Origin of the sequence: Mycolicibacterium baixiangningiae (genome assembly GCF_016313185.1) — a bacterium.
GTDB classification, from domain to species: Bacteria; Actinomycetota; Actinomycetes; order Mycobacteriales; family Mycobacteriaceae; genus Mycobacterium; species Mycobacterium baixiangningiae.
Window position 1 is genome coordinate 2,527,700 of record NZ_CP066218.1, and the last position, 55,804, is coordinate 2,583,503.

The 55,804-nt window shown below is 68.2% G+C and carries 56 protein-coding genes and 1 tRNA gene (2 of these 57 cut by a window edge); 33 read left to right on the forward strand and 24 right to left on the reverse strand.

What is annotated here, in order from left to right:
• Nucleotides 1-713: the beginning of a sensor histidine kinase gene (locus tag I7X18_RS11830; protein ID WP_193047390.1), read on the reverse strand. The gene continues 886 nt to the left of window position 1, outside the view; only the first 713 of its 1,599 coding nucleotides appear in the window; its start codon is at nt 711-713; its stop codon lies beyond the left edge, outside the window.
• A 78-nt stretch (nt 714-791) separates the two neighbouring features.
• Here I7X18_RS11830 and I7X18_RS11835 point away from each other — a divergent pair, with 78 nt between their 5' ends.
• From I7X18_RS11835 to I7X18_RS11850, 4 genes are all read left to right on the forward strand, one after another.
• The gene (locus tag I7X18_RS11835) at nt 792-1,778 is read left to right on the forward strand and encodes a Bug family tripartite tricarboxylate transporter substrate binding protein (protein ID WP_193047391.1); all 987 of its coding nucleotides are present in this window, start codon (nt 792-794) and stop codon (nt 1,776-1,778) included.
• A complete protein-coding gene (locus I7X18_RS11840) occupies nt 1,775-2,296 on the forward strand; it encodes a tripartite tricarboxylate transporter TctB family protein (RefSeq protein WP_193047392.1) in 522 nt (173 codons plus the stop codon). The genes I7X18_RS11835 and I7X18_RS11840 overlap by 4 nt, the downstream gene beginning before the upstream one ends.
• Nucleotides 2,297-3,838: a tripartite tricarboxylate transporter permease gene (locus I7X18_RS11845; protein WP_193047393.1), complete on the forward strand. Its 1,542-nt coding sequence runs from the start codon at nt 2,297-2,299 to the stop codon at nt 3,836-3,838.
• 66 nt (nt 3,839-3,904) lie between these two features.
• Nucleotides 3,905-4,297 (forward strand): universal stress protein, encoded by a 393-nt coding sequence (locus tag I7X18_RS11850; RefSeq protein WP_193047394.1) that lies wholly within the window; start codon nt 3,905-3,907, stop codon nt 4,295-4,297.
• A 4-nt stretch (nt 4,298-4,301) separates the two neighbouring features.
• On the opposite strand, the gene I7X18_RS11855 is transcribed toward I7X18_RS11850, so the two are convergent.
• From I7X18_RS11855 to I7X18_RS11870, 4 genes are all read right to left on the reverse strand, one after another.
• Complete coding sequence (locus I7X18_RS11855; protein ID WP_193047395.1) at nt 4,302-4,988, reverse strand: sensor domain-containing protein; 687 nt, start codon at nt 4,986-4,988, stop codon at nt 4,302-4,304.
• A gap of 101 nt (nt 4,989-5,089) precedes the next feature.
• Complete coding sequence (locus I7X18_RS11860; RefSeq protein WP_193047396.1) at nt 5,090-5,392, reverse strand: Rieske (2Fe-2S) protein; 303 nt, start codon at nt 5,390-5,392, stop codon at nt 5,090-5,092.
• Entirely contained in the window at nt 5,392-7,863 is a 2,472-nt protein-coding gene (gene nirB, locus I7X18_RS11865) for a nitrite reductase large subunit NirB (RefSeq protein ID WP_193047397.1), read from the reverse strand. The genes I7X18_RS11860 and nirB overlap by 1 nt, the downstream gene beginning before the upstream one ends.
• Nucleotides 7,864-8,217: a molybdopterin oxidoreductase gene (locus tag I7X18_RS11870; RefSeq protein ID WP_193047398.1), complete on the reverse strand. Its 354-nt coding sequence runs from the start codon at nt 8,215-8,217 to the stop codon at nt 7,864-7,866.
• Nucleotides 8,218-8,381: 164 nt separating this feature from the next.
• Between I7X18_RS11870 and I7X18_RS11875 the strand changes: the two genes are divergently transcribed.
• Entirely contained in the window at nt 8,382-9,803 is a 1,422-nt protein-coding gene (locus I7X18_RS11875; protein ID WP_193047399.1) for an MFS transporter, read from the forward strand.
• 109 nt (nt 9,804-9,912) lie between these two features.
• Nucleotides 9,913-13,938, forward strand: coding sequence for a bifunctional nitrate reductase/sulfite reductase flavoprotein subunit alpha (locus I7X18_RS11880; RefSeq protein WP_193047400.1), 4,026 nt, complete (start codon nt 9,913-9,915; stop codon nt 13,936-13,938).
• 5 nt (nt 13,939-13,943) lie between these two features.
• Here the strand turns inward: I7X18_RS11880 and I7X18_RS11885 are convergent.
• Nucleotides 13,944-14,029: transfer RNA gene (locus I7X18_RS11885), tRNA-Leu, on the reverse strand.
• A 78-nt stretch (nt 14,030-14,107) separates the two neighbouring features.
• On the opposite strand from I7X18_RS11885, the gene I7X18_RS11890 reads away from it, so the two are divergent.
• A complete protein-coding gene (locus I7X18_RS11890) occupies nt 14,108-15,442 on the forward strand; it encodes a M20/M25/M40 family metallo-hydrolase (RefSeq protein WP_193047401.1) in 1,335 nt (444 codons plus the stop codon).
• 542 nt (nt 15,443-15,984) lie between these two features.
• Here I7X18_RS11890 and I7X18_RS11895 read toward each other — a convergent pair.
• From I7X18_RS11895 to I7X18_RS11905, 3 genes are all read right to left on the reverse strand, one after another.
• Nucleotides 15,985-16,467: a hypothetical protein gene (locus I7X18_RS11895; RefSeq protein ID WP_193047402.1), complete on the reverse strand. Its 483-nt coding sequence runs from the start codon at nt 16,465-16,467 to the stop codon at nt 15,985-15,987.
• Nucleotides 16,468-16,604: 137 nt separating this feature from the next.
• Nucleotides 16,605-18,251 (reverse strand): alpha/beta hydrolase, encoded by a 1,647-nt coding sequence (locus I7X18_RS11900; RefSeq protein ID WP_193047403.1) that lies wholly within the window; start codon nt 18,249-18,251, stop codon nt 16,605-16,607.
• Between the two features lie 3 nt (nt 18,252-18,254).
• Entirely contained in the window at nt 18,255-18,575 is a 321-nt protein-coding gene (locus tag I7X18_RS11905; RefSeq protein WP_193047404.1) for a WXG100 family type VII secretion target, read from the reverse strand.
• 1,062 nt (nt 18,576-19,637) lie between these two features.
• Between I7X18_RS11905 and I7X18_RS11910 the strand changes: the two genes are divergently transcribed.
• Nucleotides 19,638-20,171 (forward strand): YbhB/YbcL family Raf kinase inhibitor-like protein, encoded by a 534-nt coding sequence (locus tag I7X18_RS11910; RefSeq protein WP_193047602.1) that lies wholly within the window; start codon nt 19,638-19,640, stop codon nt 20,169-20,171.
• Between the two features lie 2 nt (nt 20,172-20,173).
• Here the strand turns inward: I7X18_RS11910 and I7X18_RS11915 are convergent, their stop codons facing one another.
• Nucleotides 20,174-20,947, reverse strand: a complete 774-nt coding sequence (locus tag I7X18_RS11915; protein ID WP_193047406.1) for a GntR family transcriptional regulator — start codon at nt 20,945-20,947, stop codon at nt 20,174-20,176.
• Between the two features lie 114 nt (nt 20,948-21,061).
• On the opposite strand from I7X18_RS11915, the gene I7X18_RS11920 reads away from it, so the two are divergent.
• From I7X18_RS11920 to I7X18_RS11950, 7 genes are read left to right on the forward strand one after another with little or no spacing between them, the layout of a single operon-like run.
• Entirely contained in the window at nt 21,062-21,856 is a 795-nt protein-coding gene (locus I7X18_RS11920; RefSeq protein WP_193047407.1) for an inositol monophosphatase family protein, read from the forward strand.
• Nucleotides 21,853-22,131 carry a hypothetical protein gene (locus tag I7X18_RS11925; protein WP_193047408.1) on the forward strand — a complete coding sequence of 93 codons (279 nt, stop codon included), beginning with the start codon at nt 21,853-21,855 and terminating at the stop codon, nt 22,129-22,131. The genes I7X18_RS11920 and I7X18_RS11925 overlap by 4 nt, the downstream gene beginning before the upstream one ends.
• A gap of 10 nt (nt 22,132-22,141) precedes the next feature.
• Nucleotides 22,142-23,716 carry a sodium:solute symporter family protein gene (locus I7X18_RS11930; RefSeq protein WP_226864069.1) on the forward strand — a complete coding sequence of 525 codons (1,575 nt, stop codon included), beginning with the start codon at nt 22,142-22,144 and terminating at the stop codon, nt 23,714-23,716.
• Nucleotides 23,716-24,981 (forward strand): M20 family metallo-hydrolase, encoded by a 1,266-nt coding sequence (locus I7X18_RS11935; RefSeq protein WP_193047410.1) that lies wholly within the window; start codon nt 23,716-23,718, stop codon nt 24,979-24,981. Before I7X18_RS11930 ends, I7X18_RS11935 begins: the two co-directional genes overlap by 1 nt.
• Nucleotides 24,978-26,387 (forward strand): amidase, encoded by a 1,410-nt coding sequence (locus tag I7X18_RS11940; protein WP_193047411.1) that lies wholly within the window; start codon nt 24,978-24,980, stop codon nt 26,385-26,387. The genes I7X18_RS11935 and I7X18_RS11940 overlap by 4 nt, the downstream gene beginning before the upstream one ends.
• Nucleotides 26,384-27,319 carry a phosphotransferase gene (locus I7X18_RS11945; RefSeq protein WP_193047412.1) on the forward strand — a complete coding sequence of 312 codons (936 nt, stop codon included), beginning with the start codon at nt 26,384-26,386 and terminating at the stop codon, nt 27,317-27,319. The genes I7X18_RS11940 and I7X18_RS11945 overlap by 4 nt, the downstream gene beginning before the upstream one ends.
• 2 nt (nt 27,320-27,321) lie before the next feature.
• Nucleotides 27,322-28,284 carry a choline/ethanolamine kinase family protein gene (locus tag I7X18_RS11950; protein ID WP_232375460.1) on the forward strand — a complete coding sequence of 321 codons (963 nt, stop codon included), beginning with the start codon at nt 27,322-27,324 and terminating at the stop codon, nt 28,282-28,284.
• Here I7X18_RS11950 and I7X18_RS11955 read toward each other — a convergent pair.
• The 3 genes from I7X18_RS11955 to I7X18_RS11965 are packed head-to-tail and all read right to left on the reverse strand — an operon-like array spanning nt 28,281 to nt 30,630.
• The gene (locus I7X18_RS11955; RefSeq protein ID WP_193047414.1) at nt 28,281-29,354 is read right to left on the reverse strand and encodes a quinone-dependent dihydroorotate dehydrogenase; all 1,074 of its coding nucleotides are present in this window, start codon (nt 29,352-29,354) and stop codon (nt 28,281-28,283) included. The genes I7X18_RS11950 and I7X18_RS11955 overlap by 4 nt on opposite strands.
• Entirely contained in the window at nt 29,351-29,581 is a 231-nt protein-coding gene (locus I7X18_RS11960; RefSeq protein ID WP_193047603.1) for a DUF5703 family protein, read from the reverse strand. Before I7X18_RS11960 ends, I7X18_RS11955 begins: the two co-directional genes overlap by 4 nt.
• A gap of 17 nt (nt 29,582-29,598) precedes the next feature.
• Nucleotides 29,599-30,630, reverse strand: a complete 1,032-nt coding sequence (locus I7X18_RS11965; RefSeq protein WP_193047415.1) for a YncE family protein — start codon at nt 30,628-30,630, stop codon at nt 29,599-29,601.
• Nucleotides 30,631-30,763: 133 nt separating this feature from the next.
• Here I7X18_RS11965 and I7X18_RS11970 point away from each other — a divergent pair, with 133 nt between their 5' ends.
• From I7X18_RS11970 to I7X18_RS12010, 9 genes are all read left to right on the forward strand, one after another.
• A complete protein-coding gene (locus I7X18_RS11970) occupies nt 30,764-31,075 on the forward strand; it encodes a hypothetical protein (protein ID WP_193047416.1) in 312 nt (103 codons plus the stop codon).
• A 45-nt stretch (nt 31,076-31,120) separates the two neighbouring features.
• The gene (locus I7X18_RS11975; RefSeq protein ID WP_193047604.1) at nt 31,121-31,951 is read left to right on the forward strand and encodes an undecaprenyl-diphosphate phosphatase; all 831 of its coding nucleotides are present in this window, start codon (nt 31,121-31,123) and stop codon (nt 31,949-31,951) included.
• On the forward strand, nt 31,948-32,661 hold the full coding sequence (locus tag I7X18_RS11980) for a histidine phosphatase family protein (protein WP_193047417.1): 714 nt from the start codon (nt 31,948-31,950) through the stop codon (nt 32,659-32,661). Before I7X18_RS11975 ends, I7X18_RS11980 begins: the two co-directional genes overlap by 4 nt.
• Nucleotides 32,662-32,689: 28 nt before the next feature.
• The gene (locus I7X18_RS11985) at nt 32,690-33,280 is read left to right on the forward strand and encodes an Rv2134c family protein (protein WP_193047418.1); all 591 of its coding nucleotides are present in this window, start codon (nt 32,690-32,692) and stop codon (nt 33,278-33,280) included.
• On the forward strand, nt 33,264-34,124 hold the full coding sequence (locus tag I7X18_RS11990; RefSeq protein ID WP_226864071.1) for an Rv2133c family protein: 861 nt from the start codon (nt 33,264-33,266) through the stop codon (nt 34,122-34,124). Before I7X18_RS11985 ends, I7X18_RS11990 begins: the two co-directional genes overlap by 17 nt.
• On the forward strand, nt 34,124-34,882 hold the full coding sequence (locus tag I7X18_RS11995; protein ID WP_193047606.1) for a 3'(2'),5'-bisphosphate nucleotidase CysQ: 759 nt from the start codon (nt 34,124-34,126) through the stop codon (nt 34,880-34,882). Before I7X18_RS11990 ends, I7X18_RS11995 begins: the two co-directional genes overlap by 1 nt.
• 82 nt (nt 34,883-34,964) lie before the next feature.
• A complete protein-coding gene (gene mshC, locus I7X18_RS12000) occupies nt 34,965-36,224 on the forward strand; it encodes a cysteine--1-D-myo-inosityl 2-amino-2-deoxy-alpha-D-glucopyranoside ligase (protein ID WP_193047419.1) in 1,260 nt (419 codons plus the stop codon).
• Nucleotides 36,225-36,233: 9 nt separating this feature from the next.
• Nucleotides 36,234-37,109, forward strand: coding sequence for an SDR family oxidoreductase (locus I7X18_RS12005; protein ID WP_193047420.1), 876 nt, complete (start codon nt 36,234-36,236; stop codon nt 37,107-37,109).
• A complete protein-coding gene (locus I7X18_RS12010) occupies nt 37,106-38,542 on the forward strand; it encodes a DUF1254 domain-containing protein (RefSeq protein ID WP_193047421.1) in 1,437 nt (478 codons plus the stop codon). Before I7X18_RS12005 ends, I7X18_RS12010 begins: the two co-directional genes overlap by 4 nt.
• A 14-nt stretch (nt 38,543-38,556) precedes the next feature.
• Here I7X18_RS12010 and I7X18_RS12015 read toward each other — a convergent pair whose 3' ends face one another.
• Nucleotides 38,557-39,447 carry a PAC2 family protein gene (locus tag I7X18_RS12015; RefSeq protein WP_193047422.1) on the reverse strand — a complete coding sequence of 297 codons (891 nt, stop codon included), beginning with the start codon at nt 39,445-39,447 and terminating at the stop codon, nt 38,557-38,559.
• 459 nt (nt 39,448-39,906) lie between these two features.
• On the opposite strand from I7X18_RS12015, the gene metH reads away from it, so the two are divergent.
• The 7 genes from metH to I7X18_RS12050 all read left to right on the forward strand — a co-directional run bounded on the left by metH (nt 39,907) and on the right by I7X18_RS12050 (nt 49,095).
• A complete protein-coding gene (metH, locus tag I7X18_RS12020; RefSeq protein ID WP_264296010.1) occupies nt 39,907-43,581 on the forward strand; it encodes a methionine synthase in 3,675 nt (1,224 codons plus the stop codon).
• Between the two features lie 99 nt (nt 43,582-43,680).
• Complete coding sequence (locus I7X18_RS12025; RefSeq protein ID WP_193047607.1) at nt 43,681-44,367, forward strand: HAD family hydrolase; 687 nt, start codon at nt 43,681-43,683, stop codon at nt 44,365-44,367.
• A gap of 112 nt (nt 44,368-44,479) precedes the next feature.
• On the forward strand, nt 44,480-45,961 hold the full coding sequence (locus I7X18_RS12030) for a sugar porter family MFS transporter (RefSeq protein ID WP_193047424.1): 1,482 nt from the start codon (nt 44,480-44,482) through the stop codon (nt 45,959-45,961).
• A gap of 54 nt (nt 45,962-46,015) precedes the next feature.
• The gene (locus I7X18_RS12035) at nt 46,016-46,297 is read left to right on the forward strand and encodes a phosphoribosyl-ATP diphosphatase (protein ID WP_059161664.1); all 282 of its coding nucleotides are present in this window, start codon (nt 46,016-46,018) and stop codon (nt 46,295-46,297) included.
• Nucleotides 46,298-46,302: 5 nt separating this feature from the next.
• A complete protein-coding gene (gene hisG, locus I7X18_RS12040; RefSeq protein ID WP_193047425.1) occupies nt 46,303-47,154 on the forward strand; it encodes an ATP phosphoribosyltransferase in 852 nt (283 codons plus the stop codon).
• A gap of 77 nt (nt 47,155-47,231) precedes the next feature.
• Nucleotides 47,232-47,714 carry a DUF4126 family protein gene (locus I7X18_RS12045; RefSeq protein WP_193047426.1) on the forward strand — a complete coding sequence of 161 codons (483 nt, stop codon included), beginning with the start codon at nt 47,232-47,234 and terminating at the stop codon, nt 47,712-47,714.
• 1 nt (nt 47,715) lies between these two features.
• Nucleotides 47,716-49,095 (forward strand): FAD-containing oxidoreductase, encoded by a 1,380-nt coding sequence (locus I7X18_RS12050; protein WP_193047427.1) that lies wholly within the window; start codon nt 47,716-47,718, stop codon nt 49,093-49,095.
• On the opposite strand, the gene I7X18_RS12055 is transcribed toward I7X18_RS12050, so the two are convergent.
• Genes I7X18_RS12055 through I7X18_RS12070 form a run of 4 tightly spaced genes read right to left on the reverse strand, consistent with a single transcriptional unit; the run spans nt 49,046 to nt 50,895 of the window.
• Nucleotides 49,046-49,693, reverse strand: coding sequence for a flavodoxin family protein (locus I7X18_RS12055; protein ID WP_193047428.1), 648 nt, complete (start codon nt 49,691-49,693; stop codon nt 49,046-49,048). The genes I7X18_RS12050 and I7X18_RS12055 overlap by 50 nt on opposite strands.
• Nucleotides 49,686-50,156 carry an SRPBCC family protein gene (locus I7X18_RS12060; protein ID WP_193047429.1) on the reverse strand — a complete coding sequence of 157 codons (471 nt, stop codon included), beginning with the start codon at nt 50,154-50,156 and terminating at the stop codon, nt 49,686-49,688. Before I7X18_RS12060 ends, I7X18_RS12055 begins: the two co-directional genes overlap by 8 nt.
• Nucleotides 50,153-50,470 carry an ArsR/SmtB family transcription factor gene (locus I7X18_RS12065; protein WP_193047430.1) on the reverse strand — a complete coding sequence of 106 codons (318 nt, stop codon included), beginning with the start codon at nt 50,468-50,470 and terminating at the stop codon, nt 50,153-50,155. Before I7X18_RS12065 ends, I7X18_RS12060 begins: the two co-directional genes overlap by 4 nt.
• Before the next feature lie 47 nt (nt 50,471-50,517).
• Nucleotides 50,518-50,895 carry a VOC family protein gene (locus I7X18_RS12070; protein WP_193047431.1) on the reverse strand — a complete coding sequence of 126 codons (378 nt, stop codon included), beginning with the start codon at nt 50,893-50,895 and terminating at the stop codon, nt 50,518-50,520.
• A gap of 71 nt (nt 50,896-50,966) precedes the next feature.
• Here I7X18_RS12070 and I7X18_RS12075 point away from each other — a divergent pair, with 71 nt between their 5' ends.
• Complete coding sequence (locus tag I7X18_RS12075) at nt 50,967-51,719, forward strand: TetR/AcrR family transcriptional regulator C-terminal domain-containing protein (protein WP_193047432.1); 753 nt, start codon at nt 50,967-50,969, stop codon at nt 51,717-51,719.
• Here I7X18_RS12075 and I7X18_RS12080 read toward each other — a convergent pair.
• Genes I7X18_RS12080 through I7X18_RS12090 form a run of 3 tightly spaced genes read right to left on the reverse strand, consistent with a single transcriptional unit; the run spans nt 51,661 to nt 53,788 of the window.
• Entirely contained in the window at nt 51,661-52,167 is a 507-nt protein-coding gene (locus tag I7X18_RS12080) for a DinB family protein (protein ID WP_193047433.1), read from the reverse strand. The genes I7X18_RS12075 and I7X18_RS12080 overlap by 59 nt on opposite strands.
• The gene (locus tag I7X18_RS12085) at nt 52,164-52,958 is read right to left on the reverse strand and encodes a thioesterase family protein (protein WP_193047434.1); all 795 of its coding nucleotides are present in this window, start codon (nt 52,956-52,958) and stop codon (nt 52,164-52,166) included. Before I7X18_RS12085 ends, I7X18_RS12080 begins: the two co-directional genes overlap by 4 nt.
• Complete coding sequence (locus tag I7X18_RS12090; RefSeq protein ID WP_193047435.1) at nt 52,955-53,788, reverse strand: RecB family exonuclease; 834 nt, start codon at nt 53,786-53,788, stop codon at nt 52,955-52,957. The genes I7X18_RS12085 and I7X18_RS12090 overlap by 4 nt, the downstream gene beginning before the upstream one ends.
• Before the next feature lie 85 nt (nt 53,789-53,873).
• Here I7X18_RS12090 and I7X18_RS12095 point away from each other — a divergent pair, with 85 nt between their 5' ends.
• On the forward strand, nt 53,874-54,725 hold the full coding sequence (locus I7X18_RS12095; protein WP_193047436.1) for a tRNA (adenine-N1)-methyltransferase: 852 nt from the start codon (nt 53,874-53,876) through the stop codon (nt 54,723-54,725).
• A 24-nt stretch (nt 54,726-54,749) separates the two neighbouring features.
• Here the strand turns inward: I7X18_RS12095 and I7X18_RS12100 are convergent, their stop codons facing one another.
• The 3 genes in view from I7X18_RS12100 to I7X18_RS12110 are tightly spaced (at most 26 nt apart) and all read right to left on the reverse strand, a layout consistent with a single transcriptional unit that may run on beyond the window.
• Nucleotides 54,750-55,046 (reverse strand): DUF503 domain-containing protein, encoded by a 297-nt coding sequence (locus I7X18_RS12100; RefSeq protein WP_193047437.1) that lies wholly within the window; start codon nt 55,044-55,046, stop codon nt 54,750-54,752.
• 2 nt (nt 55,047-55,048) lie between these two features.
• Complete coding sequence (locus I7X18_RS12105; protein WP_193047438.1) at nt 55,049-55,579, reverse strand: lipoprotein LppK; 531 nt, start codon at nt 55,577-55,579, stop codon at nt 55,049-55,051.
• Between the two features lie 26 nt (nt 55,580-55,605).
• Nucleotides 55,606-55,804, reverse strand: the 3' portion of a protein-coding gene (locus tag I7X18_RS12110) for an MTB12 family secreted protein (RefSeq protein ID WP_193047439.1). The gene runs 290 nt beyond the window's last position; 199 of the gene's 489 nt are visible here — the last part of the coding sequence; its start codon lies off the right edge, out of view; its stop codon occupies nt 55,606-55,608.

A 55,804-nucleotide genomic window follows, 5' to 3' on the forward strand; every position in this document is an offset into this window, starting at 1 on the left:
AGTGTGATGACACCGTTGGTGTTCACCGCCACCACGCCTTCACGGATGCTGTGCAGCAACGCTTCCCGGTGATCCGCCAACCCGGCGATCTCCGCGACCTCCAGCCCGCGGGTGTGGCGTTTGATCCGCCGGGACAGCAGCCACGACGCCAGCAGACCGAGCGCGGCGGCCAATCCGAGGTAGAGGAGCAGTCGTTCACCGGCTCCGCTGAGCAGTTCCCACACCGACGGATACGGTTCGCTGACCGACGCGATCGCCAGTACCTCACCGCGGCTGGACAGCACCGGCACCTGGCCGATGAGGCTGTGCACCCCGTCGATGTCGTCGTCGCCGAACCACGCCCGCCCCTCGTCGGCGCGCGTGACGGCCAGATCGACGGTGTGGCCGGCCCGCGAGGGATCCGACGACGCCAGCACCCCGCCCTTCGGGTCGACGATCTCGGCCAGCCCGGCACCCGACAGCGCCACCGCGCGGTCGACCTCGGGCGCCAGCACCCGCGATGCGAACGGATCGGCGAAGCGGTCCCGCACGATCGGCGTGGACGCGACGTTCTCCGCGGCCGCGATCATCCGCTGGCCGCGTACATCCCGGAACTCCCGGGTGGACTGCGCCACCGACACCGCCGCGACGGCCAGTAGCACCACCGCCACCACCAGCAGCTGGAACACCAGGAACTGACCGGCGAGGCTGCGCCTGCCGAATGCGCGCACCATCCCGAATAATCGTGAACTCAACGACCAAAACGTCCTTTGCTTCCGAATCAGTGACTCACATCACGTTCCGGGTCCAGTATGACCACCGTGATACGAAACCTGCGTGCGCTGGCCGTCGTGGTGCTCGCCGCAATACTCCTGACCGCCTGCGGGGTGACCCGCGGCAACGACTCCGAGGGTCTGCACCGGCTGCGGATGATGGTGCCCAACAGTCCGGGTGGCGGCTACGACCTCACCGCACGCACGGCGGTGAAGATCATGGAGGACAACGACATCACCGGGCGCGTCGAGGTGTTCAACGTGATCGGCGCCGGCGGCACCGTCGCGATGGCCCGGTTGATGAACGAGCGCGGCAACGACGACCTCATGATGACGATGGGGCTCGGCGTCGTCGGCGCCACCTATACCAACGGCTCCAACATCAAGGCCTCCGACGCCACCGCGCTGGCCAAGCTCATCGAGGACCCGGGGGCGATCTTCGTGCCCGCCGACTCGCCGTTCCAGACCGTCGGCGACTTCGTCGAGGCGTGGAAGGCCGATCCGGCCAACGTGACCATCGGGGGCGGTTCGTCCCCGGGCGGTCCCGACCACCTGTTTCCGATGGAGCTCGCCGAAACGGTCGGCGTGAACCCGAAAGCGGTCAACTTCATCACCTACGACGGCGGCGGCGATCTGCTCACCGCACTGCTCGGCAAGAAGATCACCGCGGGCACCTCGAGCCCTGGTGAACTGATCGACCAGATCGCGGCCGGCCAACTGCGGGTGCTCGCCGTCTCCAGCGACGAACGGGTCGAGGGTGTCGACGCTCCCACGCTGAAGGAGTCCGGCATCGACCTCACATTCGCCAACTGGCGCGGAGTCCTCGCCCCGCCAGACATCTCCGCTGACGCCAAACAGGCGATGATCCGCGCGCTCGAGGAACTGCACGCCACCGACCAGTGGAAGGAGGCGCTGGTCAAGAACGGCTGGACCGACGCCTTCGTCACCGGCCCGGCGTTCGAGCAGTTCCTCGTCGAACAGGACGAGCGGGTTTCGTCGACCTTGACCGAACTGGGGCTGGTATGACCACCGACAAGACAACCACGACCGACAAACCCAAGCGCGTCGACCGGGCGCAGTACCTGATCTGCGCCGTGCTCGCGGTGGTGGGCACCTTCCTCATCGTCGACGCGCTCCGCCTGACCGCCGGATTCGCGAAGGTGGATCCGGTGGGGCCCAGGGCATTTCCGATCGTCATCGGGGTCGTGCTCATCGTGCTTGCGGTCATCCTCGCCGTCGCGATCCCGCGGGGGTCGGTGGGGGAGGCCGATGCCGGTGAGGACGTCGACCCGGACGCGCCGAGCGATTGGCGCACGGTCGGAATGCTCGTCGGGCTGTTCGTCGCCGTCATCCTGCTGGTGCAGCCTCTCGGCTGGGTGATCACCGGCACCCTGCTGTTCTCCGGCTCGGTGGCCGTGCTCGGCAACCGCCACTGGGTGCGCAACATCGCGATCGGGCTGGCGCTGTCGCTGATCAGCTTCTACGCGTTCTACTCCGGGCTCGGAATCCCGCTGCCCGCAGGCATTCTCGACGGGATTCTGTAGATGAACAACCTGGACTGGCTCATGCAGGGCTTCGCGGAAGCCGCGACGCCGATGAACCTGCTGTACGCGGTCATCGGCGTGCTGCTGGGCACCGCGGTCGGCGTGCTGCCCGGCATCGGACCGGCGATGACGGTCGCGCTGCTGCTGCCCGTCACCTACAACGTCAGCCCGAGCGCGGCGTTCATCATGTTCGCCGGCATCTTCTACGGTGGCATGTACGGCGGGTCGACGACCTCCATCCTGCTGAACACCCCCGGCGAGTCGTCCTCGGTCATCACCGCGATCGAGGGCAACAGGATGGCCAAGGCCGGCCGGGCCGCCCAGGCGCTGGCCACCGCCGCCATCGGGTCGTTCGTCGCGGGTGTGATCGGCACCGCGCTGCTGGCGGCGTTCGCCCCGCCGATCTCCCGGTTCGCGGTCACCCTCGGTGCGCCGTCATACCTGGCCATCATGGTGTTCGCGCTCGTCGCGGTCACCGCCGTGCTCGGCGCGTCGAAGCTGCGCGGGGCGATCTCGCTGTTCCTCGGCCTGGCCATCGGCGTGGTCGGGATCGACTTCCTCACCGGCCAACCGCGGGCCACCTTCGGGCTGCCGCAACTGTCCGACGGGATCGACATCGTGGTGATCGCGGTCGCGATCTTCGCCCTCGGTGAGGCGCTGTGGGTGGCGGCGCACCTGAGGCGCCGCCCGGCCGAGGTGATCCCGGTGGGGCGGCCGTGGATGGGCCGCGACGACTTCCGGCGCTCGTGGAAGCCGTGGCTGCGCGGGACCGCCTACGGGTTCCCGTTCGGTGCGCTGCCCGCCGGCGGTGCGGAACTGCCGACCTTCCTGTCCTACATCACCGAGAAACGCCTCTCGAAGCACAAGGAGGAGTTCGGCAAGGGGGCCATCGAGGGGGTGGCCGGACCGGAGGCCGCCAACAACGCCTCGGCGGCCGGCACTCTGGTGCCGATGCTGTCGCTCGGCCTGCCCACCAACGCCACCGCGGCGGTCATGCTGACCGCGTTCGTGTCCTACGGAATCCAGCCCGGCCCCACGCTGTTCGAGAAAGAGCCGTTGCTGATCTGGACCCTGATCGCCAGCCTGTTCATCGGCAACCTGTTGCTGCTGCTGCTCAACCTGCCGTTGGCGCCGCTGTGGGCCAAACTGCTGCGCACCCCCCGGCCCTACCTGTACGCGGGCATCCTGTTCTTCGCGACGCTGGGTGCGCTCGCGGTCAACGTCCAGCCGCTCGACCTGGCACTGCTGTTGTTGTTCGGCCTGCTCGGCCTGATGATGCGCCGATTCGGGCTGCCGGTGCTACCCCTGATCATCGGCGTCATCCTCGGGCCCCGCATCGAACGCCAACTGCGCCAGAGCCTTCAGCTCGGCGGTGGCGACTGGACGAGCCTGTTCACCGAACCGGTCGCCATCGTCGTCTACGTGCTGATGGCGCTGCTGCTGCTGGCGCCGTTGGTGCTCAAACTGATGCACCGCAGTGAAGACACGCTGCTCATCGTGGAGGACGACGTGGACCAGAAGGAAAAGGCGGCACGCTCATGATCACCGACGAGCGCTTGCGCGAGGAGACGAGATGATCACCGACGAGCGCTTGCGCGAGGAGACGAGATGATCATCGTCGGGTACACCGCGGACCGGTTCGGCGCGGCGGCGGTCGAACACGGTATCGCCGAGGCCAAACGGCGCGACACCGGTCTGCTCGTCGTCAACTCGACCGCCGGAGACTCCTACGTCGACGCCGGGTTCGCCCAGGCCGGTGACGTCCGTGGGCTCGAGGAGCTGCTCGCCGACTGCGGTGTGCCGTTCGAGGTGCAGCAGCCGGTCGGTGTCTACGCCGCGGACGCTCTGCTGACCGCGATGGAACGCGACGACGCCGACCTGTTGGTGATCGGCCTGCGTCACCGCAGCCCGGTGGGAAAGCTGTTGCTCGGCAGCGTGTCCCAGCGGGTGCTGCTGGAATGCCCGAAGCCTGTGCTCGCCGTCAAACCGGACGAGGCGTGACCGGCTACCACTGGGCCTTGACGTTGTCTCCGATCTGAGCGGCGATCCGCACCGCCGAGTCGGCAGGATTGGCGCTGCACGTGTTGACGTCGATGATGATGTTGTTGCGCAAGGCGAGTGCGCGACCACATCCCCAGCCCGGCGCCCGGGCTTCCTGTTGGACGACCGTGGTGCTCAGGATGTTGTCCTCGTTGAGGATTTTGCCGACGTCCCAGACAGACCCGCTCTGGGTGTGTTCGTACTGACGGCAGGCCGGCCACTGGCTTACGGAGAGGTCGAAGAAGGCGGCGGCCTTCTCCTGGTACGGGAACTGCACCACGGCCTGCTTGGCGTAGTGCGTGAAATCGTCGCCGTTGTTCATGCTCACGCCGCGCTCGGCCCAGTAGTCGCTGCCCGCGTAGACCGGCGCCTCCGCGGCGGCGTCGATCGCGAGGCACTCCCGCGGCGCCATCAGGGCGCTGTTGTCCTCCATGGCGGACTCGGTCCCCGTGACTGCCATACCCGCGGTCCCCATCGCCGCGGACACCTCGTCTGGTTCCAGGAGCAGTCCGGCCAGCTCACGCTCGACCAGGGGACGCGGGATCATCGAGCGGGTGGTGGTCGTGCTCGACGAGGCACTGACCGTCTGGGCGCATCCGGTGAGCAGAAGGCAGAGACCTGCGACGACAAGCCGGACCGTCGATTGGCGCATGTATCCATGGTGCGCGGTTCTCGGCGCCACCATGGCCAAATCGACGGCGATTCGTGGTCACGATGAATTACGATTCCCGGTAACGATTCGGGCGCGGGACCTCAGCGGCTGATTCGCACCGTGCCGTCCACCGCGGCGACGGGATAGCTGCGCACCGACAGCTCGGCCCCGGCCGCCTCGGCGCCGGTGCACAGATCGAACGTGTGACCGTGTAGCGGGCACACCACCACCTGACCGTCGGACAGCCCGTCGGCGAGCGGTCCGCCGCGGTGCGGGCACACCGCGTCGAGAGCGCGCAGCGACCCGTCCCGCAGCCGGAACACCGCGATCTGGTCGCCGTCGACTGTGAACGTGCGGCCTTCGCCGACGGGGATCTCGTCGAGCGACCCGACCTCCACGTCCATCACCGCACCGGCACCTGGGGGAGCGGCAGCAGCGGCAGTGACGTCCTGAACTGGCCCTCGGTGGCCGGCTCCTGCCCGTCGCGCCACGGGTCACGGTAGGCGTCGACGGATTTCTGCATGTTGGCGTCGAGCTGTTCGGCGATGCCCTCGCTGTCGTCGACCACCACGGCGCGGATCTTCTCGATGCCCAGGCGCGGCACCCACGCGTAGGTGCGTTCCAGCCAGTTGGCATTCTCCCGGTAGTACTGCAGGAACCTGCCCGTCAGCGTCATCACTTCGTCGGGGGAGTCCACGGTGGCGAGCAGGTCGCCCTTGCGGATGTGCGCCCCCGCAGCACCGCCGACGTAGATCTCCCACCGGCCGCCGTCGATCGCCACCACCCCGAGGTCCTTGCACAGGGACTCCGCACAGTTGCGCGGGCATCCGGTGACGGCCAGCTTCATCTTCGCCGGGCTCGCCAGCCCCTTGTACCGGTCTTCGATCGCGATCCCCAGCGCGGTGGAGTCGCCGACGCCGAAGCGGCAGAAGTCGCTACCGACACAGGTTTTCACGGTGCGGAAGCTCTTGCCGTACGCGTATCCGGACGGCATGTCCAGATCCGCCCACACCGCGGGCAGATCCTCCTTTCGCACCCCGAGCAGATCGATGCGCTGACCGCCGGTGAGTTTGATCATCGGGATCGAGTACTTGTCCGCGACGTCGGCGATCCGGCGCAACTGCCAGGTATTCGTGACGCCGCCCTTCATCTGCGGTACCACCGAGAACGTCCCGTCCCGTTGGATGTTGGCGTGCACCCGGTCGTTGATGAACCGGGCGTCGCGCTCGTCGACGAATTCGTCGGCCCAGATGACCTCCAGCAGTGAGGCCAGCGCCATCTTGGAGGTGGCCTCCTCCTTGCCGTCCGGGGCGAGCGCGGCGAACACCGAGGACACCGAATGCAACCGGAGGTCACGGATGTGACGGATCAACGTCTGCTTGTCGTAGGGGATGCCCGGCACGTACCAGGACGCCGACGGATCCTCGCTGACGGCGCCACCGGCCGCCCATTCGACGATCTGCCCGACCAGCTGCTTACACGAACCGCATCCCTTGCCGGCCTTGGTCTTCGCCATGACTCCGGACACCGAGGTCTCGCCGTCGCGCACGCACGCCGCCAACGCGCCCTTCGACACGCCGTTGCAGTTGCACACCTGCGCATCGTCGGCCAGTTCGGCCACGCCCACTTCGACGCCGGGAGTGCCGATGTCGAACATCAACGACACCCGCTCGTCCGGCAGCGGCAGGCCGCTGTCGAACGCCTGGGTCAGGAACGACACCTTGCTGACGTCGCCGAGAAGCGTTGCGCCGATGAGCTTTCCGTCGCGAATGACGATCGTCTTGTACACCCCGCTCTTGGGCTCGGAGTACTGGACGAATTCGTCGTCGGGCAGCTCGGGCCCCTTGAGTCCCATCGACGCGACGTCGACCCCCGCGACCTTCAGCTTCGTCGCTGTGCGGGAGCCGTGATACGCCGCCGCGACGTCGGTGCCGGTGAGGTGGTCGGCCAGTACGCACGCCTGCTCCCACAGCGGCGCCACCAGCCCGTACACCTGGCCGCGGTGCTGTGCGCATTCACCGACCACGTAGATGTGCTCGTCGTCGACCGAGCGCATGTGGTCGTCGACCACGATGGCGCGCTCCACGGTCAGCCCGGCCCGCTGCGCGAGGCCCACATTGGGCCGGATGCCCGCCGCGAGGACCAGCATGTCGCAGTCGATCTCGCTGCCGTCGGAGAACACGATGCCGCGCAGCGTGCCGTTGTCGCCGGTGCGCACCTCGGTGGTGCGTTTGGACATGTGCACCGTGATACCCAGCCGTTCGACCGAACGCCGCAGGATCGCACCCGCGGTGTCGTCGAGTTGGGCGTTCATCAGCGTCTCGCCGGCGTGCACCACCTCGACCGTCAGACCCCGGTTCTGCAGTCCGCGTGCGGCTTCCAGGCCCAGCAGGCCACCACCGATCACCACCGCCTTTCTCCGGTGTTCGGCCTCGGTGATCATGCCCAAGCAGTCGTCGAGCGTGCGAAAACCGAAGGCGCCGTCGACCAGCGTCTTGTTGTCGGCCCACAACCCGGCGATCGGGGGGAAGAACGACCGGCTCCCGGTGGCCACGATCAGCTCGTCGTAGCGCTGGACGGTGCCGTCGTCAGCGTGCACCAGCCGGGCGTACGGGTCGATGCGCACCACCCGCACCCCGGCCCGCAGGTCGATACCGTTTTCGGTGTACCAGGTGACCGGGTTGAGGTAGATCTCTTCGGTGTCGTCGCTGCCTGCGAGCACGTTCGACAGCAGGATGCGGTTGTAGTTGCCGTACGGTTCGTCGCCGAACACCGTGATGTCGAACATGTCGGCTCCGCCGCGGGTGAGGATCTCCTCGATGGCGCGTACCCCGGCCATCCCGTTGCCGATGACGACGAGCTTCCTGCGCGTCATCTAGACCTCCACCAGTCCGAGGTCGACGATCATGGTTCCGGCGCATCCGGTGGGTGCGGCGACGAACAGTTCGAGCACCGTGTCCCCGAGGATGTCCTCCACCACGCGCAGCGCCACGTGGGTGGCGCCCTTGGCCGCGATCGGGAAGTACCGCATCGGTTTACCGTCCCGGAACAGGACGGCGGTGACCATCTCGTCGCTCGAATTGCCGCCGCGGAAGTACACCGGCTGCGCGACCGCTCCGGCCGGCACGACATAGCGCAGACTGGCGTCGATCGGCATGGGTTTGTCCAGGCCGTTACCTTCGAACTCGAAGGCGCCCTGCAGGAATCGTGGAGTGCTGCCGTCGCTCATGCCTACGACACGCTAGGCCGATGATGTTTCGGAGTCGTTTCCGATGCGAGTCCGCCGTGAATCCCGTTGCGCACCCGGTCCGGTACGACGGGTGTGAGCCGGTGTTGACATGGTGGACACGACGGGGCAACCGCGGCGGAACCGCGCCACAGTAGATCTGGGGTATGAGCCGCGACCGCTACATCGCCCACTGGGATGCCGAGGACATCGACGCGTGGGAAGCCGGCGGAAAACAGATCGCCAAACGCAATCTGATCTGGTCGATCTTCGCCGAGCACGTCGGTTTCTCGATCTGGTCCATCTGGTCGGTGATGGTGCTGTTCATGCCGCAGGACGTCTACGGCATCGACGCCGCAGGCAAGTTCTACCTGGTCGCGATGCCGACCCTGGTGGGCGCGTTCATGCGGATCCCGTACACGATCGCGCCCGCGCGGTTCGGCGGCCGTAACTGGACGATCGTCAGCGCGCTGCTGCTGCTGATCCCGACGCTGCTGACGTGGTACGTGATGAAGAACCCCGGCACGTCCTACACGACGTTCATGCTGGTGGCGGCGTTCGCCGGCTTCGGTGGCGGCAATTTCGCCTCGTCGATGACGAACATCAACGCCTTCTACCCGCAGCGGCTCAAGGGCTGGGCGCTGGGGCTCAACGCCGGCGGCGGCAACATCGGCGTCCCGGTGATCCAGCTGGTGGGGCTGCTCGTGATCGCGACCGTCGGCAACACCGCCCCGGAGATCGTCTGCGCCGCCTACCTCGTCCTGATCGGCCTCGCCGCGGTGGGCGCGGCAACGTTCATGGACAACCTCGGCAACCAGCGCTCGACCCTGAGCGCACTCGGGGAGGCGTTGCGCTACAAACATTCCTGGGTGATGAGCTTCCTCTACATCGGCACCTTCGGATCGTTCATCGGCTTCTCGTTCGCCTTCGGGCAGGTGCTGCAGATCAACTACCTGGCCGGCGGTGACACCCCGGCACAGGCCTCGCTGCATGCCGCGCAGATCTCGTTCATCGGACCCTTGCTCGGCTCGATCTCGCGGCCGTTCGGCGGCAAGCTCGCCGACCGGATCGGCGGCGGCCGCATCACGCTCTACACCTTCGTCGCGATGATCTTCGCCGCCGGGATCCTGGTGACCACAGGGGTGCTCGACGACGGGATGGCGGGGGCGCCGACCGGTGCTCAGATGGCCTTGTACGTGGTCGGGTTCATCCTGCTGTTCATCCTGTCGGGCATCGGCAACGGGTCGACCTACAAGATGATCCCGTCGATCTTCGAGGCGAAGGCCCAGGGCCATGACGAGTGGAACGCCGGGGAGAAGGCGGCGTGGTCGCGCAGCATGTCGGGGGCGTTGATCGGTTTCGCCGGGGCGGTCGGGGCGCTCGGCGGCGTGGGCATCAACGTGGTGCTGCGCGCGTCCTACATCGGTGATGCGAAATCGGCCACCAACGCCTTCTGGGTGTTCATGGGTTTCTACGTGGTCTGCGCGATCGTGACATGGATTGTCTTCCTGCGGATGGCGAGCGCGCGCGCCGGCGGCGGCGACCACATCGGCCGGGCCGCGGCACCGGCATCCGCCTCGGCCGGCTGACCAGCGAGGATGCTGCTCACCGGGCGGGTATCGACCCGGTGAGCACGAGTTTTCCTGCCGATAACGTCCGCGGAAACCAACCGGAACAGGGTCCGCGGACCATGGCCTCATGGCGGTGACCAGAACTGCGTGCTCGTACTGCGGTGTCGGTTGCGGCATCGAGGTGCACACGGACCTCCTCAACGACGCAGGCGGCGATCGTCCGGTCATCGCCCGGGTGTCCGGGGACAAGTTGCACCCCACCAACTTCGGCAGGCTGTGCACGAAGGGTGCCACACACGCGGAGATGATGCGCGCCGACGACGGACGTCTCAAGTCGGCGCTGCTGCGGCCGGGCCGGGGCGACGAGGCGGTGCCGGTCCCGGTGGACGATGCGATCGCCGAGGCGGGCCGGCGGCTGCGGGCGATCGTCGACAAACACGGACCGGATGCGGTCGCGTTCTACGTGTCCGGGCAGATGTCACTCGAATCGCAATACCTGGCAACCAAACTCGCGAAGGGCTTCCTGCGCACCAAGTACATGGAGTCCAATTCGCGGCTGTGCATGGCCAGTGCGGGCACCGGGTACAAACAGTCGCTCGGCAGCGACGGGCCGCCGGGGTCGTACACCGACTTCGACCTGACCAACCTGTTCTTCGTCATCGGGTCCAACATGGCCGACTGCCACCCGATCCTTTACCTGCGGATGGCCGAGCGGCTGAAAACCGGCGCGAAACTCATCGTCGTCGATCCCCGCCGCACCATCACCGCGGACAAGGCAGACCTCTACTTGCAGATCAAACCGGGCACCGACCTGGCGCTGCTCAACGGGCTGCTGCACCTGCTCGTCGAGAGCGACGACATCGACGAGCAGTTCATCGCCGAGCACACCGAGGGCTGGGAGCAGATGGTCGAGTTCCTGGCCGACTACCCGCCGGCGAGGGTCTCCGAGATCACCGGTATCGGCGAATCCGACATCCGCCTGGCCGCGGCAATGATCGCCGAGGCGGGGGACTGGATGACGTGCTGGGCGGTGGGCGTGAACCAGAGCACCCACGGCACCGCGAACACCACCGCGATCTGCAACCTGCACCTGGCCACCGGGGCGATCTGCCGGCCCGGCAGCGGACCGATGTCGCTGACCGGTCAGCCCAACGCGATGGGCGGCCGCGAGATGGGGTACATGGGGCCGGGACTGCCCGGTCAGCGGTCGGTGATCTCCGCCGACGACCGGGCGTTCGTCGAAGAGGAATGGGGTCTGTCGCCGGGCACCATCCGCACCGAATTCGGGCCGGGCGCGGTCGACATGTTCGAGCGTCTGGCCGCCGGGGAGATCAAGGCCTGCTGGATCATCTGCACCAATCCGGTGGCCACCATGCCCAACCGCAAGACCACGATCGCCGGTCTGGAAGCCGCCGAACTCGTCATCACCCAGGACACCTACCGCGACAACGCCACCAACCGCTACGCCGACATCGTGCTGCCCGCCACGCTCTGGGCCGAATCCGATTTCGTGATGATCAATTCCGACCGCAATATGACACTGCTGCAGCAGTCCATCCCGCCCGCGGGGCAGGCCCGCCCGGACTGGCAGCTGATCTGCCAGATCGCCGCCCAACTCGGCTACGGGGACGACTTCAGCTACGGCAGCAGCGCCGAGATCTTCGACGAGATCCGCCGATTCACGAACCTGCGCACCGGATACGACCTGCGCGGCGCGAGCTACGAGCGGCTGCGCCAGACACCGCTGCAGTGGCCGGTGCCGCCCGCGGGCGAACCCGGTGGCGACGACGACCGTCACCCGATCCGCTACCTCAACGACGGGGTCAGCCAGCACCTGTACGTCGACGCCGACGGACATCGGCCCCGGCTGGCGTTCGCGACCCCGTCGCGGCGCGCGGTGTTCGTACCCCGGCCGCACGTGGACGCCGACGAACTGCCCGACGCCGACTACCCGATCGTGCTCAACACCGGTCGGCTGCAACACCAGTGGCACACCATGACCAAGACGGGACGGGTCGACAAACTCAACAAACTCAACGGCGGGCCGTTCGTGGAGGTGCACCCCGTCGACGCGGTCGCCCTCGAACTGACCGAGGGTCAGCCGGTCGAGCTTGCATCGCGGCGCGGCCGGGCGGTGCTGCCCGCGGTGATCACCGACCGGGTGCGTCCGGGGAACTGTTTCGTGCCGTTCCACTGGAACGACGAACACGGCGAGTACCTGACGATCAACGCGCTCACCAACGACGCCGTCGATCCGGAGTCCCTGCAGCCGGAATTCAAGGTGTGCGCGATCAGCCTGCGGCCGGTGAAGCCGGTGGGCGCCGCCAGTCCTGTCGGCCGCACCCGCACACCGGCCTTCACCGAGGACGAAAAGCTCTATCTGGCAGGGTTTTTCAGCGGTATCGGCGACGCTCCGTCCGGCGTGCCGGTGCTGCCGACGCACGCGCCGGTGCGCGCCGAGGTGCGGCTGTGGATCGACGGGGTGCTGGCCGGACGCTACTCGCGCGCCGAGCCGGCGCGGGCGGAGGCGCCGGCAGCCGGGCACGGACCGCTGGTGCTGTGGGCGTCGCAGACCGGCACCGCCGAGGAGTTCGCGGGGCAGGTCGCGGCGAAGCTCGGCGACGCGCAGGTGCGCAACATGGACGAGGCCACGCTGACCGACCTCACCTCGGCGCGCGACGTCGTCGTGGTCACCAGCACGTTCGGCGACGGGGGCCCACCGGACAACGGCGCCGAGTTCTGGAGCCGGCTCGAAGCGCCGGACGCCCCCACGCTCGACGGGGTCCGCTATGCGGTGCTCGGCATCGGGGACCGGTCCTACGACGACTTCTGCGGCCACGCCCGGTCGCTCGACGAGCGGCTTGCCGCACTGGGTGCCACCAGGCTGCGCAGCCGAGGGGAATGCGAAGCCTACGAGGAAGAGCCGATGCACGGGTGGGCCGACGACGTCGCCGCGCTGCTCGGTGGCACGGGGGAGTCCACACCGGCACGCGGCGGCACGGCGACCACGACCGCGACCAGGACCCGGCCCGCCAAAACGGCCGAACCGTTCACCCGCGCCAAACCGGTGCTCGCTCCGCTGGTCCGCAACACGGTGCTGAGCGCGCCGACCTCGGACAAGGAGGTGCGCCAGTTCGGATTCGACATCTCCGAACACGACGTGTCGTATGCGGCGGGCGATTCGCTGGGCGTGTTCGCGCGCAACGATCCACGGGTCGTGGACGCCTGGCTGGATGCCACCGGTATGCGCGGAGACCACGTCGTCGAGGTCGACGGTGCCGAGCGGACGCTGCACGATGCGCTGGTCTGCTGCTACGACATCCGCCGGATCACGCCGAACATGCTGCGCTTCGTCGCCGACAACAGCCGCGACGCCCGGCCGCTGCGCGCGCCGAAGGAGAAGCTCGACACGTGGCTGCGCCGCAGGGACGGCCTCGACATCGTGCGCGAATTCGCCGTCCACGCCGACCTGCAGCAGTGGCAGGAGGTGCTGGTGCGGCTGACCCCGCGGAACTACTCGATCTCGTCGAGCCCGCTGGTCAGCCCGAACGAGGTGCAGCTGACCGTGGGCGTGGTGCGCTACCGCGGCGCCGACGGAGGAAGCCGCGGCGGGGTGTGCTCGACGTACCTCGCCGACCGGGCCGGGGGTGCGCCCGTGCCGGTGTTCCTACAGCGCTCACCGCACTTCCGTCCCCCGCAGAACTCCGACACCCCGATGATCATGGTCGGCCCCGGCACCGGCATCGCCCCGTTCCGCGGCTTCCTACAGGAGCGCCGCGCGCTCGGGCACACCGGGCGCAACTGGCTGTTCTTCGGCGACCGGCACCGCGGCGAGCACTTCTACTACCGCGAGGACCTCGAGGACATGGTCCGCGACGGGTTCCTCAACCGGCTCGACCTCGCGTTCTCCCGCGATCAGCGCGAGCGGGTGTACGTGCAGCACAAGATGTCCGACTACGGCGCCGACGTGTGGCGTTGGCTCGAGGACGGTGCGCATTTCTATGTGTGCGGTGACGCCGAGAGAATGGCCAAGGACGTCGACGCCGCGCTGACCGCGATCATCAAAACCCACGGCCGGATGTCCGACGAGAAGGCCCACGACTACAAACGGGGCCTGGTGGCGGACAAACGATACGTCCGCGACGTCTACTGAAACTGTGTCCGAGGGGGGACTTGAACCCCCACGCCCGTTAATAGGGCACTAGCACCTCAAGCTAGCGCGTCTGCCATTCCGCCACTCGGACCTGCACCCCCGTCGCACGCGGGCAGCTTAGGCTATCGGATCAGGCAGCCCGAACCCAAACCCGGTGTTACTGGTACGAATGGACACTGTGACAGGACCCGCGGATGAGGTGGTCGAGCTCGTCAGCTCGCTGATTCGTTTCGACACCTCCAACACCGGAGACCCGGCCACGACCAAGGGCGAAGGTGACTGTGCGCGCTGGGTCGCGGCCCAACTCACCGAGGTCGGCTACGAATGCGAATACCTGGAGGCCGGCGCGCCGAACCGGGGCAACGTCTTCGCCCGCCTGCCCGGTGCCGACCCGACGCGCGGCGCGCTGATGATCCACGGCCATCTCGACGTGGTGCCGGCCGAACCGGCCGACTGGAGCGTGCACCCGTTCGCCGGCGCGGTGCACGACGGCTACGTGTGGGGCCGCGGCGCGGTCGACATGAAGGACATGTGCGGGATGATGATCGCCGTCGCCCGCCACTTCAAACGCGCCGGCATCGTGCCGCCCCGCGACCTGGTGTTCGCCTTCGTCTCCGACGAGGAACACGGCGGCACCTACGGCGCGGACTGGCTGGTGAACAACAGGCCCGATCTGTTCAACGGCGTGACCGAGGCGATCGGTGAGGTCGGCGGCTTCTCGCTGACGGTGCCGCGCCGCGACGGCGGCGAGCGCCGCCTCTACCTCATCGAGACGGCCGAGAAGGGTCTGTCGTGGATGCGGCTCACCGCGCGCGGCCGGGCCGGGCACGGATCGATGGTGCACGATGACAACGCGGTCACCGCCGTCGCCGAGGCCGTCGCGAAACTGGGGCGCCACCAGTTCCCGCTGATCCTCACCGACCCCGTCGAGCAGTTCCTGACCGCCGTCGCCGAGGAGACCGGGTACTCGTTCGACGTGGACTCGCCGGATCTGGACGGAACGATCGCCAAGCTCGGCGGCATCGCCCGCATCGTCGGCGCCACGCTGCGCGACACCGCCAACCCCACGATGCTCAGCGCGGGGTACAAGGCCAACGTGATCCCGCAGACCGCGGAGGCCATGGTGGACTGCCGCGTGCTGCCGGGCCGCAAGGAGGCGTTCGAACGCGAGGTCGACGCGCTGATCGGGCCCGACGTGGTCCGGTCCTGGGAGCGCGACCTGCCGTCGTACGAGACGACGTTCGACGGCGACCTCGTCGAGCAGATGAACGCCTCGCTGCTGGCGCTGGACCCCGACGCCCGCACCGTGCCCTACATGCTCTCCGGCGGGACCGACGCGAAGTCGTTCCAGCGGTTGGGGATTCGCTGCTTCGGGTTCATCCCGCTGCGGCTGCCACCGGAACTCGACTTCGCGGCGCTGTTCCACGGCATCGACGAACGGGTTCCGGTCGACGCCCTCGAATTCGGCGCCCAGGTTCTGCAACACTTTCTCGAGCACTGCTGAGCGGTCCCGCCCACGCGAAAGGACATCATGGCTTTTCGTAGTGTGATTCGGCAGGTCGCGAGCTATGGAGAGTCAATTGGAGCGAATCGGAACTAGTTTGACTGGTTGTATTGTGGCGCAGTACATCTCACGCCCGTCGTTTTCGATACCGCACGAGTGATTTTGAGCCGTGGTGTGGTGTGCTGCGGACTGTCCTGCGGACTGTGCCAGAGTTTCCCGGAAGATGTGAGAGACCTGATGCGGCTTAGCCCCGAAGCGACGAACGTCCCCCCGTCGCAGTGACGGGGGGACGATCCCACGGAGGGGCGGCGAGCCGACGCGAGCCCTGGCCGAATAACGCTCCGATTACACAGCCGACCCACCCACTTACGCCGGAACTGGCCCAACCAACCGCCGCTGGTTTTCCCACCTGATCGGTGCGTGCCCGATTCCAGATCGTCGGCCTATACAAGGCGACCGTCGCCGAGCGGCACCTCGCTTAGTCGGTGAAGTGACCGGCGAGCAGCCCGGCGGTAAGTCAGCGTTGGCCTCGGCCTCGGCAGTCAGCCCGCCGATTGTTCGATCACCAGCGATTTTTCAACGTCACCTTCTCTACTCTGCGGGAAGCACGGCGAGGAGGCGATAAGCGAGGGCGGTTGGCTCGGGTCAGGCCGCGAGCCGATCTGCAAGATGTAACCGTCGGGAGCGTAACCAAAGCGGTTCGGCTTATCGAATCCATTGCGCTCCAATACTTGCCAGCCCCAACTTTTCCAAAGTTCACCAACCTGAGCGATTACCGCGCCGTAGTTCGTTCCTGGCGGAAAAGTCATATCGCGCCAGTCGGTGACCTTCACGGGCGGGTCGTCAGCGGTTGGATCGTCCTCGCAGAATGAGGTGCCGTTACCGATCGCGTAGCGGGTTCCGTCGAGGCTTGTGCCTCTGGGCAAGGCGTTGACCGTCTGCACCAAGTAGCGGTTGATGGTGTCCTGCGCTTCCCGTTGGCTCGATGGAACGACGGGCGATGTGGGGGTCGGCACTTGCTCCATCGGTCCTCCTGGTATCTCCGTGGCACCTGTAGGCACTGCCGGTCCGAGTGAACCTGACTCCGGTCCTGCGCATGCCGCGGCGGTGATCGCGGCTGTGCTGACGGCGATGATGATCGCCTTGCGCATAACGACCCCTGTCATGGCGTGAAGGTAGGTGGCGTAAGGCCCTCAGGCTTTCCGGCGATGATCCGGCCCATGTTGAGAAGGGCGGGGTTGTCAGGACTCCAATAGCTGCTGTGTGCGTCGACCCCGAAGTTGCTTGTTGGCCCGGCTGCTGCTTCGAATGGGACTGCGCCGAAGCTGCTGCCCATTGGGTCCGGTCCGAGCGTGGCGTAGGTAGCGATCCCGATGACGTCGTTCTCCGCGCGCGATGCGTATACCTGGGCGCCGTCGGGAAGGCTGAGCTGCCCGGCGTTGTCGGCCAACATGCCTGGCCCGCCCACCGACACAACGTTGTTGGCATCCAGATGGTGGCCGTCCATCCCCGCGGCGCCGACCAGAGTCGCGCCGTAGCTGTGGCCGATAACCGTGTTGGTCGACGCGCCGCCCGCCGCGACGTCGTCGTGCGAGGCTCGCATGCCGGCTTGGAAGTCGTCGAGAGCCTGAGCACCATTGTGCGCATAGCTCGTCGACGGCGCGTCAGTGATGACGTTCATCGGCCGGTCGTAGCCCATCCACGTCGTCATGGACACATCATCGGGGCGAAGGTTCCGGTCCGCATTCAAGGTCGCTTGCAGCATCGCTTCTGATTTCTCCGTGCTGAACTCAAGGCGGGTGAGGTCTTGCCCGGTGCCGGGCACGAACGTTCCATTCCGCTTAGCGGTGTCAGGATCGTTGATGGACACTGCGGCGTGACCCTGGTCGTCGATAAACCCGAGGTAGCGAGGGAGGCCGTCGGGTGAGTCGAGCGACTTCTGCACTTGTTCGTATCCTTGCCGCTCGCGCTGCGCGTTGTCCCACTGCGTCTTGAAGTCTCTGAATCCCGGCGGACTCGGATTCGGTACATTCGATCGCCCGTCGGTCCACTCAGGATGTTCTAGTGCAAGACGGTCGATTTCAGCTTGGTTGGCTTGCTGTAGCTCCGTGAGGTGCAGCTTGTTGTAGTGGCTCCGGTCGACGAATGGCATGCCAGGGTGGTTGCCGATGCTGTGGTCTCTGGCGTAGAGGTAATCCTTCTCCTCTTGATCCAGCTTGTCCCACAACTCATTGAACTGCTCCGGGTCATCCGGCAAGGGCTTGCCTAGTGCCTCCTGGATTGCCGGGTCGTTCGTGTGGGGGGTGTCGGGGATCGGCGCCTGGCCAGTGGCCATGGCGATGGCCCGCGACAGTTCCTGGTCTGCCTGGGCGGCTTCCGCGAGGATGGCGTCGAGCTTGGGCTGAAGCTCCACTTGTTTGAGGAGCACCTCCATCGGCGGTACGCCGGCTGACCCTGGTCCCGCCTCTACGGTGTTGCTGATCGGGTCGATTGCCATGCCGGCGCCTTCGGCCTCCGCCCGCAGGTTGGCTAGATCCGCCTTCACTTTGTCAACATCGTCCGCGGCCTTGCTCGCGGCCTGTGCGACGGCCAGCGCTTCCTCACCATGAGCATTGAGGTCCCGCCGCGTTTCGTTAATCGCATCCCTCGCGGACTCCGACGCCTGACCACCCCATGTCCCGAACGCCGGCAATTCTGCGATACCGTTCGCGGCTTCGGAAGCGGCTTCGGCACGGCTTCGCGTGGCGTGAAAAACTTCGCGGACATCGCCGGAGTTCCAGCGATCGATGTCTTCGACGGAGACGGTCACCGTCTAGAGACCGAGGTCGAGTTCGCTGGCCGCGTCTCGAACGTTTGAGGCGGAGTCGAGGTCGACGTTCTGATAGGCCGCCGCCCCCGTCCGCAAGCCGTCCGCGTGATCGATCATTCGTCCGAATAGCTTCGACGTATCGGCTTGCCACTTTGACATCGCCGCTTCTGTAGCCGCGGCTGAATTCGCAGGTAGACCGGGCTGCGCGGAATCTATCCGGGCGTCCGCCGCGAGGTGTTTGGACTGCACGTTGTCAGCATGGGTGTCGAGCGTAGCTGCGGAGACATGCAGGTCTTCCGGCGTAACTCTGACCTGTTCGGGCACGATCGCCTCCTCGCGTGCCGGTGTTGCTCGTGTATCGAGGATAGCGGCCGATGGTGGGGCGGGGACCCGGCAATTTGTAGTTGCTGCTGATGGAGCCCACGATTCGGTGACCTCAAACCGGATGCGGGCGACACGGCGCAATAAAGGCGCACCGCCGCCTCGAATCGAGACGAGCAGATCCGCGGCCCGTTAGGTCAACGACGCCTGGAAGCCGCCCCTCCCGAAGGGAGATATAGGGCGGTCTGGGCAAGGGTGCCGAGAGGCCGGCGACCGGCAGCCGCCAACCCTCTGGGAACCCATTTCCAATCAGTCGAATCAAAGTCGAGACGCCATTGGCCGTCGTTCGGCATCGCCAGCCGGCGGGGGGCTGCACCCTTTGCGGCGCCGCCTGTCGACGAAGAATGGTCTCTAACCCTTCGCGTGCGGGCAGTGGGTTCCCACCACGCGCTGGGCGACGGCGAAGCACGGGTGCAATTGGTCCGACACGTCGATCTCTCGAAGAGGAACCTTCTCCCAGCGCGGGAGGATCGTCGCATCGGGCAAGCCTCGGTATCCGCCACTAGTGGATGCTTTGAGCTTTTGCTCTATCGCGGTGTACCACTCCTCGGCCACCACCCCGAACGTCGTCACCGACATCCGTGGGTCGACATAGCCGCCGGTCTGAATCTCGGCCGTTCACCTGGTTGATTCGCTGCCGCGCGTCCACCTTGCGGTCGTAGGATGCGGTGCGTTCCTGCCCCTGGTGGTCAACCCAGCGCGCCATCCAGCGGCGACCGGTGCCATGGCGGGCTATACACACCGTGGTGCCTGGGGTGCCATGCTTGGTGTCGATGCACCACGTCCCAGCCGTTCCGCCGCTGTCCGAATTATTGGGACTCTCGCCCCGCCGAACCGAGCGATGCCATCGGTCCTCCACGCCTGCGCGCTGCCCTCGCTTGCCCGCCATCGTCGGAAACTCGAGCCGTGTTGCGGACTGTGTGCGGACTGAACCACTCTTGGTTTCGCATGATGCCGTACTGAACTGCAATTTCTGAAGTGCTCACCCAGAGAGAAAAGGACATCATGGCTTTTCCGTACAACCCCTACGAGTTCCTCCCCGAACTGCCCTCGTTCACGCTGACCTCCGAGTCGGTGACCGACGGGCAGCCGCTGGCCAACGATCAGGTGAGCGGGCTGATGGGGGCCGGCGGCTCCGACGTGTCGCCGCAGCTGTCGTGGTCGGGCTTCCCCGAGGAGACGCGCAGCTTCGCCGTCACCGTCTACGACCCCGATGCGCCCACCGGGTCCGGCTTCTGGCACTGGGCGGTCTTCAACCTGCCCGCCACCGTCACCGAACTGCCCGCGGGTGTGGGTGACGGCAGCGCGAAGGGCTTCCCGGGTGATGCGGTGACGCTGGCGAACGACGCCGGGATGAAGCGCTTCGTCGGCGCCGCCCCGCCGCCCGGACACGGGCCGCACCGCTACTTCATCGTCGTGCACGCCGTCGACGTCGAGAAGCTGGACATCCCCGAGGACGCCACCCCGGCCTACCTCGGGTTCAACCTCTTCAGCCACGCCATCGCCCGCGCGATCATCCACGGGACTTACGAGCAGTAGCGCTAGATCGGACGGGCGCTGATCTGCGACTGCGACCGCACGTGCAGGCGCGTGCGGTCGGCGCGGAACAGGTCGATCGAGTACTCGACCGCGCGGTCGTGCTGGTCGTAGCCCGTGCGCAGCACCTTCAGCACGGGGCTCCCGGCGGTCCGGCCGAGCAGGGCGGCCTCGGCCGCCGGCACCGCCGCCACCTCGATGGACTCGTCGGCCACGCAGATCTGCAGTCCGAACTGGGTGCGCAGCGTGCGGTAGAGGGAGCTCATAGGGGTGCTCAGCACGCCGGCCAGCTCGGGGAGCAGATACATCTGTTCCAGCGACAGGGTGTCCCCGTCGGCGTGGCGCAGCCTCAGCAGGGAGACCACCTGCTCACCGGGGGACAGCCGCAGCGCTGATGCGACATCCGGGCGGGACGACACCCATCCCGCGCGGATCACCGACGTGCCGCCGGCGAAGCCCTGCTCGTGCAGGATCTCGGGGATCCCCTTGACCGTGTTGAGGCTGCGCAGCACGCTGCGGCTGTGGCAGTACGGCTGGGCTGCCTGCGGTGACACGTCCCGTGCGGGCACCCCGGTGAGGTAAGCGCCGCCCGCGCGGCCCCGGACCCGCTCGATCGTGCCGTCGGACTCGAGCAGCTCGAGTGCTTTGCGTACCGTCGTACGCGAGGTGCCCAGACGCTCGGCCAGCGCCCGCTCGGTGGGCAGCCTGGCTTCGCCCCTGGCGGTCAGCTCGTCGGCGAGTCGCCGGAGCGCGGTGTGCGCGTGTGCCAGCGCAAGCATGACGCTCACGGTAGTGCGGGCAGTTCCCTGGCTGCACCTCCGCCCCGACAGCGTTACGTGGGCTTAACACGACGCCGAACGAACCAGAAATGGTCTAGCGGGATCGTGAAGTCCGTGACCGACACCCGCACCGAGCGCGTCCGGCTGGGCCTGGCCATGGCCGAGGAGGCGGGCCGGATGTCGCGCCGTTACTTCGACACCCGCGGTCTGGACGTCGAGGTGAAGGCCGACGGATCACCGGTCACCCGGGCCGACCGCGAGATCGAGCTCGCCCTGCGCGACGCCGTCGCCACCCGGTTCCCCGGCGACGGGTTCTCCGGTGAGGAGTACCCCGATACCGATGGCGACAGCGGCTACCGGTGGATCGTCGACCCGATCGACGGTACGAAGTCCTTCGTTCGCGGTGTGCCGCTGTATGCGAATCTCGTTGCCCTGCAACAGGGTGACGAGATCGTCTTCGGGGTCATCAACCTGCCCGGCGCGGATGTGGTCGTGCACGCCGAGCGCGGCCACGGCTGCTGGCGCAACGGAGTGCGGGTGCATGTGTCGGACCGGCCTGCCCTCGACGGTGCGTACGTGATGGCGACTTGGCTCGAAGACTGGGACGCCGGTGTCATCGGCGACCTGCACAGCCAAGGCGTGGTGCTGCGTACCTGGGGTGACGCGTTCGGTTATGCGATGGTCGCCTGCGGCCATGCCGACGGGGTCGTCGACTACCGCGCGCACGCCTTCGATCTGGCGCCGATGCCGGTGATCATCGAGGAAGCCGGGGGCCGCTTCACCAGTCTCGACGGACGTCGCGTCATCGACGCGGGCAACGGAATCGCCACCAACGGGTTGATCCACGACGCGCTGCTGCCGTGGGTCGCGCCCGCACACACCAACCACGAGCGAGGGATTCGAGTATGACAGCGATGATCAAACGGCTGGAACGGCGCAGTATCGTCATCTTCTTCGGCGCGCTGTACGCGGTCGCGCTGCTGTTCGCCCTCTTCCCGCCGCTGTACCTCTGGGGCAGCGGGGTCCGCTACGAGATCCTCGGGATCCCCTTCGCCATCATGTACTGGATCATCAACGCCCTGGTGCTCGGACTGACCCTCACCGCGTTCTACATCGTCGAGCACATCCGCGGTGAACTCGACGACGACTCGACCGAACCCGTGACCGAGAATTTCGGAGGCTGATATGTGGGTCATGCTCGGTATGCTCGCGGCGTTCTACGCCGTGGTCGTCGCCATTCTCTATGTCACTCAACAGAAGACCGCGCCCACCTTCGACGAGTACGCGGTCGGTGGGCGGCGGTACGGCCCGTGGTATGTCGCGATGAGCTACGTCAACTCGTGGTGGCCCGGCTCCACCTTCATCGCGTTCTTCGGATTGGCCGCGGGCGCAGGGGTTTTCGGCCTGTACGGGCTGGCCTACTCGACTCTCGGTGTGGCGATGATGTACTTCATGGCCACCCGCGCATGGCGGTGGGGCAAGCGTTACGATCTGCGCTCGCAGCCCGACCTGCTGGGCAAGCGGTTCAACTCACCCGCGGTCAAGGTGGTCGCCAGCGTCATCGGCATCGTCTCCCTGTTCCCCTGGGTGGTGCTCGGGATGCAGGCGTTGGGCACGGTATTCGAGCTGGCCAGCGACGGCGCCTGGTCGGTGACGACCTGTCTGCTCGTCGGTCTGGCGGTGATCGTCATCCGCCAGTACTGGACCGTGCGGATGGGTATGCGCGGGCTGATCATGACCGACGCGTTCCAAGGCACGGTGGCCTACGTGTTCGCGGCGGTCGTGTGCCTGATCCTGCTCTCCGGGGTGGCCGGCGGGCCGGTCAGCTTCGCCGCACTCGGTGACGTCGCGGACAAGTACCTGGTGCTCCCCGGCGACGGCGACGCGTACGGACCGCTGTATATCTTCGCCCTGATCTTCACCGGTGTGGTCGGGTCGCTGTGCTGGCCCACCAGTTTTCAGCGCATCTACACCGCCTCGAGCGTGCGGTCGGTGAAATCCGGAACCTTGTGCACCGTGCTGATCTCCGGCGTTTTCTACACCCTGCTCATGCTGGTCGGCATCGCCGGGACCGGGATGGCGGGCGTCGCGGACAACCCGCAGGCCGGCTGGTTCACCATCATGAGCGACTACGGCGGCACGTGGCTGCTGGGCCTCGGCGTCACGATCGTGTTCGCCGCCTCCATGGGCCACATCGACGGCAGCGTGCAGGTCTGCGGTCTGCAGATCGCGAACGACCTGGTCAACACCGAGAAGCGGCCGCTGTCGGACAAGCAGCTCACCTACGTGGCGAAGACGTCGATGATGGTGTTCATGGTGCTGGCCGGCGTCGTCGCCTATGCCACGTTCAGCATGACCCGCCTGCAGTTGCTCGCCCAGATCTCCTATCAGGGTGTCGTGCAGCTGGCGGTGCCGCTGTTCCTCGGCATCTTCTGGCGCGGCGGCAACAAGCAGGGTGCGGTGGCCGGGATGGTCTCCGGCTTCGTCGTCGCCATGGTGCTGACGTGGATCTACCCCGACGACATCCGCGCGCTGGGCAGCCTCACCGGCGGGATCGTCGGTATCCTCGTCAACCTCGCGGTGTACCTCGGTGCCGCCCTGCTCATCCGACCCGACGACACCGAGAAGGCCAGGGTGGAGGCGATGTTCGAGGCCGCCAAGACCACGGTGCGCGGCGCCGCACCGGTTGACGAATCGCTCGACGATCAGCTGCACGACATGGCCAAGGAGTCCCGGGAGCGGGCCGCTGCGGCGGACGGGACGGTGTGATGACGGCGGACCTCGACGCGGCGGCGTTCCTGGCCGACTTCGCCGAGCTGTCGGCGATCGGGGCCACCCCGAGCGGCGGTGTCGACCGGGAAGCCGCCACCGCCGCCGACGGACAGGCGCGCGAGTGGCTGCGCGGCTGGTTCGACCGGCACGGCCTGACCACCCGGGTCGACGCGGTCGGAAACATGTTCGGCTGTGCGGAGTTCGACTGCGCGGAATCGGACACCGACGCCCCCTACGTGCTGATCGGATCGCACCTGGACAGCCAGCCCACCTCGGGCCGGTTCGACGGCGCCTACGGTGTCCTGGCCGGGGCGTACGCCGCCGCGGCGGTGGCCGCCGACCCGCCGGTCGGTCCCCGTTTCAACGTGGCGGCGGTCAACTGGTTCAACGAGGAAGGCTCGCGGTTCTCCCCGAGCCTGATGGGCAGCGCCGTCTACACCGGCAAACGCAGCGCCGCCGAGGTGCTCGACACCGTGGGCCTCGACGGTGTCACCGTGCGGGACGCGCTGTCCGCCATCGGGTTCCAGGGATCCGACGACGCGCCGAAGGCCGGCGCGTTCGTCGAGATCCACATCGAACAGGGCCGCACCCTGGTCGACGAGGGGTTCGACATCGGCGTCGTCACCGAGAACTGGACGGCCTACAAGTACGCGGTGACCGTGCTCGGTGACCAGTCCCACACCGGGGCCACCCACATGCGCTACCGCCACGACGCGCTCGTCGGCGCCAGCGAGGTGGTGCTGGCGGTGCGGGCCGTGGCCGACCAGTTCGGCCCCGACACCGTGCTCGGTTCCGTCGGGCATTTCGTGGTCGAACCGAATTCGCCGGTGGTCGTGCCGTCGCGGGTGCGGCTGGCCGCCGACCTGCGTTCGCTCGACGCCGATGTGCTGGAGCGGGCGCACCTCTCGCTGCTCGACCGGTGGGCCGGCATCTCCGACGGCGGTGAGGTCGTGGTGCGGGTGGACTCGGCGGCGCTGCGGCCCGCGGGCGGCTATCACCCCGCCGGTATCGCGCTGGCCGGGGAGGCCGCCGATGGGCTGGGACTGCGGTGGCGGACGCTGCCGACGATGGCCGGCCACGACTCGGTGAACCTGCGCGACACGGTCCCCACGGTGATGTTGTTCGTCCCCAGCGTCGACGGCATCTCGCACAACGAGCGCGAATACACCACCGACGAGCAGATGGTGGCGGGCCTGCGGATGCTCACCGCGACCGCCCGCGCGACGGTCGGCGGCGCACTCGAGGCGGCCAGTCTCACGTGAGCGAGGAGTTGCTCGACACTCCTGCCGAGGCACTGCGGTCGGCCTATCGCACAGGCGAAGTGACACCGCAGGACATCCTCGAACACACCCTGGACCGCATCAACAGGACCAACCCGGTGATCAACGCGCTGGCGTTCGTCGCGGTCGAGTCGGCGCGGGATGCGGCGCGCGCCTCGGGCGAGCGCTGGGCGGCAGGCACGCCCCGCTCCCCGCTGGACGGCCTCCCGGTGACCATCAAGGACAGTGTGCACGCCACGGGCATGCCGTGGCGCCATGGCTGCGCCGCGAATCGCCACCTCCCGGATTCCACCGGCGACGCGCCGCCGGCCGCGCGGCTGAAAGAGGCGGGCGCCGTCATCGTCGGCAAGACCACGATGCCCGATTTCGGCATGATGGCCGCCGGGGTGAGCTCGCTGTACGGCATCACCCGCAATCCGTGGGATCCGTCGCGCAACACCGGCGGGTCGAGCTCGGGCGCGGGTGCGAGCCTGGCCGCCGGTATCGGGTTCTCCGCGGTCGGGTCGGACATCGCGGGTTCGGTGCGGTTACCTGCGGGCCACTGCGGTCTGGTGGCGCTCAAACCGACCCAGGGCCGCATCCCGCACCTCGCGCCGTCCACCGTGCGTTCCGCCGGACCGATGGCACGCACGGCCGACGACGTCATGGACCTCTACGACGTGCTGAGCCGGCCTGATGACCGCGACCTCTGGAGCCTCGCCCCCGAGGTCGGAGCGATGGTGCGGGAACCGTTGCTTCCGAACGGATTACGCATCGGAGTGCTCACTGAGTTGGGATACGGCGCGGAGGTGGCCGACGACGTGCGGGCCGTCCTCGGCGACGCCGCCGATGCGTTGCGCGACGGCGGCGCGACCGTCTCCACCATGGCGCCGGTGTTCACCGAGGACGCCCACCGGCCGCTGGACCGGATGTTCCAGGTCCGCGCGCTGGCCGAACTGCACAGCATCCCGTCCGATCGCCACCACCTGGTGCACCCGGCGATCCGGCAGTGGTGCGCACCCGCCGGGCAGTTGTCCGCGACCGATCTCGCGCGCGACACCGACGCCGTCGCGCGCTCTGCTGAACGGATGCGCAGCGCCTGCGCCGCCTACGATTTCGTCATCGCGCCCGTCATCCCGGTTGTCGGGTTCGCCGCCGACGCGTGCGGAGTGGACCCCGCGAAGCCGCTGGGGCACTGCGGGTTCACCGCGTGGTTCAACCAGACTGCACAGCCCGCGTCGGCGCTGTGTTTCGGCCGCAGCGACGGGATGCCGGTGGGAATCCAGGTGATCGGCCCCCGATTCGCCGACCGCGACGTGCTGCGACTCACCAAGTGGCTCGAAGCCCGCCGGCCGTTCACCCTCGACTGGCCGGTGACCGCGGCCCAGACAGCAGGAGGCCGACCATGACCACTGTGACCGAACCACCGGTGGCTGCGCGATTGCGGGCGCTGGGGTTGTTCTCCGGCACCGACATCACCGCCGACCCCACCCCGGTGATGGCCAGCCCCAGCTGGTGGGGTGCGGACTCCGAAGGCTTCGACGTGCGTGCCGGTGCACAGCGGGTGTTCGTCAAGGCCATGGCGTCCCACGTCGGCGCGTACGTGGACATCACCCAGGCCTTCGCCGCGGCGACCGAAGCCGGTGAGCGTGGGGTGGGGCCGCGGGTGTTCGCCGCCGACGCGGCGGCGTCACTCCTGGTGCAGGAGAACTTCGTCGAGGACGCACACACGGCGACGCTGGACGTGTTCGACGACGACACCCGGCTCGCAGAGCTGATCGCGCTGCGCGCGCAGGTGCGCGATTTCACCGCCATCACCCGTCGGGCCACGGTGTTCGACGACATCCGGACCCTGTCGGCCTTGGCCGCCGCGCGGTCGGTGCCGACGCCCACCGACTTCGCGTGGATGTGCCGCCTGCTGGACATGGCCGAGAAGCGAATCATGGCAACGGGTTTCGACACGGTACCGGCGCACGGTGACGGCAACGTCTCGAACGTCCTGCTGCCCGCTGACGGCCGCATGCTCCTTGTCGACTGGGATGTCGCGGCGGTGATGGACCCGCTGCAGGACATCGGGGTGCTGCTGGCCGAGGTGCGTCCCTTCGACTCGGAAGGGCGCGCCGCGTTCGAAATGGCCTGGGGCAGCTTCGATCAGGCGCTGTTCGACCGCGCCCGGGTGTACGGCGTCGCCGACTGTGTGCGCTGGGGGTTGATCGGTGCCTACGCCGACACCGCCCGCCCCGGCACCCTGGAGTACTCGAAGTTCTCGGACTGGCAGTTCGTGCGGGCCCGGGCCTGGCTGACCGACGTGCACTTCCACGACCGATTGGGAAACCTGTGAGCGTGACCGCCCCCGACGACACCGGCAACCGGGCGCTCGGCTCCGCCCGTACCGCGGCCGAACGGCGGGTCGAGGAGGTGCTCGCGCAGATCACGCGGTGGCAGGGCAGCGACGTGCACTACGCCCCGGTGCTCGGTGGTCTGCAGAACAGCAACTGGCGCATCACCGTCGACGGTGCGGACAAGCGCTACTTCCTCAAGATCCCCGGCGACGGGTCCGATGCGTTCATCGACCGCGACCTGGCCAACGAGGCCGCCCGGCGCGCGGGGGAACGGGGCATCGGTGCGGAGGTGGTCCACTTCGATCCGGACAGCGGGGTCGAGGTCATCGAATTCCTCGAGGGCTACCGCGCCTGCACCAACGGCGATTTCAAGGACCCCGGCATCCCGCGCCGGATCATCGAGATCTACCGGGCGCTGCACGACGGTTCGCTGTTGAGCGGGACCAAGACGATGTTCGACATGATCGACGAGCATCTGGACCAGGCGACCGAGATCGGCGTGCGCCTGCCCGCGGACGCAGAGTTGATACTCGGCGAGTACCGGGTGGTCAAGGCGGCGCTGCTGGCGTCCGGGCTGGATCTGGTGGCCTGCCACAACGATCCGATGCCCGGCAACTTCCTCGTCGCCGAGGGTCAACCGATGCGGATGGTTGACTACGAGTTCGCGTCGAACAACGAACGCGCCTACGAGCTCGCGCTGTTGATCACGGAGATGTTCTACGGCGAGGAGCAGATGCTCGAACTCGTGGAGGACTTCTACGGCAGGGCGGATTTCGCGACCCTGGCACGCGTTCAGGTGTGCGGCGCCCTGGCCGACGTGAAGTGGGGGCTGTGGGCCTGCGTGAACCAGCAGCTGAACAACAGCTGGGACTTCGATTACCACAAGTACGGCTACTGGAAGTTGATGCGGGCCCGGATGAAGATGGCCGACCCGCGCTGGGCGTTCTGGGTCAACGCGCTCTAGGCATCGCGCAGGGCGGTGCCCACCGCCTCAGACAGCGATGCGAAGCCCTCGGCCTGCAGACGCTGAGCGAGCCCGTCGTGAATGTGCTTGGCCCACAGGCCGCCCCCGTAGACGAAGCCGGTGTAACCCTGCAGCAGCGACGCGCCGGAGATGATGCGCTCCCACGCGTCGTCGACGGTCTCGATGCCACCGACGCTGACCAGCACCAACCGGTCACCGGCCCGGCGGTACAGCCGGCGCAGCACCTCGAGGGAGCGGGCGGCGACCGGGGCGCCGGAGATGCCGCCCGGACCGAGGTCGGCCACCCCCGGCGTCATGAGCCCGTCGCGCGACACCGTGGTGTTGGTGGCGACGATCCCGGCCAACCCCAATTCGATTGCCAGATCGGCGATTTCGTCGACGTCGGCGTCCGACAGGTCGGGCGCGATCTTGACCAGCACCGGTGTCGAGGTCTGGGCACGCACCGCGGACAGGATGGGGCGCAACGACTCCACCGCCTGCAGATCGCGCAGGCCCGGGGTGTTCGGTGAGCTGACGTTGACCACCACGAACGTGGCGAGCGGGCCGAGCAGCCGGGCGCTGTGCGCGTAGTCGTCGACCGCCTGCTCGGCCGGGGTGGTCTTGGTCTTGCCGATGTTCACGCCGACGGGCGCGTCGGGGGTGTGCCGGGTGAGGCGCTGCGCCAGCCGGGCCGCGCCGTCGTTGTTGAACCCCATGCGGTTGAGCAGCGCCCGGTCGGCGGGCAGGCGGAACAACCGCGGCTGCGGATTACCGGGCTGCGGATGGGCGGTCACGGTGCCCACCTCGGCGAACCCGAAACCCAGCGCGGCCCAGGTGTGCAGCCCGTGGCCGTCCTTGTCGAAGCCCGCCGCCAGCCCGAGCGGCCCGGCGAACCGCACCCCGAACACGGTGCTGGCCAACACGGGATCACTCGGTGCGAGGCGGGCGCGCAGTGCTCGGCGCAGCGGGCGCGGCGCGGTGAGGGCGCGCAGCATCGCGAACACCCAGGTGTGGATGCGCTCGGGGGAGATCAGGAAGAGCACCCGCCGCAGCGCGTGATAGCCGGTCACTGTCCCGGTTGCTCCGCCGCACCCGCGGTCTTGCGTCGGCGCAACAACACCCGGCGGCTGCCGTCGGTGTAGGCCCGCACCCGGGTCAGCTCCCAGCCGCGGTATTCGGCCTCGATGGACAGCCGGATCGACGCGCTGATCCTGGTGACATCGGGCGGCAACCGCAGCGGCACCCACTCCCAGTCGTCGGACGCCTCGGCGACCACCTTGTCCCAGGCCGCGGGCATCCGGCCGCGTGCGACGCTCACCGCGGCTCCGCCGCATCTGTGAGGACCTGCACGCCCGCTCCCGTCCCTGACACCACATACAGCGTGCCAGACGCATCGTCGTAGGCGAGGAGGTTCGGTTGCTGCACGGTTCGGTGACGCACCTTCTCGACGGGTATTCCGGTGGACAGATCGTAGCCAATCACGGTGTTGGTCGCCGTCTGCGACACCCAGGCCAGCCCGGTCGACCCGGCCAGGCCGTACGGGGCGTCGGGGACCGGGTAGCGCTGCCTCATGATCAAGGGGTCCGTGCCGAACACCAGCAGTGCGTCCCCGCGGGTGTCGGCGACCAGCACCCGGCCCTGCGGATCGGCGGCCATGGTGGTCGCGCCCTCACCGGCGCGCAGGGCCTGGGCTGCCTTCGTCCCACTGGCGTCGACCGTCGTCACCGAGGTCTGCCCGCGGTCCAGCACGACGGCCGTATTCCCCTGTGTGACAAGCACATCCACCCGCGCGAAGATCCCCAGCCGGGCCTCCACGGCGGCGTCGGAAGCCAGCGTCAGCACCGCGCCGTCGGACGTGCCGAGTACCAGGCGTCCGTCCTCGCGCCGGGCGATGGCGGTGAAGTCGGTGTCCGCCTCACCGTCCACGTCGACCTGGTCGACCGCACCCGCGGCCACGTCGACCCGCAGGTATCCGCCCCGGGTGGACAGGTAGAGGCCGCCGTCGCCGTCACCGGTCATCGCCGTCGCCGGCCCGGGTGTCAGCACGGTGCGCGGCGCCGCTGCGGGGGGCAGCACCGTCAGCGCCGACTGTCCCTCCGGCCCCGGCCCAAGTACCACCAGTGACCGGGTGGCCGGATCGAACAGCGCGGACCGGGAATCGGGCCCGAGCGGCCGCACCGTGCCCTCGGGTGCGCCGGTGACCGGGGGTGAGGCCGCGGCCGAGGCGGGGGTGATGGTGGGCGGTGGCGCGTCGACCGGGTTCGACGAACAGCCGGCGGTGCCGACTGCCAGTGCGGCGAGTGCGGCGATCAGCGGCTGGGATCGGAGGTTGAGGCGCAGCGGCACGGGGTAGCTCTCGGGTTGTGCGAACGGACGGTGTCGGCATTCGTGGGTTGGTGGGCCAGTCTAGGCAGGATTGGACCGGTCCAATTCCTGCGTTCGGGGTCGGGGCCTCCATAACTCAAGCTATGGTCGGGGTATGACGCTGGTCACCGAGAGACACCCGGACAGCGCTGGGTTCGTGTTCGAAGACATCTCCACGGGCGTGCATGCCAGTGGGTTCGGCCAGATCGGCGACGGCCGCAGCTTCTCGTTCCACCTCGAGCGCCAGTACCTGGTCGTCGAGGTGTACCGGCCCCGCCTGCGCGCCCCGGTCCCCACCGAGGACGACGTGGTCGCCTCGGCAACCCGCAAGCTCACCGACATCGATCTCACCGACGAGCGCAGCCTGGCGGCCGCCGTGCGCGACGCGGTCTCCTCGGCCCAACCGGTGGCGCGACCCGGTCGCTGACACGCCCGCCACGGTACGGTCTTCGTCGTGATCGACGCACCGGCCATGTCGTGGTTGCAGGTCATCGTCCTCGCCGTCGTGCAGGGCCTCACCGAATTCCTGCCGGTGTCGTCATCCGGGCATCTCGCGATCGTGTCGCGGGTGTTCTTCGACGACGACGCGGGCGCGTCGTTCACCGCCGTCACCCAGCTGGGCACCGAAGTGGCCGTACTGGTCTATTTCGCCCGGGACATCGCCCGTATCGTGACGGCCTGGTTCCGCGGACTGCGTCGACCCGAACACCGCGACGCCGACTACCGGCTGGGCTGGTATGTGATCATCGGCACGCTTCCGATCGCCGTGATCGGTCTGCTCCTCAAGGACGAGATCCGCACCGCCGCCCGCAACCTGTGGGCCATCGCGATCGCGCTGATCGTGTTCTCCGCCGTCATCGCCGCCGCCGAGTACTTCGGCAGGCAGGTCCGCCACGTCGAACAACTCACCTGGCGCGACGGTGTGATCGTCGGCTTCACGCAGTGTCTGGCGCTGCTGCCGGGGGTGTCGCGGTCGGGGGCGACGATCAGCGCCGGGCTGTTCCTCGGGCTCGACCGCGAACTGGCCGCTCGATTCGGCTTCCTGCTGGCCATCCCTGCGGTGTTCGCCTCCGGCCTGTTCTCGCTGCCGGACGCCTTCGCCCCGGTGGGCGAGGGGATGAGCGCGACCGGTCCGCAGCTGTTGGTGGCGACGGTGATCGCGTTCGTCGTCGGCTTCGCCGCGGTCGCCTGGTTCCTGCGGTTCCTGGTCCGTCATGGCATGTACTGGTTCGTCGGCTATCGGGTGGTGTTGGGTGTGGTGGTGCTGATCTTGTTGTCGACGGGCGTGGTGGCCGCGCAATGACCGTCATCCTGCTGCGGCACGGCCGCTCGACGTCGAATACCGCGCACACCCTCGCCGGCCGCAGCGAGGGAGTCGACCTCGACGAGCGCGGCGCCGAACAGGCCAAGGCCGTGGTCGGCCGGATCGGCGCACTGCCGGTACGGGCGATCGTGCGCTCCCCGCTGCTGCGCTGCGGGCGCACCGTCGAACCGCTGGCCGCCGCGCTCGGCCTGGAACCCGTCGTCGACGAGCGGCTCTCCGAGGTGGACTACGGCGCATGGACCGGCCGCAAGATCGGCGACCTGGTCAAGGAACCGCTGTGGGCGGTGGTGCAGCAGCAACCCAGCGCGGCGGTGTTCCCCGACGGCGAAGGCCTTGCGCAGGTGCAGGCCCGCGCCGTGGCCGCGGTCCGCGAACACGACCGGCGGCTGGCCGAGGAGCACGGTGGCGACACGCTGTGGCTGGCGTGCAGCCACGGTGACGTGATCAAGGCCGTGCTGGCCGATGCGCTCGGCACCCATCTGGACAGCTTCCAGCGCATCACCGCCGATCCGGCGTCGATGAGTGTGATCCGTTACACCACGCTGCGGCCGTTCGTCGTGCACGTCAACCACACCGGCGCCGAGCTGGCCACCGGGTTGATGGCCAAACCCGCACCGGCCGACGGGCAACAGGACGGTTCGGACGAGGTGCCGCCGGAGGACGCGGTGGTCGGCGGTTCCACCGGCTGACACGCCACCCGGTATTTTGGAAGGTGCCATGGCCCGAGCAATTCACGTCTTCCGTACGCCCGACCGCTTCGTGGCCGGGACCGTCGGGCAACCCGGAAACCGGACGTTCTATCTGCAGGCCGTGCACGACAAGCGTGTGGTGTCGGTGATCCTGGAGAAACAGCAGGTGGCCGTGCTGGCCGAGCGGATCGCCGCGCTGCTGCAGGAGATCAACCGGCGGTTCGGCACGCCCATCCCGCCCGACACCGGCGAGGTCGACGACCTCAGCCCGCTCGTGACACCGGTCGACGCGGAATTCCGCGTCGGGACCATGGGGCTCGGGTGGGACTCCGAGGCGCAGACGATCGTCGTGGAACTGCTCGCGGTGTCCGACACCGAATTCGACGCCTCGGTGGTGCTCGACGATGCCGAGGACGGACCGGACGCGGTGCGGGTGTTCCTCACCCCCGAATCGGCACGCCAGTTTGCGACCCGGTCCAACCGCGTCATCTCCGCAGGCCGCCCGCCCTGCCCGCTGTGCGACGAACCCCTCGACCCGGAGGGGCACATCTGCGTGCGCACCAACGGCTATCGGCGCGGCGCGCTGGCCGGAACCGACGACGATGACGCCGACACCTGAGGGCGGCGCACCCGACGGCGCACCTGACGGCACGGTGATGCGATGCGGCGAACTGACCGTCATCGGCCGGATCCGCTCGGCGAGCAACGCCACCTTCCTGTGTGAGGCGCACCAAGACGATGCGCTGATCCACTGCGTGTACAAGCCCGTTGCCGGTGAGGCGCCGCTGTGGGACTTCCCGGACGGCACGCTGGCCGGCCGCGAGTACGGCGCCTTTCTCGTATCGGCGGCACTGGGCTGGAACATCGTGCCCGACACCGTCATTCGGGACGGACCCGCCGGTCCGGGAATGGTGCAGCGGTGGGTCGACCAGCCGGGGGACACCGCGGACGTTGACACTGCAGGCGACGACGAACCCACCACCGGCCTGGATCTTGTGGACCTGCTGCCCGCCGGCCGGATCCCGCCCGGCTATCTGCCGATCCTGCAGGCCTACGACTACGCCGGCGAGGAAGTCACGCTGGTGCACGCCGACGACGTCCGCCTGCGCCGGATGGCCGTGTTCGACGTGCTGATCAACAACGCCGACCGCAAAGGCGGCCACATCCTCGCCGGCCTCGACGGCCGCGTGTACGGCGTCGACCACGGCGTGAGCCTGCACGCTGAGGACAAGCTGCGCACAGTGCTGTGGGGGTGGGCGGGCAAACCGGTCGACGACGAAACCCTCGAGGTGGTGGGGCGACTCGGCGACGAGTTGCGCGGCGGGGAGCTCGCCGACCGGCTGCGGCCCCACATCACCGCCCGCGAGATCACCGCGCTCCGCGCGAGAGTCGTTGAACTGCTTGATGATCCGGTGATGCCGACGCCGGACCGGCGGCGTCCGATCCCGTGGCCGGCATTCTGATGCACACAGATGCCGAGCTGGCCGCCGCGGTGGCCGCTGAAGCCGGTGAGATGTTGGTCGCGCTGCGTGAGGAGTACGACTGGTACCACCCCTACGACCTCGGGGATGCCGGCGACAAACGCGCCAACGTGCTCATCCTCGACCGGCTGCGCGAACACCGGCCACACGACGCGGTGCTCAGCGAGGAGGCCGTCGACGATCCGGCCCGGGTCGACGCCGACCGGGTGTGGATCGTCGACCCCGTCGACGGCACCCGCGAGTACTCGCTGCCGCCCCGTTCGGACTGGGCCGTGCACATCGCGTTGTGGCAGCGCGACGCCGGAGGGCTCACCGACGCCGCCGTGGCGCTGCCCGCCCGCGGCGAGGTGTACCGCACCGACACCGTGACACCGCCCGCTCCGCGCGCCGCCGGGCCGATCCGCATCACCGCGAGCGCCACCCGCCCGCCCGCGGTGCTGTGGTGGATGCGCGACCGCCTGGACATCGAGATGGTCCGCATCGGTTCGGCCGGCGCGAAGGCGATGGCCGTCGTGCGCGGCGAGGTCGACGCCTACATCCACGCGGGGGGCCAGTGGGAGTGGGATTCGGCCGCCCCTGCCGCGGTGGTGCGGGCCGCCGGCCTGCACGCATCCCGTCTCGACGGGTCCCCGCTGGTGTACAACCGGCGCGATCCGTACCTTCCCGACCTGCTGATGTGCCGCACCGAACTGGTCGACGTGCTGCTGGGCGCGATCCATTCGGCATATCGGGGGGAATGAAAGTGTCGGCGTCGTTGTCGCATAGCGGGAGACTGCGCACCAGCAGGAGGCTGCCCTGATCGAACACCCTAGAGTCGACGCCATGCAATCGTGGTCCGCGCCGGACGTCCCGGTACTGCCGGGCCGGGGTCCGCAACTGCGGCTCTACGACAGCGCCGACCGCCAGGTGCGGCCGGTGTCGGCGGGCGAGACGGCCACCATGTACGTCTGCGGCATCACCCCGTATGACGCCACCCACCTCGGGCACGCCGCCACCTACCTGACGTTCGACCTGGTGCACCGGGTGTGGCTGGATGCCGGCCACCGGGTCCATTACGTGCAGAACGTCACCGACGTCGACGATCCGCTGTTCGAGCGCGCCGCCCGCGACGGGATCGACTGGCGCGATCTGGGCGCTCGCGAGACCCAGCTGTTCCGTGAGGACATGGCCGCGCTGCGCGTGCTGCCCCCGCAGGACTACGTGGCCGCCACCGACGCGATCGCCGAGGTGATCGAACTGGTGGAGAAGATGCTGGCCTCCGGCGCCGCCTACGTCGTCGACCCGGTTGGACCTGAAGCCGAGTTCCCCGACGTGTACTACCGCGCCGACGCAACCGCCCAGTTCGGCTACGAGTCGAACTACGACCACGCCACGATGCTGCGCCTGTTCGCCGAACGGGGTGGCGACCCGGACCGGGCCGGTAAGGCCGACCGACTCGACGCCCTGCTGTGGCGGGCGGAGCGCCCCGGCGAGCCGAGCTGGCCGTCGCCGTTCGGTCCCGGCAGACCCGGCTGGCACGTGGAGTGCGCGGCCATCGCGCTCAGCCGGATCGGCACCGGACTGGACATCCAGGGTGGTGGCAGCGACCTGATCTTCCCGCACCACGAGTTCTCGGCGGCGCACGCCGAATCGGTCACGGGGGAGCGGCGATTCGCCCGGCACTACGTGCACGCCGGCATGATCGGCTGGGACGGGCACAAGATGAGCAAGAGCCGGGGCAACCTGGTGCTGGTGTCTCGGCTGAGGGCCGACGGTGTCGACCCGTCGGCGATCCGCCTCGGATTGCTGGCCGGCCACTACCGGGCCGACCGGTTCTGGAGCGACGACGTGCTCGCCGATGCGCACACCCGGCTGGACCGGTGGCGGCGCGCCGCAGCATTGCCCGCGGGCCCGGACGCGACCGACCTGCTCGCGCGGGTGCGCACCTACCTCGCCGACGATCTGGACACCCCGAAAGCGCTTGCCGCGCTGGACGCCTGGTGTGACGAAGCTCTCGAGGACGGCGATCACGACACTGCGGCGCCACGAATCGTGGCGACCGCCGTGGACGCGTTGCTCGGCGTGGCACTCGCAGTGGAGTAGCTTCCACGCATGACTTCGGTACGCGGCAAGGTCGTGTTCATCACCGGTGGGGCGCGGGGGGTCGGTGAAGAACTGGCCCGGCGGCTGCACGCCAAGGGCGCCAACCTGGTGCTCACCGACCTCGACGAGGGCCCGCTGGCGACGCTGGCCGCCGACCTCGGTGACGATCGGGTGCTGACGGTGGTCGCCGACGTGTGCGACCTCGCCACCATGGCGTCCGCCGCCGAGCAGGCCGTGGCGCGGTTCGGCGGGGTCGACATCGTGATCGCCAACGCCGGGATCGCCAGCTACGGGTCGATTCTGGTGGTGGACCCGGATGCCTTCCGGCGGGTGCTCGACGTCAACATCGTCGGGGTGTTCAACACCGTGCGTGCCACGCTGCCGTCGGTGATCGATCGCAAGGGCTACGTGCTGGTGGTGTCGTCGCTGGCCGCGTTCGCCGCCGCACCGGGGATGGCGCCGTACGACGCGTCGAAGGCCGGGGTCGAGCACTTCGCCAATGCGCTGCGCCTCGAGGTCGCCCACCATGGTGTGACCGTCGGCTGTGCGCACATGTCGTGGATCGACACGCCGCTCGTGCAGGACACCAAGGCCGATCTGCCGAGTTTCCGCACCATGCTGGATTCGCTGCCCGGGCCGCTGAGCAAGACCACCTCGGTGGACAAGTGCGGCGAGGCGTTCGTCAAGGGCATCGAACGCCGTAAGGAGCGCATCTATTGTCCGTGGTGGGTCGGGGTGATCCGCTGGGGCAAGCCGGTGCTGACGACCCGGCTGGGTCAGGCGTCGGTGCTGAAGACCGCGCCGAAGGTGCTGCCGCAGATGGACGCCGAGGTCACCGCGCTGAAGCGGTCGTTGGGCGCGCGCACGCACGGACTGAAGAAGTGATCCGGCGGCTGGCCGCCCTGGCGGCGATCGCGATGCTGGCCGGTTGTGCCCAGGGCGGTGACACGGACGCCCCGCAGTCCACTGCCGAAACCCCGCCGCCGGCGGCGGTCACCCCCGAGCAGGCCCGCGCGATCGCGAAGGAGGCCTATGTCTACGGCTTCCCGATCGTCGACAACTACCGGGTGCAGTACGCCTACTACGTGGACAAGCAGGATCCGGAGTACAAGGGCGGCTGGAACGAGATCCACAGCACCGCAAGGGTTTACACACCGGAGGACACGGCGGTACAGACGCCGAACTCCGATACCCCGTATTCGATGCTCGGCGCCGACCTGCGGGCCGAACCGCTGGTGCTGACCGTCCCGCCGATCGAGCAGGACCGCTACTACTCGCTGCAGTTCATCAACGGCTACACCAACAACATCGCCTACGTCGGCAGCCGCACCACCGGCAACGGCGGCGGGAAATACCTGCTGGCCGGCCCCGGCTGGCAGGGCGACAAACCTGATGGCATCGACGAGGTCATCCGGTCGGAGACCGACCTCGGTGGGGTGATCTACCGGACACAGCTGTTCGGGCCGTCGGACATCGAGAGCGTCAAACGGATCCAGGCCGGCTACCAGGTGGCGCCGCTGTCGGTGTACCTCAACGCCCCGCCGCCGCCGGGCGCGCCGCCGATCGACTTCGTCCCGCCGCTCACCCCCGAGCAGCAGGTGAATTCGCCGCAGTTCTTCGAGATCCTCAACTTCGCGCTGCGTACCGCACCGGTCCTGCCCGACGAGCGGGATATGCGCAACCGGTTCGCGAGTATCGGCATCGGCCCCGACGGGGGCTTCGACGCCGACACCCTCACCCCGGAGATGCGCACGGCCGTCGAGGAGGGGATGGCCGACGCGTGGGCCGAGTTCAACACGTTCAAGAAGAACGAGGTCGAGACCGGCAAGGTCGGCTCGGCGCAGTTCTTCGGCACCGCCGAGGACTTGAAGGGCAACTACCTGTACCGCATGGCGGGGGCGGTGCTCGGCATCTATGGCAACACCGCCGCGGAGGCGCTCTACCCGGGCCTGACCAACGATTCCACCGGCCAGCCGCTCACCGGAGCCAACAACTACACCGTCCGCTTCGCGCCGGGGCAGCTGCCGCCGGTCAACGCGTTCTGGTCGCTGACGATGTACGAGATGCCGGCCAGCCAGTTGGTGCCCAACCCGATGCAGCGCTACCTCATCAACTCGCCGATGCTGCCGAGCCTCGTCCCCGATCCCGACGGTGGCTACACGTTCTACGTCCAGAACGCCTCGCCGGGTATCGACAAGGAGTCCAACTGGCTGCCGGCGCCGAAGGGCCCGTTCCAGATGGTGCTGCGGCTGTACTGGCCGAAACCCGACGCGCTCAACGGGACATGGAAGGCGCCGCAGGCGGTGAAGGCCGGCTGATCCGACCGCCGGGGTCAGCCCCGGAAACCCGGCCCGCGCCGGCGCAGATACCGCTCGAATTCGGCGGCCAGCGCGTCGCCGTCGATCTTGCCCAGCACCTCGGTCATGTCGACCTCGGCGTCGCCGCGCTGTTCGAGGGAGGCCACGTATTCGGCGATCTCTTCATCCTCGGCGGTCATCTCGGTGACCGCCTCCTCCCACTCCTCGGCTTGGGTCGGCAGATCGGCCAGCGGCACCTCGATGTCGAGCACATCCTCGACCCGGCGCAGCAGCGCGACGGTCGCCTTGGGGTTCGGCGGCTGCGACACGTAATGCGGCACCGCCGCCCAGAACGTCACCGCTGGGATGCCGGCCTGCACGCAGGCGTCCTGGAAGACCCCCGCGATCCCGGTGGGGCCCTCGTAGCGGGTCTCCTCCAGACCGAAGAACTTCGCGGATTCGGGGGAGTAGGCCGACCCGGAGACCGGCACCGGGCGGGTGTGCGGTGTGTCGGCGAGTAGCGCGCCCAGGATGACGACGGTCTGCACGTTGAGCTTGTCGGCGATGTTGAGCAGTTCCGCGCAGAACGTGCGCCAGCGCATGTTGGGCTCGACGCCGTGCATCAGCACGATGTCGCGGTCGGCGCCGGGCGGGCGGCAGTGCGAGATCCGCATCGACGGCCACACCAGCTCTCGGGTCACCCCGTCGATCTGGCGGATCACCGGCCGGTTGACCTGGTAGTCGTAGTACGACTCGTCGTCGATCTCGGCGATCGTCTCGGCCTCCCAGATCGCGTCCAGATGCTCGAGCGCGTCACTGGCCGCGTCACCGGCGTCGTTCCACCCCTCGAACGCCGCGACGACGATGGCGTCCCGCAATGGCGGCAGGTCAGGTCCCTTCGGTGGGCCGAAGTCCGATGGGGTCACCACGCCAGCCTAAAGCCTGCGAGGCATGCGTGAGCCCCATCGACCCACGCGGCGGTTCGCGGGTATCGACTACCCTCGCCCTCGAAGTCGGCGCCGACGTCGTCGAGACGAAATACGTTTGGCGGCAATTTCGTTAGCTCTGTTGACTATGTCGTTGCCGATAAGATCGTGGAGCTGTCGCTCAACGGCGACCAACTGGGCGTCCAGACGTCGATCAGGTGTCGACGTAGACTTTCCTGGTCGAGAGGCGTTGCAACGGTTACTCAGGGGGCCTGGATCCCCACTCGGTATCCGCCACGCTCGGCAGAGTCAAGGACGCCTTCCGCTACGGAAGGAGCGCACGTGACTGCCATTGACTCGAACACCGTTGACTCCGACACCTATGACTCCGACGCCTTTGAGCCGAACATCCGTCCCGACTGCACCGACGAACTGACGGCTGCTCTGCGCCAGCGGATCATGGTGATCGACGGCGCGATGGGCACAGCGATCCAGCGGGACCGGCCGGACGAGGATGGTTACCGCGGCGACCGGTTCAGGGAGTGGCCGACCGCGCTGCAGGGCAACAACGACCTGCTCACGCTCACGCAGCCCCAGATCATCGAGGGGATCCACCGCGAGTACCTCCAGGCGGGCGCGGACATCCTGGAGACCAACACGTTCAATGCGAACGCGATATCGCTCTCCGATTACGACATGCATGAGCTGGCCTACGAGCTGAACTACGCCGGCGCCGCGTTGGCCCGAAAGGCCGCCGACGAGTTCAGCACCCCCGAGAAGCCGCGCTACGTCGCCGGCGCCATCGGGCCGACGACGCGGACCGCGTCGATATCACCGGACGTCAACGATCCCGGCGCCCGCAACGTCTCCTACGACCAGCTCGTCGCCGCCTACCTCGAAGCCGCCAACGGCCTGGTCGACGGCGGTGCCGATCTGCTCATCATCGAGACGATCTTCGACTCGCTGAACGCCAAGGCGGCGGTGTTCGCCATCGAGACGCTGTTCGAGGAGCGCGGCCGCCGCTGGCCGCTGATCATCTCGGGAACCATCACCGATGCGTCCGGGCGGACGTTGTCCGGTCAGGTCACCGAAGCGTTCTGGAACGCGATCAGGCACGCGAAGCCGCTCGCGGTCGGGCTCAACTGCGCCCTCGGCGCGCCGGAGATGAGGCCCTACATCGCCGAGGTGGCGCGGATTGCCGACACGTTCGTGTCCTGCTACCCGAATGCCGGGCTGCCCAACGCGTTCGGAGAGTACGACGAGTCCCCGGAGCGTCAGGCCGGCTACATCGCAGACTTCGCCGAGGCCGGCCTGGTCAACCTGGTCGGTGGTTGCTGCGGAACGACGCCGGAGCACATCGCCGAGATCGCCAGGGTCGTCGAGGGTAAGCCGCAGCGTGAGCTGCCGGAGATCCCGGTCGCCACCCGGCTTTCGGGCCTCGAGCCGCTCAACATCACCGACGACTCGCTGTTCGTCAACATCGGCGAGCGCACCAATATCACCGGGTCCGCACGGTTCCGCAACCTGATCAAGGCCGAGGACTACGACACCGCCCTGTCGGTCGCCCTGCAGCAGGTCGAGGTCGGTGCCCAAGTCATCGACATCAACATGGACGAGGGCATGATCGACGGCGTCGCCGCGATGGACCGGTTCACCAAGCTGATCGCGGCCGAGCCGGACATCAGCCGCGTCCCGGTGATGATCGACTCCTCGAAGTGGGAGGTCATCGAGGCGGGCCTGAAGAACGTGCAGGGCAAGCCGATCGTCAACTCGATCTCCATGAAGGAGGGCGAGGAGAAGTTCATCCGCGAAGCCCGGCTGTGCCGCAAGTACGGCGCTGCCGTCGTCGTGATGGCCTTCGACGAGCAGGGTCAGGCCGACAACCTCGAGCGCCGCAAGGAGATCTGCGGGCGCGCCTACCGGATCCTGACCGAAGAGGTCGGCTTCCCGCCTGAGGACATCATCTTCGACCCGAACTGCTTCGCGCTGGCGACCGGAATCGAGGAGCACGCGACGTACGGGATCGACTTCATCGAGGCCTGCGCCTGGATCAAGGAGAACCTGCCCGGGGTGCACATCTCCGGCGGCATCTCGAACGTGTCGTTCTCGTTCCGCGGCAACAACCCCGTCCGCGAGGCCATCCACGCGGTGTTCCTCTACCACGCCATCAAGGCCGGCCTGGACATGGGCATCGTCAACGCGGGCTCGCTGGTGCCGTATGACTCGATCGACCCCGAGCTGCGCGACCGCATCGAGGACGTCGTGCTGAACCGTCGCGAGGACGCGGCCGAACGGCTGCTGGAGATCGCCGAACGGTTCAACAAGTCGGAGAAAACGGAGGACCCCAAGGCAGCCGAGTGGCGATCTCTCCCGGTCCGCGAGCGGATCACGCACGCCCTGGTGAAGGGCATCGACGCCAACGTCGAGACCGACACCGAGGAACTGCGGGCCGAGATCGAGGGCGCAGGTGGTCGCCCGATCGAGGTGATCGAGGGCCCGCTGATGGACGGCATGAACGTCGTCGGTGACCTCTTCGGTGCGGGCAAGATGTTCCTTCCCCAGGTCGTGAAGTCGGCCCGGGTGATGAAGAAGGCCGTGGCCTATCTGCTGCCGTTCATCGAGGCGGAGAAGGAAGCGTCCGGCGCTGCAGCCGGGAAAGACACCAACGGCACGATCATCATGGCCACCGTCAAGGGCGACGTGCACGACATCGGCAAGAACATCGTCGGGGTCGTCCTGCAGTGCAACAACTTCGAAGTGATCGACCTCGGTGTGATGGTGCCCGCCCAGAAGATCCTCGACGCGGCGAAGGAGCACGACGCCGACATCATCGGGCTGTCCGGCCTGATCACGCCCTCCCTGGACGAGATGGTCAACTTCGCCGTCGAGATGGAGCGCCAAGGGCTGGACATCCCGCTGCTGATCGGTGGCGCGACCACGTCGCGCGCCCACACCGCCGTGAAGGTGTCGCCGCGTCGTAGCGGTCCGGTGGTCTGGGTCAAGGACGCTTCCCGCTCGGTGCCGGTCGCTGCTGCGCTGCTGGACGACAAGCAGCGGCCTGCGCTGCTGGAGGCCACCGAGAAGGATTACGCGTCGCTTCGCGAACGGCATGCTCAGAAGAACGAGCGGCCGATGCTGACGCTGGAGAAGGCTCGGGCGAACCGGACGCCGATCGAATGGGACGGCTACACGCCGCCGGTGCCCGCCCAGGGTCTCGGCGTGCGCGAGTTCCTCGACTACGACATCGCCGAGCTCCGCGAGTACATCGACTGGCAGCCGTTCTTCAACGCCTGGGAGATGAAGGGCCGCTTCCCCGACATCCTCAACAACCCGGTCTCGGGCGAGACGGCCCGCAAGCTGTACGACGACGCCCAGGAGATGCTCGACACCCTGATCAAGGAGAAGTGGCTGACGGCCAACGGCGTCATCGGATTCTTCCCGGCGAACGCGGTCGGCTCGGGTTTTGAAGAAGACATCGAGGTCTACACCGACGAGACCCGCACCGAGGTGCTCACCACGCTGCACAACCTGCGTCAGCAGGGCGAGCACCGCGACGGCATCCCCAACCGGAGCCTCGGCGACTTCATCGCCCCCAAAGAAACGGGTCTCCGGGACTACGTCGGCGCATTCGCCGTCACTGCGGGCCTCGGCAGTAGCGACAAGATCGCGGAGTTCAAGGCAGACAACGACGACTACAGCGCGATCCTGCTGGAGTCGCTCGCCGACCGGCTGGCCGAGGCGTTCGCCGAACGGATGCACCAGCGGGTCCGCAAGGAGTTCTGGGGATTCCAGCCTGACGAGCAGTTGGACAACGAGGCGCTCATCGGTGAGAAGTACGTGGGAATCCGCCCAGCCCCCGGTTACCCTGCCTGCCCGGAGCACACCGAGAAGGCGACGCTCTGGGAGCTGATGGACGTCCAGGAGCGCACCGGCATCGAGCTGACGGAGTCGATGGCGATGTGGCCCGGTGCTGCCGTCAGCGGGTGGTACTTCTCGCACCCGCAGTCGCAGTACTTCGTGGTCGGCCGGATCGCCCAGGACCAGGTCGCCGACTACGCCAAGCGCAAGGGCTGGACCCTGAAGGAAGCCGAGCGCTGGCTCGCCCCCAACCTCGGCTACAACCCGGAGGACTGAACCCTTGATCGCCACGAACGTGAAGTCCTGCACGAAAGTTCGGCAGAAACTCGAACACATGCTCACGTTCGGCGGGGGGCTGCGCCCATGAGGGAGGGGCTGTGCGCCGTCCTCTTTGATATGGACGGGACGCTCGTCGATTCCGAGAAGCTGTGGGACGTCTCGCTTGCCGCGCTCTACGACCGGCTGGGCGGCGTGATCACCGACGAGCTGCGCACCGCTCTGGTCGGCAGCTCGGCGGAGAACACCATCAAGACGATCTTCGCCGATCTCGGTCTCGACCCCGATCCCGTCGCGATGGCCGAAGCCGACCGCTGGTTGCACGACCACACCGGCGAACTGTTCGCCCACCACGGCCTTCCGTGGTGCGACGGAGCCCGCGAGCTGCTCGACGCCCTTGCGGGCGAAGCGGTTCCGATGGCGCTGGTCACCAACACCCAGCGCGCGCTCACCGAACAGGCACTCGACAGCATCGGCCGCCACTACTTCTCGGTGACCGTCTGTGGCGACGAGGTGCCCAACGGTAAGCCGGCCGCCGACCCCTACCTGCGGGCCGCCGAGCTGCTCGGCCTCGACCCGGCCCACTGCATGGCGGTGGAGGACTCGGTCACCGGCACGCTGGCTGCCGAGCTGGCCGGGTGCCCCGTGCTCGTGGTGCCCAACGACGTGGTCGTCCCGCCGAGCCCGCGCCGCCGGCACGTCGAGTCGCTGAGTCTTCTCGCCGTCGACGATCTGCGGGCGATTCACGCCGAGGTCGACCTCGCCTCAGGTCGACGCACCGCCTGATCGGCCCGCGCGGTTTCGCCGCGTCCGCTTCCGGGAACCCGCGTCTTTCCGGCCGGATCAGTGCTTGAATGTGATTCCGGTCACGCGACGATGCAGCGGGAGAGGACGTTCGATGGCTGGTCACGGAGGGGCGCCGGTAGGTGGCGATCTGCCGGTCGGGGATGGGCAGTTCGCCTCCGGAAAGACTGCAGTCCGAATCGCCTCGGTGGCCGCTCTCGGCGGCCTCCTGTTCGGCTACGACAGCGCGGTGATCAACGGCGCCGTCGACTCCATCCAGGAGGACTTCGGCATCGGCAACGCGTCGCTGGGATTCGCTGTCGCGTCGGCGCTGCTGGGCGCCGCCGCCGGAGCCATGACCGCGGGCCGTATCGCCGACCGGATCGGTCGCATCGCGGTGATGAAGATCGCGGCGGTGCTGTTCCTGATCAGTGCGTTCGGCACCGGTTTCGCCCACGAGGTGTGGACAGTGGTGCTCTTCCGGATCGTCGGCGGTATCGGCGTCGGCGTCGCTTCGGTGATCGCGCCGGCCTACATCGCCGAGACATCGCCGCCGAGCATCCGCGGACGGCTGGGCTCCCTGCAACAGCTGGCCATTGTGTCCGGCATCTTCCTGTCGTTCGTGGTGAACTGGCTGCTGCAGTACGCCGCCGGCGGTCCCAACGAGCCGCTGTGGTTCGGCGTCGACGCGTGGCGCTGGATGTTCCTGGCGATGGCGGTGCCCGCCGTCGTGTACGGCGCGTTGGCCTTCACCATCCCGGAATCGCCGCGGTATCTCGTTGCCAGCCACAAGATCCCGGAGGCCCGCAAGGTACTCAGCACGCTGCTCGGGCAGAAGAACCTGGAGATCACCATCAACCGCATCCGGGAGACCCTGGAGCGCGAGGACAAGCCGTCGTGGCGGGATCTGCGCAAACCGACCGGCGGGCTCTTCGGCATCGTCTGGGTGGGTCTCGGGTTGTCGATCTTCCAGCAGTTCGTCGGTATCAACGTGATCTTCTACTACTCCAACGTGCTGTGGCAGGCGGTCGGCTTCAGCGCTGACGAATCGGCGGTCTACACCGTCATCACGTCGGTGATCAATGTGCTGACCACGCTCATCGCGATCGCGCTGATCGACAAGATCGGCCGCAAACCGCTGCTGCTCATCGGTTCCTCGGGGATGGCGGTCACGCTGATCACGATGGCGATCATCTTCGCCAACGCGACGCTCGACGCCGAAGGCAACCCGAGCCTGCCCGGTGCCTCCGGGGTGATCGCACTGATCGCGGCGAACCTGTTCGTGGTGGCGTTCGGTATGTCCTGGGGTCCGGTGGTCTGGGTGCTGCTCGGCGAGATGTTCCCCAACCGCATCCGCGCCGCCGCGCTTGGCCTGGCCGCCGCCGGGCAGTGGGCGGCCAACTGGCTGATCACCGTCACCTTCCCCGGCCTGCGTGAGCACCTCGGCCTGGCCTACGGCTTCTACGGGCTGTGCGCGATCCTGTCGGGTCTGTTCGTCTGGCGGTGGGTGATGGAGACCAAGGGTGTGTCGCTGGAGGACATGCACGGCGAGATCCTCAAGGGCGAGGGCCTGCCAACGGCCGCCAAGGAGGGCTGAGGGCCGTGCCCGCACGGTGTTGATGGCCGTGCCCGCACGGTGCTGAGTCGCGGCGTGGGAGAATCGCAGCCCGTGAAGACCTTCGATGCGTTGTTCGACGAGTTGACCGAACGCGCGCGCACCCGGCCTGAGGGCAGCGGCACCGTGGCGGCCCTCGACGGTGGCGTGCACGGCCTGGGCAAGAAGATCCTCGAGGAGGCCGGCGAGGTGTGGCTGGCCGCCGAACACGAGAGTGACGACGCGCTCGCCGAGGAGATCAGCCAGTTGCTGTACTGGACGCAGGTGCTGATGATCGCCCGCGGCCTGTCGCCCGACGACGTCTACCGCAAGCTGTGAACGGCATGCTGAGAGTCGCCGTGCCGAACAAGGGCACGCTGAGTGAACCGGCCTCGGAGATCCTGTCGGAGGCCGGCTATCGGCGCCGCACCGACACCAAGGACCTCACCGTCGTCGACCCGGCCAACAACGTCGAGTTCTTCTTCCTGCGGCCGAAGGACATTGCGATCTACGTCGGATCGGGCCAGCTCGATCTCGGGATCACCGGACGTGACCTGGCCGCCGAATCGGATGCGCCGGTGCGTGAACGGCTGGCGCTGGGCTTCGGATCCTCGACCTTCCGCTACGCCGCACCCGCCGGACGCGACTGGGCGCCGGAGGATCTCGACGGTAAGCGAATCGCCACCGCCTTCCCGAATCTGGTGCGAAAAGACCTGACCGCCAGGGGGATCGACGCGACCGTCATCCGCCTCGACGGTGCGGTGGAGATCTCGGTGGCCCTCGGTGTCGCCGACGCGATCGCCGATGTGGTCGGCTCGGGCCGCACGCTCGGCCTGCACAACCTCGTCGCCTTCGGTGACTCGCTGTGCGACTCGGAGGCGGTGCTGATCGAGCGCGACGGCGCCGGTGACGAGAATGCCTCCACGCGTGACCAACTGGCCGCCAGGGTGCAGGGCGTCGTCTTCGGCCAGCAGTACCTGATGCTGGATTACGACTGCCCGCGTTACGTGCTGGACCGGGCCACCGAGGTGACGCCGGGACTGGAATCGCCCACCATCGCGCCGCTGGCCGACCCGGACTGGGTCGCGGTCCGTGCGTTGGTGCCACGGCGCGACGTCAACACCATCATGGACGAGCTGGCGGCGATCGGCGCGAAGGCGATCCTCGCCTCGGACATCCGGTTCTGCCGCTTCTGATCTTGTGCGTTATGCACTGTGCGGACCGGGGTTGCGTGCTAGCGTCCGGATGACTTCATCGCCGGCCGGAGGTTCGCATGACGCATGCCCTAGTCCTGCTTCTGGCGCTGCTGATAGGGGTGGTCGCCGGGCTGCGCGCGTTCACCGCACCCGCGGCCGTCGCGTGGGCGGCGATGCTGAACTGGATCGTCCTCGACGGGACGTGGGCGCAGTGGGTGGCCCACCCGGTCACGGTGGGGGTGCTGACCGTCCTGGCCGTCGGCGAACTCGTCACCGACCAGCTACCCAAAACGCCGAGCCGCAAGACACCCATGCAGTTCATCGCCCGGCTGATCTCCGGCGGTTTCGCCGGCGCGGTCATCGGAACCGCCTGGGGGTACACGTTCGGCGGACTGGGAGCCGGTGTGATCGGCGCCGTCCTCGGCACACTGGGTGGATACGAGGCCCGCAAACGTCTGGTCGCAGCCAACGGCGGGCGTGACCTGCCGATCGCACTGCTCGAGGACGGTGTCGCCGTAGCCGGCGGGATCATCATCGCGTGGCTCACTTCGGTGGTATGAGATGTCAAGCGAAGCAACGACTTTCGATGCCATCATCATCGGCGCGGGGCAGGCCGGGCCGCCGCTGGCCGGCCGGTTGACCGAGGCGGGCCAGACCGTCGCCGTCATCGAGCGCAAACTCGTCGGCGGTACCTGCGTGAACTACGGATGCATTCCGACCAAGACATTGGTGGCCAGCGCCCATGCGGCCCACCTGGCCCGGCGGGGTGCCGAATTCGGTGTCGGCACCGGCGATGTGACCGTCGACATGACGAAGGTCAAAGCGCGCAAGGACGAGATCATGCTCGGCGACCGCAACGGCGTCGAATCATGGTTGACGGGGATGGACGGGTGCACGTTCCTGCGGGGCCACGCCCGGTTCGAAGATCCGCACACCGTGCGCGTGGACGATCAGGTGCTCAAGGCCGATCGCATCTTCCTCAACGTCGGCGGCCGGGCGGTGGTGCCCGATCTGCCGGGCCTCGAGGACATCGACTACCTGACCAACGTGGGCATCCTGGACCTCGACACCCTGCCCGAGCATCTGGTGATCGTCGGCGGTAGCTACATCGCACTGGAATTCGCGCAGATGTACCGCCGCTTCGGCGCGCGGGTGACGGTGCTCGAACACGGTCCCCGGCTGACGTCGCGCGAAGACGAGGACGTGTCGGCGGCGATCAAGGACATCCTGGAGGCCGAAGGCATCGACATCGTCGTCAATGCCAGGGACATCCGACTCACCAAGTGTGACAACGGGTTCGAGGTCGTGCCGACAGAGGGCGCAGAACCCATCGCCGGCAGTCACCTGCTCGTCGCGGTGGGTAGGCAACCCAACACCGACGATCTCGGACTCGACGCCGCAGGCGTGCAGACCGACGAGCGCGGCTACATCGTGGTCGACGACCAACTGCGCACCAGCGCCGACCACATCTGGGCGATGGGGGACTGCAACGGCAAGGGGGCGTTCACCCACACCTCCTACAACGATTTCGAGATCGTCGCCGCGAACCTCCTCGACGACGATCCGCGGCGAGTCAGCGACCGGGTCACCACCTACGCGCTCTACGTCGACCCGCCCCTGGGGCGCGCCGGCATGACCGTCGCGCAGGTCCGGGCGTCCGGCCGCAAGGCGCTGGTGGGCAAACGCCCCATGACGCGGGTCGGCCGGGCCGTCGAGAAGGGCGAGACCCAGGGCTTCATGAAGGTCGTCGTGGACGCAGAGACCGAGGAGATCCTCGGAGCGGCGATCCTCGGTGTCGGCGGTGACGAGGTGGTGCACGCGATCCTCGACATCATGACCGCGAAAAAGCCCTACACCGCCATTTCGCGCACCATGCACATCCACCCGACCGTCAGCGAACTGGTGCCGACGATGCTGCAGGACCTGAAACCGCTGACGTGACGGTGCGTCCGGCCGCGAACTGTGCGGCCACGTGGGCGACCCTTTCGCCCAAGTGCCGACAGGTCCGCACGTCGGAGGGATGCACTCCGTCGGGCCCGGTGTCGACGTCGGTCTGCGCCCCCGCGCCCAAGAAGAAGCCGAGTCGGTTGAGGTCGTCCGGACTGCCCGCCGAACTGTTCCAACCCGCGACCAGGCCGAGGCTCACCCAGTGCATGTGGTGCTGCGCGGCGAACACCGCCAGCGACATCAACGTGGCCACCTTGTCGCCGCTCTTGGCGCCGGAGTTCGTGAAGCCGGCAGCCAACTTGTCGCGCCAGGTGCCCTCTTGGCACCGCCGCCCCGTGCGCTCGGCGAACGCCTGGAACGCCGCCGACACGTTGCCCATGTAGGTGGGGCTGCCGAAGACGATGGCGTCGGCGTCGTCGAGTGCGCGCCAGCCGTCGTCGGTGAGGGTGTCGACCGCGAGTGCCACCACCTCCGCCCCGGCGGCGCGCGCCCCGTCGGTGACCGCCTTCGCGAGGACGGTGGTATGACCGAAGCCCGAGTGGTAGGCCACCGCCACGCATACGGGCGAAGCCGTTGAACCGTTGTCAGTCACGCGAATTGCTCCATTCCGGTAGGGGCGCACCGGACAGGTGGGCGCCGAGGCGGTCGAGATAGGCGGCGGTGCCGCCGCGGAAACCGGTGGCGTTGCGGACGCTGAGGCCGCGGTGGGTGAAACGCAGCACGGTGGCGTCGCCCTCGGCGCGCAACTCGTAGCGCACGACCCCGTTCTCGACGATCGGCTGGCGCCATTCATGCTCGAGGACATGCGGCGGATCCCAGACGAGGATGCGCCCGGTCATCTTCTTGCGGTCATCGGGTAGCGGCGGACCGGTGGCGACCATCTCGATGCTGCCGCCTTCGCGGGCGTCGATCGTCGTCGCGCCGAACCATTGCCCGCGCTCGTCCGGATCGGTGATCGCCGACCACACCGCCTCGATCGGGAACGGCAGCCGGCGCTCGAAGGTCAGCACCGCCCGCTCGCCGTCGACGGTGAGGCGGCCTTCGCGCCCGCTCATCGAGACTCCCGCGCGCGGTGGTGCAGGTGCTGCTCGAGGTCGTCGAGGTGTCCGGCCCAGAAGCGGCGGTATCGGTCGATCCATACGCCGATCTCCACGAGCCCGTCGGCGCGCAGTGCGTAGATGCGCCGCTGTGCGTCCGGTCGCACCTCGACCAGTCCCACCTCGCGGAGCACCCGGAGGTGTCGCGAGACCGTCGGTTGGGTCAGCCCGGGCAGTGTCGAGACCAGTTCACCCGCCGTGCGCTCACCGTCGGCCAGCGCATCGATGAGCGCCCGCCGGCTGGGCTCGGCGACAGCTTCGAAAACGTCCATGCCCCGAGTATTCCACTACATCTATATAGATGCAAGCAAATATAACATCACATCCACTGGACGAACTGCACGATGATCCCGTTCGGATCCTCGAACTGGCAGTACCGCTCACCCCACGGTTCGGTCTCGGGTGCGGTGACGACGGGTGCGCCGCCGGCGCGGACGCCCTCGTAGACGGCGTCGACGTCCTCGACGACGAAGACCAGCAGCAGGCCGTCGCCCGCGCTGCCGGCCCGGTGGGCCGGTTTGAACGTCGGCAGCCCCGTGCGCAGATAGACCACATTGGGCCCGCCGCCAGGGTGTTCCAGCGAGACGAACCCGTCGTCCTGCATGGCGGCGGTGTACCCGACATGCTCGGACAAGAAGTCGGCGGAGGCCTGTGGGTCGGGGACGTTGAGCGAGATCGCCGTGGCAGTGACGTTCATGGGAGCCTTTCTCGTATGGTGTACGAGAACTAGTATCCGTACCCTGTACGGAAATGCAAGCGAGGACGCCCATGGATACCGTCGACCTGCTGTGGCGGCACGAGAAGCCCCTGCCGCCGCGCCGCGGCCGCCCACCCAGGTTCACTCCTGACCAGGTCATCGCCGCGGCGATCGCGGTCGCCGACCGGCTCGGCCTGCTGTTCACGCTGCGTGACGTCGCCGACGCGTTGGAGGTGCCGGTGATGACGCTCTACTCCTACGTGCGCAGCCGGGATCAGCTCCTCCAACTCATGGCCGACCAGTGTCGGGCCGAGATGGCGGTCACCGCACCGGCTGGTGACTGGAGAGCCCGGCTGACCGCCGTCGTCGCCGACAATGTGACCCTCTTCGACCAGCACCCCTGGCTGGCCGAGATCGAGTCCGAACGGGCCGTCCTCGGCCCCGGCACGCTGGCCAAGTACGACCGCGAGCTGGGCGCGGTGGACTCGCTGCCGCTCAGCGATGCGGACAAGGACGCTGCCCTGACGCTCGTCCTCGACTTCGCCCGCTCGTGTGCGCGCGCCCTGGCGTACGCCCGGCGGGAACGCGAAGAGGAGTCACCCCGGCAGTGGTGGGAGCGGGAGGGTGCCAGGTTGGCCACGTTCGGGCTCGCCGAACGCTATCCGCTGGCCTCCCGTATCGGCACCGCTGCCGGCGAGGCGGGCGGCGCGGCCCACAACGCCGACGCCGCGTTGGCCTTCGGGTTGGAGGTCCTGCTCAACGGGCTCAGCGCGATGCCGCCCGCAGCAACCGGAGCTGACCGATCTCGGCCGCGTTCTTCGTGAGCTCGACATGCAGCCACAGCACGGTATCGGCCACCGTGCGGCCACTGTCGGCGCCCCACGGGAAGGCCGACGGGCGCTCGAGGTCGTCAACCGTGAGTGCGCCGAGGGTCGCCCGCCAGCGCTGAGCCAGACCGCGGATTCGGGTGACTGCCGCAGCGCCGCCAGGCCAGGTCACGTCCGTGCGGTCGGGCACGTCGTCGCCGTGGAGATGTGCCAGCGTCACCGACCACCACCACGTGACGTGCCACGTCAACCATCCGACAGTGGGCACGGGGATGGGGTCGAGTTCGGCCTCGGACCAGTCGGGCCGCCAGCTGCCGGACCCGTCGGGCCTGACGGTCCACACGAGTTCCGCAGGCTCCCACAGGAAGTCGTCGGCGGTGAGTGCGGACAGGTGCAGCTCGGTCAGCGCCCACGCCAGGTCGAACTGCCCGACGAGTCCCTTCACCGCTGCCGCTGCACGAGCAGTGTCTGGGCGGATGTGCCGACGAACCCGTCACGGTCGAAGATCTCGGCCGTGGTGACGCCGATCCCGTCCGGTCCGATCGACGCTCGGCTGCGCAGACCGAAATCCGACCCTTCGGGGAGCCGGTGCAGGTGCACGACGGTGTCGGTGTTCATGAACATGAACTCCTGCGGGTCGAGCGCGGCGCCGATGCCGTTGGCGGAGTCGACCACCATCGCCAGGCGTTGCAGCGCCGTGGTCGACTCGTTATCGACGAGCGGGACGAGCGGTGTCAGCCAGGCCACCGCGGCGGTGCCGTCGTCGGGTTGGCGGCGCCAGCTCACCGTCTCCAGATATCCGGGCGCACCCTCCCACGCGTGTGCCACGCTGGCCGCATCGCCTTCCACCAGTGGCGGATAGCGATCGGTGACGGCGTCGCCGGTGTCGCTGGGCGCGAGCAGCCACGCGGTCACCCGGGCGACGGCCCGGCGGCTCCCGTCTGGGCGGGCGGCGAGCATCTCGGCGGCCATGAGCGAGATCCGGCTCCCCGGCCGCACCACCTCCGCGCGCACCCACACCGGTGCCACCGGAATCGCGCCGAGGATGTCGAGCGTGAGCCGCCCGACCCGAAGTCCGCGACCCGCCGCGAGGTCCTCGACGGCCTTGGTGAGCAATGCCAACGGCGGGGACCCGTGCTGGATGGTCGGGTCCCAATTACTGCGGGTGTAGGGGGTCGACTCGAACGCCGCGGGGCCGCGGTCGCCGGGCAACCGGTGGTACAGATGTCCGATCACGCGGCCGGCTGCTCCGGCCAGCCCGGGTACGGCGGCGGGGTGCCACCGAATTCGGGGCACAGCGCGCGGTGGCAGCACCAGTCACACAGCCGGGACGGCTTCGGCCGGAAGTCCCCGGTGGCGCCGGCCGCCAGGATCGCCCGCCAGATGGCCGTCAGCGTGCGCTCGAACCGGGTGAGTTCCTCCAGATCGGGGGAGTAGTCGAGGACCTGGCCGTCGGCGAGGTAGAGCAACCGCAGCCGGGTGGGCAGCACTCCGCGCGAGCGGAGCAGCGCCACCGCGTAGAACTTCATCTGGAACAGCGCTTTGGCCTCGGCCATCGCGCGTGCTTCCGGCGGCGCCTTACCGGTCTTGTAGTCGACGACCCGGAGTTCGCCGGTCGGTGCCACATCGATGCGGTCGACGAATCCGCGCAGCAGAGTGCCGTCGTCGAGTTCGACCTCCACGTGCTGTTCGCAGCACTGCGGGTCGAAGCGGGTCGGATCCTCCAGGCGGTAGTAGCCCGACAGCAGGGCGCGGGCCTCACCCAGCAGCGCGTCGCGTACCTCCGGTTCGATGTCGGCGGCCGCCTCCGGACGTTCGGCGATCACCCGCTCCCAGGCCGGCGTGACCAGCGTCAGCGCCGTCTCGGGGCCGCGGTCCACGGCGGGCAGCGCATAGAGCTGTTCCAGTGCGGCGTGCACCACCGACCCGCGCAACTGCGCGGTGGACTGCGGCTCCGGTAATCGGTCGATCGCGCGGAACCGGTACAGCAGCGGGCACTGTTTGAAGTCACTGGCCCGCGACGGCGACAGCGCGGGGCGCCGGACCGGCGCGGGCTGTTCGCTCATACTCTGCAGCCTAGGACGGGCCCCCGACAGATCTGCGGAACCCCGCGGGCCCGTCACACCGCGCCTGCTGGCAGGCTGGGCAGCTATGCCCAGAACCGGTCCGTTCGTCGTCGGAGACCGCGTCCAACTCACCGACGCCAAGGGGCGGCATTACACGATGCTGCTCACGCCGGGCGGTGAATTCCACACCCACCGCGGGATGATCTCCCTCGACAGCGTCATCGGCCTGCCCGAAGGCAGCGTCGTCAAGTCCACCAGCGGCGACCAGTTCCTGGTGCTGCGGCCGCTGCTCGTCGACTACGTGATGTCGATGCCGCGCGGCGCGCAGGTCATCTACCCGAAGGACGCCGCGCAGATCGTCCACGAGGGCGACATCTTCCCCGGCGCGCGCGTCCTGGAGGCCGGTGCCGGTTCGGGCGCGCTGACCTGCTCGCTGCTGCGCGCGGTCGGCCCCCAGGGCCAGGTGACGTCGTACGAGGTGCGCGACGACCACGCGGTGCACGCCGCGCGGAACGTCGACACGTTCTTCGGTGAGCGGCCCGACAACTGGGACCTCGTCATCGCCGATCTCAACGACTACACCGGCGGCGAGGTGGATCGCGTGGTGCTCGACATGCTCGCGCCGTGGGAGGTGCTCGACACCGTCTCACGCCACCTCGTGGCAGGCGGGGTGCTGATGATCTACGTCGCGACCGTCACTCAGCTCTCGCGTGCTGTGGAGGCGCTCCGCGCCCAGCAGTGCTGGACCGAGCCGCGGGCCTGGGAGAGCATGCAGCGAGGCTGGTACGTCGTCGGCCTGGCCGTGCGCCCGCAGCACACGATGCGCGGCCACACGGCGTTCCTGATCAGCGCGCGCCGACTGGCGCCGGGCGCGATCGCGCCGATTCCCCTGCGCCGCAAGCGGCAACTCGCCGCACCTACCAAGGCGACGGATTAAAGGCGACGGAATAGGGGCGGCGGACTAGTCGTCATCGCTGCGCCGCAGAGCGCGGCGCACCGACAGCAGTTCCATTTCCGGACGCGCCGCGACCAGTCGTTCCGCGGCGTCGAGCACGTCGACGACGTGCGCCCGGTCGGCGGCCACGACGGCCAGCCCGATCCCGGCCCGCCGGTGGAGCTCCTGCGCACCGGTTTCGGCCGCGGAGACGGTGAATCGGCGCTGCAGTTCTGCGATCAACGGCCGGATCGCCGAGCGCTTCTGTTTGAGCGAGCGCACGTCACCGAGAAGGAGGTCGAACTCCAGCCAGCCGATCCACACGGTCAGCGCGGGGGATTCTGGGCGGTGTCGACCTCGAGCAGCATGTCGGTGCTGTCGCGGGTGAGCTGCCACCCGCCGTCGGGGGTCCGCGCGAACTCCATCGGGAACGTGAAATCCCCGCCGGTGCGACCCGGTGGCGTCCGGGCGATCACGGTGGCGACCACGTCGTCGGCGGTCGCCGCCCACGCCAGGCCGGCCGCGTCGAAGGTCATCGGGTGATAGCCGTTGTCGGCCAGTGCCTTACCGAAGCGGTCGAGCGCCGCGGCGTCACCGGGGCCGGCATCTGCGATCAGGCTGAGTTTTTGTGCGCCGGGCACCGCGGGGTCGGCCAGTCGGTACAGCACGTCGGTCAGCGCGCTCGGCGGTGGCAGCGGCGCAGGCGGGGGCGGGTAGGCGGGCGCGGCCGGTGCGGACGCGACCGTGCTCGACGGCCCCGGGGCCGGGGGTTTGTCGCTACCGCACCCGCCCAGACCGACTGAAAGCCCGAACGCCGCCACCAGAACGGTGACGGCGCTGCGGACTACTGCGGTCATGGTGCGTTGCGGCACCGGTGGACGGCTCAGCCGACCGCCGAGAGCAACGCCAAGGCGGAGCTCCGCGACACCTGAAAGCCGCTCGGGCTGGGACCGGCGACGAAGACGATGTTCTGGGTGGCGACGCCGCCGGTGGCCGCGGTCGCGGTGACGTCGGCCGTGACCACGCCGCCGTTCTGGTCGACATTGGCGACGCTGAAGCTCAGCGGGAATTTGCCCTGCGCG

What these genes read in the sequence shown, in the direction of transcription:
- I7X18_RS11835 (WP_193047391.1), top strand. Translation starts at nt 792, where the DNA reads ATGACCACCGTGATACGAAACCTGCGTGCGCTGGCCGTCGTGGTGCTC.
- I7X18_RS11840 (WP_193047392.1), top strand. Translation starts at nt 1,775, where the DNA reads ATGACCACCGACAAGACAACCACGACCGACAAACCCAAGCGCGTCGAC.
- I7X18_RS11845 (WP_193047393.1), top strand. Translation starts at nt 2,297, where the DNA reads ATGAACAACCTGGACTGGCTCATGCAGGGCTTCGCGGAAGCCGCGACG.
- I7X18_RS11850 (WP_193047394.1), top strand. Translation starts at nt 3,905, where the DNA reads ATGATCATCGTCGGGTACACCGCGGACCGGTTCGGCGCGGCGGCGGTC.
- I7X18_RS11855 (WP_193047395.1), bottom strand. Translation starts at nt 4,988, where the DNA reads ATGCGCCAATCGACGGTCCGGCTTGTCGTCGCAGGTCTCTGCCTTCTG.
- I7X18_RS11860 (WP_193047396.1), bottom strand. Translation starts at nt 5,392, where the DNA reads ATGGACGTGGAGGTCGGGTCGCTCGACGAGATCCCCGTCGGCGAAGGC.
- nirB (WP_193047397.1), bottom strand. Translation starts at nt 7,863, where the DNA reads ATGACGCGCAGGAAGCTCGTCGTCATCGGCAACGGGATGGCCGGGGTA.
- I7X18_RS11870 (WP_193047398.1), bottom strand. Translation starts at nt 8,217, where the DNA reads ATGAGCGACGGCAGCACTCCACGATTCCTGCAGGGCGCCTTCGAGTTC.
- I7X18_RS11875 (WP_193047399.1), top strand. Translation starts at nt 8,382, where the DNA reads ATGAGCCGCGACCGCTACATCGCCCACTGGGATGCCGAGGACATCGAC.
- I7X18_RS11880 (WP_193047400.1), top strand. Translation starts at nt 9,913, where the DNA reads ATGGCGGTGACCAGAACTGCGTGCTCGTACTGCGGTGTCGGTTGCGGC.
- I7X18_RS11890 (WP_193047401.1), top strand. Translation starts at nt 14,108, where the DNA reads ATGGACACTGTGACAGGACCCGCGGATGAGGTGGTCGAGCTCGTCAGC.
- I7X18_RS11895 (WP_193047402.1), bottom strand. Translation starts at nt 16,467, where the DNA reads ATGGAGCAAGTGCCGACCCCCACATCGCCCGTCGTTCCATCGAGCCAA.
- I7X18_RS11910 (WP_193047602.1), top strand. Translation starts at nt 19,638, where the DNA reads ATGGCTTTTCCGTACAACCCCTACGAGTTCCTCCCCGAACTGCCCTCG.
- I7X18_RS11915 (WP_193047406.1), bottom strand. Translation starts at nt 20,947, where the DNA reads ATGCTTGCGCTGGCACACGCGCACACCGCGCTCCGGCGACTCGCCGAC.
- I7X18_RS11925 (WP_193047408.1), top strand. Translation starts at nt 21,853, where the DNA reads ATGACAGCGATGATCAAACGGCTGGAACGGCGCAGTATCGTCATCTTC.
- I7X18_RS11930 (WP_226864069.1), top strand. Translation starts at nt 22,142, where the DNA reads ATGCTCGGTATGCTCGCGGCGTTCTACGCCGTGGTCGTCGCCATTCTC.
- I7X18_RS11935 (WP_193047410.1), top strand. Translation starts at nt 23,716, where the DNA reads ATGACGGCGGACCTCGACGCGGCGGCGTTCCTGGCCGACTTCGCCGAG.
- I7X18_RS11945 (WP_193047412.1), top strand. Translation starts at nt 26,384, where the DNA reads ATGACCACTGTGACCGAACCACCGGTGGCTGCGCGATTGCGGGCGCTG.
- I7X18_RS11960 (WP_193047603.1), bottom strand. Translation starts at nt 29,581, where the DNA reads ATGCCCGCGGCCTGGGACAAGGTGGTCGCCGAGGCGTCCGACGACTGG.
- I7X18_RS11970 (WP_193047416.1), top strand. Translation starts at nt 30,764, where the DNA reads ATGACGCTGGTCACCGAGAGACACCCGGACAGCGCTGGGTTCGTGTTC.
- I7X18_RS11975 (WP_193047604.1), top strand. Translation starts at nt 31,121, where the DNA reads ATGTCGTGGTTGCAGGTCATCGTCCTCGCCGTCGTGCAGGGCCTCACC.
- I7X18_RS11980 (WP_193047417.1), top strand. Translation starts at nt 31,948, where the DNA reads ATGACCGTCATCCTGCTGCGGCACGGCCGCTCGACGTCGAATACCGCG.
- I7X18_RS11985 (WP_193047418.1), top strand. Translation starts at nt 32,690, where the DNA reads ATGGCCCGAGCAATTCACGTCTTCCGTACGCCCGACCGCTTCGTGGCC.
- I7X18_RS11990 (WP_226864071.1), top strand. Translation starts at nt 33,264, where the DNA reads ATGACGCCGACACCTGAGGGCGGCGCACCCGACGGCGCACCTGACGGC.
- I7X18_RS11995 (WP_193047606.1), top strand. Translation starts at nt 34,124, where the DNA reads ATGCACACAGATGCCGAGCTGGCCGCCGCGGTGGCCGCTGAAGCCGGT.
- mshC (WP_193047419.1), top strand. Translation starts at nt 34,965, where the DNA reads ATGCAATCGTGGTCCGCGCCGGACGTCCCGGTACTGCCGGGCCGGGGT.
- I7X18_RS12005 (WP_193047420.1), top strand. Translation starts at nt 36,234, where the DNA reads ATGACTTCGGTACGCGGCAAGGTCGTGTTCATCACCGGTGGGGCGCGG.
- metH (WP_264296010.1), top strand. Translation starts at nt 39,907, where the DNA reads ATGGTGATCGACGGCGCGATGGGCACAGCGATCCAGCGGGACCGGCCG.
- I7X18_RS12030 (WP_193047424.1), top strand. Translation starts at nt 44,480, where the DNA reads ATGGCTGGTCACGGAGGGGCGCCGGTAGGTGGCGATCTGCCGGTCGGG.
- hisG (WP_193047425.1), top strand. Translation starts at nt 46,303, where the DNA reads ATGCTGAGAGTCGCCGTGCCGAACAAGGGCACGCTGAGTGAACCGGCC.
- I7X18_RS12045 (WP_193047426.1), top strand. Translation starts at nt 47,232, where the DNA reads ATGACGCATGCCCTAGTCCTGCTTCTGGCGCTGCTGATAGGGGTGGTC.
- I7X18_RS12050 (WP_193047427.1), top strand. Translation starts at nt 47,716, where the DNA reads ATGTCAAGCGAAGCAACGACTTTCGATGCCATCATCATCGGCGCGGGG.
- I7X18_RS12060 (WP_193047429.1), bottom strand. Translation starts at nt 50,156, where the DNA reads ATGAGCGGGCGCGAAGGCCGCCTCACCGTCGACGGCGAGCGGGCGGTG.
- I7X18_RS12065 (WP_193047430.1), bottom strand. Translation starts at nt 50,470, where the DNA reads ATGGACGTTTTCGAAGCTGTCGCCGAGCCCAGCCGGCGGGCGCTCATC.
- I7X18_RS12070 (WP_193047431.1), bottom strand. Translation starts at nt 50,895, where the DNA reads ATGAACGTCACTGCCACGGCGATCTCGCTCAACGTCCCCGACCCACAG.
- I7X18_RS12075 (WP_193047432.1), top strand. Translation starts at nt 50,967, where the DNA reads ATGGATACCGTCGACCTGCTGTGGCGGCACGAGAAGCCCCTGCCGCCG.
- I7X18_RS12090 (WP_193047435.1), bottom strand. Translation starts at nt 53,788, where the DNA reads ATGAGCGAACAGCCCGCGCCGGTCCGGCGCCCCGCGCTGTCGCCGTCG.
- I7X18_RS12095 (WP_193047436.1), top strand. Translation starts at nt 53,874, where the DNA reads ATGCCCAGAACCGGTCCGTTCGTCGTCGGAGACCGCGTCCAACTCACC.
- I7X18_RS12105 (WP_193047438.1), bottom strand. Translation starts at nt 55,579, where the DNA reads ATGACCGCAGTAGTCCGCAGCGCCGTCACCGTTCTGGTGGCGGCGTTC.